The 57671-nt window shown below is 64.0% G+C and carries 47 protein-coding genes and 2 tRNA genes (2 of these 49 cut by a window edge); 28 read left to right on the plus strand and 21 right to left on the minus strand.

Translation table 11 applies throughout. The features are described from left to right. Positions 1 to 1022 carry the 3' portion of a phospholipase D-like domain-containing protein gene (locus ACUN9Y_RS16485; protein WP_445461816.1) on the plus strand. 511 nt of this gene lie to the left of the window's left edge, so the window shows 1022 of its 1533 coding nt (coding positions 512–1533); its start codon lies beyond the left edge, outside the window; its stop codon occupies positions 1020 to 1022. A 301-nt stretch (positions 1023 to 1323) separates the two neighbouring features. Beyond that, entirely contained in the window at positions 1324 to 1545 is a 222-nt protein-coding gene (locus tag ACUN9Y_RS16490) for a lipopolysaccharide assembly protein LapA domain-containing protein (protein ID WP_445461817.1), read from the plus strand. Here ACUN9Y_RS16490 and ACUN9Y_RS16495 read toward each other — a convergent pair. Continuing rightward, entirely contained in the window at positions 1481 to 2458 is a 978-nt protein-coding gene (locus tag ACUN9Y_RS16495) for a YihY/virulence factor BrkB family protein (RefSeq protein WP_445461818.1), read from the minus strand. The two genes, ACUN9Y_RS16490 and ACUN9Y_RS16495, sit on opposite strands and share 65 nt — an antisense overlap. Before the next feature lie 261 nt (positions 2459 to 2719). On the opposite strand from ACUN9Y_RS16495, the gene ACUN9Y_RS16500 reads away from it, so the two are divergent. The 5 genes from ACUN9Y_RS16500 to dcd all read left to right on the plus strand — a co-directional run bounded on the left by ACUN9Y_RS16500 (position 2720) and on the right by dcd (position 7185). Beyond that, the gene (locus ACUN9Y_RS16500) at positions 2720 to 3121 is read left to right on the plus strand and encodes a DCC1-like thiol-disulfide oxidoreductase family protein (RefSeq protein ID WP_445461819.1); all 402 of its coding nucleotides are present in this window, start codon (positions 2720 to 2722) and stop codon (positions 3119 to 3121) included. 55 nt (positions 3122 to 3176) lie between these two features. Continuing rightward, positions 3177 to 3587 carry an alternative ribosome rescue aminoacyl-tRNA hydrolase ArfB gene (gene arfB, locus ACUN9Y_RS16505; RefSeq protein ID WP_445461820.1) on the plus strand — a complete coding sequence of 137 codons (411 nt, stop codon included), beginning with the start codon at positions 3177 to 3179 and terminating at the stop codon, positions 3585 to 3587. Between the two features lie 144 nt (positions 3588 to 3731). Beyond that, the gene (locus ACUN9Y_RS16510) at positions 3732 to 5459 is read left to right on the plus strand and encodes a hypothetical protein (protein WP_445461821.1); all 1728 of its coding nucleotides are present in this window, start codon (positions 3732 to 3734) and stop codon (positions 5457 to 5459) included. 249 nt (positions 5460 to 5708) lie between these two features. Next, positions 5709 to 6512, plus strand: coding sequence for an iron-sulfur cluster carrier protein ApbC (gene apbC / locus ACUN9Y_RS16515; protein WP_445461898.1), 804 nt, complete (start codon positions 5709 to 5711; stop codon positions 6510 to 6512). Positions 6513 to 6618: 106 nt separating this feature from the next. Continuing rightward, positions 6619 to 7185, plus strand: coding sequence for a dCTP deaminase (gene dcd / locus ACUN9Y_RS16520; RefSeq protein WP_445461822.1), 567 nt, complete (start codon positions 6619 to 6621; stop codon positions 7183 to 7185). A gap of 165 nt (positions 7186 to 7350) precedes the next feature. Here dcd and ACUN9Y_RS16525 read toward each other — a convergent pair whose 3' ends face one another. The 8 genes from ACUN9Y_RS16525 to purM all read right to left on the minus strand — a co-directional run bounded on the left by ACUN9Y_RS16525 (position 7351) and on the right by purM (position 25220). Next, positions 7351 to 9693, minus strand: coding sequence for a lanthionine synthetase LanC family protein (locus ACUN9Y_RS16525; RefSeq protein ID WP_445461823.1), 2343 nt, complete (start codon positions 9691 to 9693; stop codon positions 7351 to 7353). Beyond that, entirely contained in the window at positions 9693 to 10769 is a 1077-nt protein-coding gene (locus tag ACUN9Y_RS16530; protein ID WP_445461824.1) for a phosphotransferase family protein, read from the minus strand. The genes ACUN9Y_RS16525 and ACUN9Y_RS16530 overlap by 1 nt, the downstream gene beginning before the upstream one ends. Before the next feature lie 101 nt (positions 10770 to 10870). Continuing rightward, a complete protein-coding gene (locus tag ACUN9Y_RS16535) occupies positions 10871 to 11488 on the minus strand; it encodes a hypothetical protein (protein WP_445461825.1) in 618 nt (205 codons plus the stop codon). Position 11489: 1 nt separating this feature from the next. Further along, positions 11490 to 12110, minus strand: coding sequence for a hypothetical protein (locus ACUN9Y_RS16540; protein ID WP_445461826.1), 621 nt, complete (start codon positions 12108 to 12110; stop codon positions 11490 to 11492). A gap of 24 nt (positions 12111 to 12134) precedes the next feature. Continuing rightward, positions 12135 to 13976, minus strand: a complete 1842-nt coding sequence (locus ACUN9Y_RS16545; RefSeq protein WP_445461827.1) for a hypothetical protein — start codon at positions 13974 to 13976, stop codon at positions 12135 to 12137. Between the two features lie 36 nt (positions 13977 to 14012). Continuing rightward, positions 14013 to 22763: a Tc toxin subunit A-related protein gene (locus ACUN9Y_RS16550; protein WP_445461828.1), complete on the minus strand. Its 8751-nt coding sequence runs from the start codon at positions 22761 to 22763 to the stop codon at positions 14013 to 14015. 655 nt (positions 22764 to 23418) lie between these two features. After that, positions 23419 to 24150 carry a phosphoribosylglycinamide formyltransferase gene (purN, locus tag ACUN9Y_RS16555; RefSeq protein ID WP_445461829.1) on the minus strand — a complete coding sequence of 244 codons (732 nt, stop codon included), beginning with the start codon at positions 24148 to 24150 and terminating at the stop codon, positions 23419 to 23421. Beyond that, entirely contained in the window at positions 24147 to 25220 is a 1074-nt protein-coding gene (gene purM / locus ACUN9Y_RS16560) for a phosphoribosylformylglycinamidine cyclo-ligase (protein ID WP_445461830.1), read from the minus strand. The genes purN and purM overlap by 4 nt, the downstream gene beginning before the upstream one ends. Positions 25221 to 25392: 172 nt before the next feature. Between purM and ACUN9Y_RS16565 the strand changes: the two genes are divergently transcribed. Then, positions 25393 to 26511 carry an AI-2E family transporter gene (locus ACUN9Y_RS16565; protein ID WP_445461831.1) on the plus strand — a complete coding sequence of 373 codons (1119 nt, stop codon included), beginning with the start codon at positions 25393 to 25395 and terminating at the stop codon, positions 26509 to 26511. Further along, on the plus strand, positions 26508 to 27209 hold the full coding sequence (gene hda, locus ACUN9Y_RS16570) for a DnaA regulatory inactivator Hda (RefSeq protein WP_445461832.1): 702 nt from the start codon (positions 26508 to 26510) through the stop codon (positions 27207 to 27209). The genes ACUN9Y_RS16565 and hda overlap by 4 nt, the downstream gene beginning before the upstream one ends. A gap of 250 nt (positions 27210 to 27459) precedes the next feature. Here the strand turns inward: hda and ACUN9Y_RS16575 are convergent, their stop codons facing one another. Both ACUN9Y_RS16575 and ACUN9Y_RS16580 read right to left on the minus strand, forming a co-directional pair. Continuing rightward, positions 27460 to 28041: a hypothetical protein gene (locus ACUN9Y_RS16575; RefSeq protein WP_445461833.1), complete on the minus strand. Its 582-nt coding sequence runs from the start codon at positions 28039 to 28041 to the stop codon at positions 27460 to 27462. 284 nt (positions 28042 to 28325) lie between these two features. Further along, the gene (locus ACUN9Y_RS16580; RefSeq protein WP_445461834.1) at positions 28326 to 28721 is read right to left on the minus strand and encodes a phasin family protein; all 396 of its coding nucleotides are present in this window, start codon (positions 28719 to 28721) and stop codon (positions 28326 to 28328) included. 383 nt (positions 28722 to 29104) lie between these two features. Here ACUN9Y_RS16580 and ACUN9Y_RS16585 point away from each other — a divergent pair, with 383 nt between their 5' ends. Next, complete coding sequence (locus tag ACUN9Y_RS16585; RefSeq protein WP_445461835.1) at positions 29105 to 30484, plus strand: class II fumarate hydratase; 1380 nt, start codon at positions 29105 to 29107, stop codon at positions 30482 to 30484. 202 nt (positions 30485 to 30686) lie between these two features. On the opposite strand, the gene ACUN9Y_RS16590 is transcribed toward ACUN9Y_RS16585, so the two are convergent. From ACUN9Y_RS16590 to ACUN9Y_RS16610, 5 genes are all read right to left on the minus strand, one after another. Continuing rightward, positions 30687 to 31778: an endonuclease/exonuclease/phosphatase family protein gene (locus tag ACUN9Y_RS16590; protein WP_445461836.1), complete on the minus strand. Its 1092-nt coding sequence runs from the start codon at positions 31776 to 31778 to the stop codon at positions 30687 to 30689. A gap of 134 nt (positions 31779 to 31912) precedes the next feature. Further along, positions 31913 to 33565 (minus strand): glycerol-3-phosphate dehydrogenase/oxidase, encoded by a 1653-nt coding sequence (locus tag ACUN9Y_RS16595; RefSeq protein WP_445461837.1) that lies wholly within the window; start codon positions 33563 to 33565, stop codon positions 31913 to 31915. Between the two features lie 144 nt (positions 33566 to 33709). Then, the gene (gene glpK, locus ACUN9Y_RS16600) at positions 33710 to 35215 is read right to left on the minus strand and encodes a glycerol kinase GlpK (RefSeq protein WP_445461838.1); all 1506 of its coding nucleotides are present in this window, start codon (positions 35213 to 35215) and stop codon (positions 33710 to 33712) included. Between the two features lie 74 nt (positions 35216 to 35289). After that, positions 35290 to 36108: an MIP/aquaporin family protein gene (locus ACUN9Y_RS16605; RefSeq protein ID WP_445461839.1), complete on the minus strand. Its 819-nt coding sequence runs from the start codon at positions 36106 to 36108 to the stop codon at positions 35290 to 35292. 597 nt (positions 36109 to 36705) lie between these two features. Further along, positions 36706 to 37464: a DeoR/GlpR family transcriptional regulator gene (locus ACUN9Y_RS16610; RefSeq protein ID WP_445461840.1), complete on the minus strand. Its 759-nt coding sequence runs from the start codon at positions 37462 to 37464 to the stop codon at positions 36706 to 36708. Between the two features lie 388 nt (positions 37465 to 37852). On the opposite strand from ACUN9Y_RS16610, the gene ACUN9Y_RS16615 reads away from it, so the two are divergent. Next, positions 37853 to 37929, plus strand: a tRNA-Val gene (locus tag ACUN9Y_RS16615). 78 nt (positions 37930 to 38007) lie between these two features. Then, positions 38008 to 38084 (plus strand) — tRNA-Val (locus ACUN9Y_RS16620). A 270-nt stretch (positions 38085 to 38354) separates the two neighbouring features. Here ACUN9Y_RS16620 and ACUN9Y_RS16625 read toward each other — a convergent pair. The 4 genes from ACUN9Y_RS16625 to ACUN9Y_RS16640 form a co-directional block, all read right to left on the minus strand. Next, positions 38355 to 38819, minus strand: a complete 465-nt coding sequence (locus ACUN9Y_RS16625) for a GAF domain-containing protein (protein ID WP_445461841.1) — start codon at positions 38817 to 38819, stop codon at positions 38355 to 38357. Positions 38820 to 39098: 279 nt separating this feature from the next. Beyond that, a complete protein-coding gene (locus ACUN9Y_RS16630; RefSeq protein WP_445461842.1) occupies positions 39099 to 39893 on the minus strand; it encodes a MetQ/NlpA family ABC transporter substrate-binding protein in 795 nt (264 codons plus the stop codon). 112 nt (positions 39894 to 40005) lie between these two features. After that, positions 40006 to 40659 carry a methionine ABC transporter permease gene (locus ACUN9Y_RS16635; RefSeq protein WP_445461843.1) on the minus strand — a complete coding sequence of 218 codons (654 nt, stop codon included), beginning with the start codon at positions 40657 to 40659 and terminating at the stop codon, positions 40006 to 40008. Then, complete coding sequence (locus ACUN9Y_RS16640) at positions 40640 to 41683, minus strand: methionine ABC transporter ATP-binding protein (RefSeq protein ID WP_445461844.1); 1044 nt, start codon at positions 41681 to 41683, stop codon at positions 40640 to 40642. Before ACUN9Y_RS16640 ends, ACUN9Y_RS16635 begins: the two co-directional genes overlap by 20 nt. A gap of 479 nt (positions 41684 to 42162) precedes the next feature. Between ACUN9Y_RS16640 and ACUN9Y_RS16645 the strand changes: the two genes are divergently transcribed. From ACUN9Y_RS16645 to ACUN9Y_RS16710, 14 genes are all read left to right on the plus strand, one after another. Next, a complete protein-coding gene (locus tag ACUN9Y_RS16645) occupies positions 42163 to 42777 on the plus strand; it encodes a riboflavin synthase subunit alpha (protein WP_445461845.1) in 615 nt (204 codons plus the stop codon). 196 nt (positions 42778 to 42973) lie between these two features. Beyond that, a complete protein-coding gene (locus ACUN9Y_RS16650; RefSeq protein WP_445461846.1) occupies positions 42974 to 43558 on the plus strand; it encodes a cytochrome P460 family protein in 585 nt (194 codons plus the stop codon). Between the two features lie 248 nt (positions 43559 to 43806). Beyond that, positions 43807 to 45135, plus strand: coding sequence for an NCS2 family permease (locus tag ACUN9Y_RS16655; RefSeq protein ID WP_445461847.1), 1329 nt, complete (start codon positions 43807 to 43809; stop codon positions 45133 to 45135). An 85-nt stretch (positions 45136 to 45220) separates the two neighbouring features. Beyond that, the gene (locus ACUN9Y_RS16660) at positions 45221 to 45766 is read left to right on the plus strand and encodes an adenine phosphoribosyltransferase (RefSeq protein WP_445461848.1); all 546 of its coding nucleotides are present in this window, start codon (positions 45221 to 45223) and stop codon (positions 45764 to 45766) included. Positions 45767 to 45769: 3 nt separating this feature from the next. Beyond that, complete coding sequence (gene gpt / locus ACUN9Y_RS16665) at positions 45770 to 46267, plus strand: xanthine phosphoribosyltransferase (RefSeq protein ID WP_445461849.1); 498 nt, start codon at positions 45770 to 45772, stop codon at positions 46265 to 46267. Between the two features lie 65 nt (positions 46268 to 46332). After that, the gene (gene ung, locus ACUN9Y_RS16670) at positions 46333 to 47019 is read left to right on the plus strand and encodes a uracil-DNA glycosylase (RefSeq protein ID WP_445461850.1); all 687 of its coding nucleotides are present in this window, start codon (positions 46333 to 46335) and stop codon (positions 47017 to 47019) included. 207 nt (positions 47020 to 47226) lie between these two features. Beyond that, entirely contained in the window at positions 47227 to 47856 is a 630-nt protein-coding gene (gene upp, locus ACUN9Y_RS16675; protein ID WP_445461851.1) for a uracil phosphoribosyltransferase, read from the plus strand. Between the two features lie 329 nt (positions 47857 to 48185). Continuing rightward, a complete protein-coding gene (locus ACUN9Y_RS16680) occupies positions 48186 to 49274 on the plus strand; it encodes an ABC transporter ATP-binding protein (RefSeq protein WP_445461852.1) in 1089 nt (362 codons plus the stop codon). Continuing rightward, positions 49275 to 50378 (plus strand): ABC transporter ATP-binding protein, encoded by a 1104-nt coding sequence (locus ACUN9Y_RS16685; protein WP_445461853.1) that lies wholly within the window; start codon positions 49275 to 49277, stop codon positions 50376 to 50378. Continuing rightward, on the plus strand, positions 50375 to 51262 hold the full coding sequence (locus ACUN9Y_RS16690; RefSeq protein WP_445461854.1) for a carbohydrate ABC transporter permease: 888 nt from the start codon (positions 50375 to 50377) through the stop codon (positions 51260 to 51262). Before ACUN9Y_RS16685 ends, ACUN9Y_RS16690 begins: the two co-directional genes overlap by 4 nt. Positions 51263 to 51323: 61 nt before the next feature. After that, on the plus strand, positions 51324 to 52199 hold the full coding sequence (locus ACUN9Y_RS16695) for a carbohydrate ABC transporter permease (protein WP_445461899.1): 876 nt from the start codon (positions 51324 to 51326) through the stop codon (positions 52197 to 52199). Positions 52200 to 52210: 11 nt separating this feature from the next. Next, positions 52211 to 52483, plus strand: coding sequence for a DUF2160 domain-containing protein (locus tag ACUN9Y_RS16700; RefSeq protein ID WP_445461855.1), 273 nt, complete (start codon positions 52211 to 52213; stop codon positions 52481 to 52483). A gap of 69 nt (positions 52484 to 52552) precedes the next feature. Further along, positions 52553 to 54292: an ABC transporter substrate-binding protein gene (locus ACUN9Y_RS16705; RefSeq protein WP_445461856.1), complete on the plus strand. Its 1740-nt coding sequence runs from the start codon at positions 52553 to 52555 to the stop codon at positions 54290 to 54292. 161 nt (positions 54293 to 54453) lie between these two features. Beyond that, complete coding sequence (locus ACUN9Y_RS16710) at positions 54454 to 55719, plus strand: uracil-xanthine permease family protein (protein WP_445461857.1); 1266 nt, start codon at positions 54454 to 54456, stop codon at positions 55717 to 55719. Positions 55720 to 55827: 108 nt separating this feature from the next. Here ACUN9Y_RS16710 and ACUN9Y_RS16715 read toward each other — a convergent pair whose 3' ends face one another. Further along, positions 55828 to 56412 (minus strand): cupin domain-containing protein, encoded by a 585-nt coding sequence (locus tag ACUN9Y_RS16715; protein WP_445461858.1) that lies wholly within the window; start codon positions 56410 to 56412, stop codon positions 55828 to 55830. A gap of 223 nt (positions 56413 to 56635) precedes the next feature. Here ACUN9Y_RS16715 and mobA point away from each other — a divergent pair, with 223 nt between their 5' ends. Then, a complete protein-coding gene (mobA, locus tag ACUN9Y_RS16720; RefSeq protein ID WP_445461859.1) occupies positions 56636 to 57253 on the plus strand; it encodes a molybdenum cofactor guanylyltransferase MobA in 618 nt (205 codons plus the stop codon). Beyond that, positions 57250 to 57671 carry the 5' portion of a molybdopterin-guanine dinucleotide biosynthesis protein B gene (mobB, locus tag ACUN9Y_RS16725; RefSeq protein ID WP_445461860.1) on the plus strand. It continues 172 nt past the right edge of the window, so 422 of the gene's 594 nt are visible here — the first part of the coding sequence; the start codon lies at positions 57250 to 57252; the stop codon falls past the right edge of the window. Before mobA ends, mobB begins: the two co-directional genes overlap by 4 nt.

Here is a 57671-nt window from a genome sequence, read left to right on the forward strand (position 1 = left end):
AGGTGGTCACGACCGATCTGTCTCGGCTCAGGGCCTCCAACCCGCTGTGGTCGGGGCTGTGGCACCTCGGGATAGATCGACTCGGCAACGATGCCGACGACGGCTGGCTGCCCAATGCCTTCGGTGGCGACTCGGTGACGCTGCGCAGCTACCTTTCTCTGCTCAACTTCCGTGCCAATCATCGCAAGACGCTGGTGGTGGATCATGGCGACGCCTGGGCGGGGCTGGTCACCTCGGCCAACCCTCACGATGGCAGTAGCCGCCACGGCAATGTGGCGCTGGCGTTCGAGGGCCCGGTGGCGGTGGACCTTCTCGCATCCGAGGCGGCGGTGGCACGCTGGAGCGGCGTCGAGGTGGCGCTCCCGGGGAGTGGCGCAGAGGACGGTGTCGGGGCGAACGAGGACGCCGACAGCGCCCCGGCCAACGCGGCGACGGCGCGCCTGCAACTGGTGACCGAAGGGGCGATTCGCGACGCGATCCTCGAGACGTTGGGCGCGGCGGAAGCGGGCGATACGATCGACATCGCGGCCTTCTATGTTGTCCACCGTGGCATCATCGAGGCGCTCAAGGCCGCGGCGGCGCGGGGCGCCGAGGTGCGCGCCTTGCTCGATCCCAACCGCGAGGCCTTCGGCTTCGCCAAGAGCGGATTGCCCAATCAGCCGGTGGCCGAAGAGTTGGTGCGCGCCGGTGTCTCGGTGCGCTGGTGTGTGGTCGATGGCGAGCAGTGTCACAGCAAGGTCGTGCTCCATCGCCCAGCGTCCGGCGCCGAGGCGACGCTGGTGCTCGGCTCGGCCAACCTGACCCGGCGCAATCTCGACGACTTGAACCTCGAGACGAGCCTGCGCCTTGTGGCGCCACAGGCGAGTGCGGTGGTGGGCCAGGTCAGCCACTGGTTCAATGCGCGCTGGGCGTCGCCGCCAGACCGGCAGACCAGCCGCGCCTGGGCCCAGGATGACGCCTCTGGCGTGCTGGCACGTTGGCGCTATCGCCTGATGGAAGCCACAGGACTGTCGACGTTCTAGCTAGCGGGCTCCGCGGTCTTCGTGCCCCGGGGGGGCGACTCTGGAACCCACGACTGTCGCGTTCGGCGCCCGCGACCGTTGGCGGATGCGACACTGGGAGAATGGCCGTGGCGTGCCCCGCATGATTCAGGTCGCGCCGCGGCGCTCGTCTGGCCTGCCTCGACAAGCCGACTTGACAGCTTCGGGAACGCCGACCATCGTCATAGCGCGGTTCGCAATGCTTGATTCAACACATTTTTTAGCGGCGTATCACGCCACCGATGCCCGCGGCAGAGCCGGCGGGCGAGAAGGAGACTGAGCGATGGAAAAGGTGTGGTTGGCGGTAAAGGTGGTGATCCTGGCGCTGGTGGTCATCCTGGTGGTGCAGAATATCGAGATGGTGCAGGTGCAACTGCTCGGTTGGACCATTGCCATGCCCATGGCGCTGTTGGTGGTCGTGATCTACCTGCTGGGCATGATCAGCGGTCGCGGGCTGATGGGGCTGATTCGTCGCGTGAAGGGAGAGGAATCGCATCGTCGCTAGTGAGGGTGTCGTGGCGCCGGGGGTCCTGGTGCCACGGTAGGCCCAGGCGGCAGTTGTGCTCGAGCTCGGCGATCACCTGGGCGCCGAGCAGCAGGATGACGGCGCCGACCTCAAGACTCAGCAGGATCACGATCAGCGTCGCCAGGGGGCCGTAGACGGCACTGACCAGCGACAGGTTGGCGAAATAGTAGACCAGGGCCAACCGCGCTCCCTCCCATAGCAGAGCCGCGACGAAGCCGCCGGCCAGGGCCCGTCGCAACGAGATGCTTACCACCGGCAGGATCTTGTAGATGGCGCTGAACAGCAAAAAGACGCCGAGGAAGCTCGCCAGGTTGAGCACCGGTTCCGAGAGGACCGCTAGCGGCAGTGGGCGGGCATAGATCGCCATCCACAGTCCATTCAGCGTGTTCGCCAGGCTGACCAGCATGGCCAGGGCAAACAACGCGATGCTAAGCACCAGCATGAAGGCGTAGGGCAACAGGAACGACACCCAGAGGCTACGGTGGCCTGCAACATCGGGCTTGTGGAAGATCAGCGCCAGGGCATCTTCGAGCATGCGGAAGGCGAACGAGCTGAATATCAGCAGCACGGGAATGCCGTAGAGCCCGATGGCGTCGCGGGAGTTGAGCAAGGCCTGGATCGCCTCGACCATGACGTCGGCATGGGCGGGCGCCAGGTGGCGCGCCTGCATGCCGATGACCGAGATCAACTGCTGTTCGTCCACCACCTGGGCCATGGCGACGACCATCATGGCGAACAACGGAATGGTCGACAGCAGGATATTGAAGCCGACGCCCCCCGCGAGCAGCATGCCTCGATTGTGCAGGAAGTTGACCACGACACGGCGCATGAACAGCGCCAGACGCGGCAGCAGGGTGAAGAGAGTGCGGTGGTACCAGCGAGTCGCCGTCATGTGCCGATTCATCCGTGAAGGTTACCGCATGATACGCTGGGTTGACTCACTGGCGTCAAACCCGGCAACCCAGGCGGGCTTGACGCTGCGGTGGCGATGGCGCCTCCGTCGCTCGCGCATTGCGCGAGGCGGGCTCGTTCCCGCCAGCGTCGGCGCCTTGCCGCCTGATAGCCTGGACAGATGTCGGGTGGCAGGCGCGCACGATAACGACGTCAGCCACGGCATCAACCATTCTCTGCCGCCAGATGTGGGAGGACCGTGGTGAACCCCGCTATTGTTGTCTTCGATGGTGAATGTCCGCTGTGTCGAGGCTTCGTGGAGCGCCTCGAGCCCGCGGCGGGGCAATCGTTTGAGTATGTCGATGCCCGTAGCGACGCTCCGATCGTGGACGAGTTGAAGGCTCGTGGTGTCGATCTCGATGGAGGCATGGTGCTTCGCCTCGACGGCAACGACTATCAGGGCGACCGTGCCGTTCAGATGCTGGCGGTGCTGGCCAAGGCCCGTGGCCCGCTTCAGCGCTGGATGCGCTGGTGGTTTCGCTCGCCGCGTCGCGCCGGTGCATCCTATCCACTGCTCAAGGCGGTACGCCGCGCCTTGCTGAGCGCGCGGGGGATCGCGCCTATCGGGTCGCACCGCCCACCCTCCGGGGGCGATCGGGACTGATCCTCGGCACTCCGTGAGAACGTGATTTCCGCCTAACTTTTTTCAGGACAGCGCCATGCAGTTGAGTCGAAACATCAGTGTGCCGAAGGAGGAAATAGCGCTCCACGCTATTCGTGCCCAAGGGGCCGGGGGCCAGAACGTCAACAAGGTCGCGTCCGCCGTCCATCTGCGCTTCGATATTCCGTCGTCGAGCCTTCCCCAGGAGGTCAAGGATCGTTTGTTGGCGTTGAACGATCAGCGCATCACCCAGGATGGGGTGGTGGTCATCAAGGCGCAGGCGGAGCGCACCCAGGAGCGCAACCGGCTCGATGCCCTGGCTCGCCTCAAGGCTCTCTTGAAGCGAGGCCTCGAGGTGCCCAAGAGTCGACGTGCCACCCGGCCGAGCCGAGCGGCCAAGCGTCGGCGGCTTGAGGGCAAGAAGAAGCGGGGGCAGGCCAAGGCGCTGCGCGGCAAGGTCGACGCCTGAGCCTGACGCATCGATGCGCGCCTGAGACTATTTTCTCGACCTGGCACCCACTGACCCGGGCCCTTCCAGCGGGTATGCTGGAGCCACCATGACGGCGGACCCGGCTCGGGCTCCGACCAGTGGACCAAAATGGAGACTGCCCTGATGTCCGAGAACAACACGAAGGAATTCTTCAAGGATAACCGCGCGAAGGGACTGGCCGGCGTGGCCTTGGTGTGTCTGGTGTGGGCGCTGATCGCCCAGTCAGGCGCGAGCTCCAGCGAGGAGGCGCGTGAGGCACTGGCTCAACAGTTGGACAGCAGCCAGTCGCGGGCCGAGAATCTCGATGGCACCGTGGCTAGCCTGCAGGACAATGTCGCCTCCCTCGAGGAGCGCCTCGCCAAGTGGCAAGAGGCCGACACCAGCATCGAGGACATGCAGGCGCAGTTGGCCTCGCTGAAGGAGCAGCGCGAGCAGTCGCAAGCCGCTCAGGCCAGTGCCGAGGAAGAGGCCGCCAAGGCGGAGGCTCACCTGCAGGAAATGCAGGCCGTTCAGGCCGGCCTCGACGCCGAGCTGATCGCTTCTCGCAATCGGCTGGAGGAAGTCGAGAGCCGCCAGCAGGGGCTGGTCGAGCGCCGCGATAACCTGACCGCCGAAGTGGAGGCTCTGCAGGGCAAGATCGATGAGGCGGGTGGACGCGTCGAGGAACTGGCAGCGAGCATCGAGGAAAAGCGGGCTAACCTCGACGGCCTCGAGCAGGACGTGGCGGAGCTGACCAGCCAGCGTGATGAGGCCGAGCAGAAGATGGCCGACGCCCAGGCGGCTCTTGACGAGGCGCTGGCGAACGCCGAAGAACAACGCAGCGAAGCGCAGTCCCGAGCCGAAGAGGCGACGGCGGTGGCCGACCAGGCCGCTAGCCGCCGCGATGAACTTGAGCAGGCCGTGACCGCGCTGGAAGAGGCGGTGACCCAACGCAGCGACCGCCTCACCACGCTGAACTCGGAAGTCGACACCTGGCGCAGCGAGCTCGAAAAGCTCGACCGCGCGACCCTGCCGGCCGCAGCGTTGAGCGCCATGCAGGGCTCGGGGAACCGGGCCGAGCAGCAAAGCGGGGGCGATGCCCAGAGCGAAGGCAATGCCGAGAGCGAGAATGGCGGCGATGCCGGGGCGAGTCAGGCAAGCGTCGAAGTGGTGTCCGACAGTGGCGAGACGACGGTCCTGAAGGGGGCCAGCTCCCAGAGCGAAGCGAACACCGCGAGCGAGTCCGATGGCCAGAGCGCGTCTGATAGCCAGAGCGCGTCCGATAGCCAGGTCTCGGCGGCCGCTGAGGGCTGGGCCAAGAACCACGGCGCTTCCGGGGCAGACGAATCCGCGACCTCCAGTGCATCCGGTACCGACACCAAGGGCAGCACCGACGAAGCCACCTCTGACGAAGCCACCTCTGACGAAGCCACCTCTGACGAAGCCACCTCTGACGAAGCCACCTCTGACGAAGGCACTTCTGACGAAGGCACTTCTGACGAAGGCAGCACCGACGAAGGAGCGGCGTCGGCCGCACAGGGGCAGACAACCAAGGCGGCTCAGGCGGAGGACGAGTCCAGCTCTGGCGGCGCCGGCGGTGATAGCGGTGCGAAGAGCGAGGCCGACAGCGAAGCAGCCCAGTCGCCCGGCGAGGCTTCTGACGAGGCTTCTGACGAGGCATCCGGTGATGCCGGCGAGTGGAGTCAGGAAGTGGCGACCGACACCGCCGAGGCCGCTCGCTCCGCCGCCGACCGGGTGAAGGCCGCTACCGCGAGTGCCGTGGAGAGCCTCAAGGAGACGGCCGCGTCGGTGATGGGCGATGGCGATGACGTCGAGCAGGGCAGCAGTGCTGGCAACACGACTCAGGAGTAGTCCCGCTCATTGAGCCCGGATCGCCGGTGGGGGCTTAGCAAGACGGCCGCGTCGATCCCACGCAGATGAGCCGGGCAGCGCCACCAGGAACCCCGTCGAGCCCCAGGCTCGGCGGGGTTTTTTTCGGGGCAGGGCCGGCGCAGGGTGATCACTGCCTTAACGGCCAGGGGGTGGTCCGCGTATACTCGGCGTCATACAAGGGCGCAGGCCAGGTGTCGCGCCCATCCGCGCTAACAGGAGCGAGTCGTGATCGAAGGGGTGAAGCATATCGTCGCCGTGGCGTCCGGCAAGGGCGGCGTCGGCAAGTCCACCGTGACCGTCAATCTGGCGCTGGCCATGGCGGCGCAAGGGTTTCGTGTCGGGGTGCTGGATGCCGACATTTATGGGCCCAGCCAGGCGCAGATGCTCGGAGTCGGCGAGGGCGTTCGGCCCCAGGCCGCCGGTGAGAACCGTTTCCTTCCCTTGCAGGCCCATGGGCTGCAGGCGATGTCGATGGCGTTCATGGTCGATATCCGCGAGCCCATGGTGTGGCGTGGCCCGATGGTGGCCGGTGCCTTCCAGCAGATGCTCAACCAGACGCAGTGGGACGACCTGGACTATCTGTTCATCGACATGCCCCCGGGTACCGGGGATATTCAGCTGACCCTGGCGCAAAAGGTGCCGGTGGATGGCGCGGTGATCGTCACCACGCCCCAGGATATCGCCTTGCTGGATGCCCGCAAGGGCATCGAAATGTTCCGCAAGGTCAAGGTGCCTGTGCTCGGCGTGGTCGAGAACATGAGCCTGCATACCTGTTCACAGTGTGGCCATAGCGAGCCGGTGTTTGGCGAGGGTGGCGGTGAACGCATCGCGGCGGAGTACGACACTCGCGTGATGGGGCGTCTGCCGCTGTCCATGGGTATTCGCGAGCAGGTCGATGGCGGTAAGCCGAGTGTCGTCGCAGAGCCCGAGGGCGAGGTCGCCGCAATATTTGCCGAGATGGCGCGCCAGGTCGCCGAGCAGATCGAAGGACAGGACCAGGGCGATGGCCCGACGATCAGCTTCAGCGACTAGCCGCGGGCAGTGCCCAGGCACGCGATGCGCCAAGCGCATCGTGACGTGATCCCAAGGGGCCGCTATCATGTGGCCCCGTTTTCGATTCGACCCATGAGGAAGTCCCATGAGCATCAAGTCCGACAAGTGGATTCGCCGCATGGCCAAGAGCGACGGCATGATCGAGCCCTTCGAGCCCGATCAGGTCCGCTACGTCAACGATCGTCGCGTCATCAGCTATGGGACCTCCAGCTACGGCTACGACGTGCGCTGCGCCGACGAGTTCAAGGTCTTCACCAATATTCATTCGGCGGTGGTCGATCCCAAGGCTTTCGACGAGAAGAGCTTCGTCGATATCAAGGGGGATGTCTGTGTCATTCCGCCGAACTCCTTCGCCCTGGCTCGCACCGTGGAGTATTTTCGTATTCCGCGCAGCGTACTGACGATTTGTCTTGGCAAGTCCACCTACGCCCGCTGCGGCATCATCGTCAATGTGACGCCGCTCGAGCCGGAGTGGGAAGGACACGTGACCCTCGAGTTCTCGAACACGACGAACCTGCCCGCCCGCATCTACGCCAATGAAGGCGTGGCCCAGATGCTGTTTCTGGAGTCCGACGAGGTCTGCGATATCTCCTACAAGGACCGCGGTGGCAAGTACATGGGTCAGCGCGGCGTGACCCTGCCGCGGACCTGACCGCCAGAGCTTGAGTGCCGGGCGTCAACGCTTGGCGTCGAAGCAACAAAACACTCTCGCCGGGCCGCCCGTCGAGGGTGTCATGGTGTAGCTTGCCCATGGGGCAAGCCGCGAGAACGTCGCCCCATGTGCCCTCCGGGGCGGGCTCGCGTGTAACGCCTAGCGTTAGCGTCTATGTCCAGATTCCATCCTTTCTTCCAGTAGTCCAAACGGCAGCATCAGGCTCGGTAGCGGTCGGCGCACGGCGCAGCGCAGCACGAAGTATCCGCTGCCGGCGAGCCCTAGCATCAAGCCCAGCGCGTGCCCGTCGCTGACGCCCAGGCCACTGCGCCACTGCCCCGCTTGCCGTTCCACGGCTTGTCTTGCGATGCGCCTTGCAAGCCGTTCCCAGCGTGGCTGCGTTAGCCGGCGTGCGGCGTCGAGCAGCATATCGGCATTGCCGGCCGGTCCGTGGCACAGGGTATAGCTCACGCCCGCTTGGCTGCGCGGACTCCCGAGGTCTCGGGCGACCGTCGAGAAGGCGCTGAGCGCTTGATGTCGATAGTCGCGGTTACCGCTAAGGTGCCACAGGGTTAGGCGCGACAGCGCAATGCCGGGCGCGCCGTGGCACCACGCCATGCCGCAGGCGGTCGGCCGATCATCGAAGCCGGCGGTGTCTTCGGGGAACAGATACGGCCAGTTACCCTGGTCGGGAAGGTACCAAAGGGCCTCGTAGGCCAAGGCGGCTTCGATCGCCTGGCGCCAGACGGGTGACGGGGCTTGACGTTGAAGGGCGGCGAAGGCCAGCGCGATTCCGGCATTGCCGTGTGACAGGCCACACAAGCCAAGTGGCTGTTCGTCGGTGGGCCAGTGCCACCCCTGGCGTGCCGGTTGGGCCAGGGCGATCAGCTCCTCACCGTAGTGCTTGGCCCTGGCAAGGCAGCGGCGAGAAAGCGCTGGCAGCGACCTCGCCATCGCCAGCAGGCCCAGTATCGCACCGCCAAGGCCATGCATCAGGTCGGCATTGGCGGCGCGGTCCGGCAGATTGTCCAATAGGCGATCGGCGGCGTCATGGTAGCCACCGATCAAGGGGATGTCGCCTAGCCATTGGGCCAGGTGTGCGCCCTGGGTCACGACGCCAAGGCGTCCTTCATAGAGGCTGATCGACGCCGAGGGGGACTGGCCAAGAGCATGCCAGAGCGCGCCGGTGGCGGTATCGCGATGTGCGCTATCGCCACTCTGGGACGCCAACTGGGTGAGGTAGGCGGCGACCCCCAGGCTGCCGTCGTACAGGTTGCCGTTCATGCTGCGCGTGTAGGCGGCCAGCTGGCCGTCGTGGTCGTCGGCGTCGTCACTGATCCAGGTGCACGCCGAGCCGTACCAGAGGGCGTCGGCGCACAGCTGATTGCCGATGGCGATGGTTTCCCGCCATAGCCGCTCATCGGCAAGGTCGGGGGCGGTGACGAGGCGGCGTCGGTCGTCGGGCGTAAACGTCAGTCGTCTCAAGCCGAAACGGTCGTCTGCGTCGCGATCCAGATACGGCGCCTCCCAGTCGATACCCGCCGCGGCGAAGCTTGCCTCAACCGCTTCCAGCGCATCGTCCTGGCCGGCCAGGGCGGCATTGAGCATGCCTCGGGCCAGGGCCAGGCAGCGGCTTTCTCCAAAGCTCAGCCCGGTGTCGGGGTCCTGGGCGAAACCGAGCCCCGGTAGCAGAGGCTGAACCCAAAGCCCGTGCACCGCTCGCAGCAGGGGGCGAAGCTCAGGGGCAAGCCTTGACAGCCGGGCGTGCATCTGGGGCGCGTGACGCGCTGCGGCGTAGAGCACGACCGCATCGCGACGCCACAGGGCCTGAGGCATGCGTGGATACTTGAGGCTAAACGGCAGGCCCGCTTGGTCGAGGGTACGCTGAAGGATTGTGATCAGGCCCTCTAGCCGGGCCGGCCGTGGCGCAAAGTAATAGCGCACCATGGCATCATCGCTGCAGGCGTCCGACTCGGCCTCGCCGAACAGGTAGAGGAAAGCGGGATCCAGCTGCTGGCTGGTGCGGGGGCGATGGCGCTGGACGAGGTCGCGCCGGGCGGCACGGGCGGGGGTGCCGTCGAACACATACTCCCCCGCTTCGAGCCATCGCACCAGGATCCCTCGACGGGCCACCACGGCGCCGCGGGAAAGCTGTTCCAATACGCGCCAGGGGCCGGAGACCAGCGCGGGGCTCGCCGGTGGCAGCCACACGCTGCGAGCGCTGGATGCCGAGCGGCGAGCGGTGTCCGGGGGCTCGCTATCATCATCGTCGGTGTCGCCGAGCTCGGCGTCACCGATGCCGGCGTAGTAGTGTCGGTAGAGGTGGTGGTGCAAGGCCTCCACCCGGGGGTCGTCGTCCGGCGATGCGGAGTCGAGCGCCTGGGCTTGCGCATGGGGCGTGAAGCGATGCCCGTCGGCATGCAGGGTGTTCTGCTCGTCGCAGCGCAGGCCACGCAGCAAGGCACGGTGGTGGACCCACCACGGACAAGGGACGTCGCTGCCGGACATCATCTGGCTCCTAGGAGTAGGGCGCCGCCCTGGTCGGGGTGGTGCAGGAGATTTTGGGCTAGCTGCAACAGTACCAACTGCGACGGTGGGGGATCGGCGTCGTCGGCGCTTTCCTCGTAGAGGGTCTGGATCAGGCGAGCTCCGCACAGCGCGATAAAGCGTGTTCGGTCGATCCTGGGGTGGGCGGCGGTGTAGGCCTGCCACAGCGAGCGAAGCGCCGCCTGGGCCGGCGCCAATCTTGCCGCGGCGCTCCTGGATAGCGCCTCGGCCCCAGCGCCGGGGGCCTGCGGCAGCGCATCGGACCAGGCCTTCAGCCAAGACTGAGCGAGCCCTGCAAGATCCCACAGCGGGTCGCCGAGGCCCGCCATCTCCCAGTCGATAAAGACGCAGTCGGCGTCTGCGAGACGCACGCGACGGATCAGGCAGTTCTGCCATTTCATGTCGCCGTGAATCAACTGCTGGTGCGGCCAATCGCGCGCCAGCGCGGCCAGGGCGTCGAGGATGTCGCGGTGTTGGCCGATCATGGCAACAAGCTTCGCCTGGGCCCAACTCTGGTCGTCACCGGCGAGCGGATGAAGTCGGTCGAAGCGCAGCACCCAGGGCGGCTGCCGGGAAAACCGCTGCCCTGAACCGTCGGCATCGTCGAGGGGGGCGAGGTCGCGATGCAGCGCGGCTAGCTCCCGTCCGAGCAGGGCCGCCGCCGCTGGCTCGTCAGGATCATCGAGCGCAACGACGCTGGCGCAAGCCTCGGTGGCATCTTGCCAGTCGATCACCAACGCCTGTCGATGGCGGTCGAACAGGCGCAGCGCCGGCACGCGGCGACGGCAGGAGGCGTCTTGGCTAAGGCGCGTGAGCACGTCTGCCTCGTTGACCACGCTGGAGCGTGGCTCCCAAGGTCCCGCATCGGGCCGGTGTTGTTTGATGAAGTAGCCCTGACCGTTGGGCCAGGTCACGCTGAAGCCCCGGTTGCGCTGGCTGTGTTGACGCACCGCCAGCGGGTGGCGAACCAGGTCCTCCAACGAGAGCAGTCCCTGGCTGACGAGAAACATCAGGGCGTTGTGGCGGGTGAGTATCACGTCATGGCTCACCGGCTAGGACAAGGGAGGTGGCGGTGCAGGTCGAGCGCATTACGTTGTCTGCCGTCACCGGTGCCGACGCCCTGGCGAGATCCACCGTTCTAGTTGTCATCGTCATCGACCTCCGACTCGATGGAGCAGCGGGGTTTTTTGGTCGGCTTGCAGCACGGATTACTAGTGGGCCTGCAGGTCTTTTTTTGGGTCGGCGTGCAGCACGGATTACGAGTGGGCTTGCAGGTCTTGGTTTGGGTGCCCTGGGCGCCGTCGTTGCCGCTGGCACCATCATCGCCGCTGCCGTCGTTGTCGCCCCGGCAGCACGGATTACGAGTGGGTTTGCAGGTCTTGGCCTTGGTGCCGATGACGGCCTCGGTGTCGGAGACGAGCTCATCGCTGGCGCGACAGCACGGATTGCGGGTGGGTTTGCAGGTCTTGGCCATGGTGCCCTGGGCGCCGTCGTTGCCACTGGCACCATCATCGCCGCTGCCGTCGCCCCGGCAGCACGGATTGCGGGTGGGTTTGCAGGTCTTGGCCTTGGTGCCTGCCGGACTACCGGCGTTGCCGCCCGCGCCGTTCGCGCCGTCACCACCGCTGGCCATGACGGGGGGGCGGGTACCGGCGTTAGCAGGGTCAAGATGCTGGTCGAGGATCTGGCCAGACAGCAGCGCCGAGGTGCCAAGTGCTGCACGAGCGCCGAGCGTTGGGGGGGTGAGGGGATTCATGCTAGTTTCCTCCGGCGTTACCAAGGGGGGGATCTCGCGGTGGGACTGGTCCAGTGACGACCTGGCCCCAGCGATTGTGGCCCGCATCCCCGGTTAAGGGGCTCGGGCAGGATTCGGATTGCATGACGATCTTGCGCGCCAAGGGGCAGCCGCATAGGCCGCACACGCCAAGCTCGCCGCGGCTGGACGCTGCCGAGGCTCCCCGAGGCGCCTGTCGATGAGGACAGGCGAGGCAGGCCTCGGTGCGGTCCTGGCGCTCGGCAGGGGCGGTGGTGGCAAACCCGGTCCTTGACCAGGCCAGCAACGCCTGTCCCCCGCGCTGGAGCAACTCCAATGGGCCAAAGGTCGCGCGGCGAATAGCCTGCTGCGGGGGGGAGGCGAGCAGCGTATCGAGCATCTGGGGAGTACGGCGGCTTGCCAGCAGGCTACGGGCATAGCTGTCGCTGGCGAGCGCCGCCCTGAGCACGTCGGCCGCGACGGGGCCCTCAAGGCCGAGTAGTTCGCCGAACTCGCGGCGCAGTTCGTGCTCGCGACTCTGGTTGTTACTCGAGGCGTCGTCCCGGCCTTCGCAAAGAAATGCCTGCTGCGTCGGCAGGCCATTCACATACGGCGATGTCGTCACGGTCTGTTCTCCCAAGAAATTCGCTTACACCACCGTGGTGCTGGTTGCGGCAGGGTCCAGGGTGGAGCCGTTGTCGGCGATGATGCCTCTTACCCGCAGCGTCAGCGCGTCCTTCGGCTTGTCGCCATCGATGACCAGCCAGGTCGTCGTGGGGTCGGTCGTTTCCATCTGCACCACGAACAGCACAGGCGCAGGTTGATGGCTGGCGCTGTCGGTCAGTTGGTAGTGCATGGGGTTAATCGCGCTGTCGCGATCCAGGCGTAGATTGAATGTCACCCGGATGGCGAGTGCTTCTTCAAAAGTCGTCCAGACCGCGTCCTCGAGCTTGAGCGCGGCGGTCACCGGTCCGCCGGCGCAGACCGGCAGGGCGAACCCGGAAATCGCCGCATCGATGGCCTCCAGGCGGCACGGAATGGACGGCGTTGAGCACACTTCGTGACCCGTGCGGTTGGCGGGGTCGATATGGCTGAAAAGCAATGCGATCTGTTGATAACCAGGGACGGCCCAGGCCATGTAGTCGCCGTAGAACAGCGTCTGCAGGACCTGATTGGCGCCACTGTAGTCCGCGGGACCGGTGCACAGCAGCCCCGAGTCTGTGGTGATATCACTTTGCTGAAAACGTGCCGAACCCTGGGCCATCAGCATGGCCAGCCCCTGCTTGAACAGGCCTTCGAGCCGCAGTAGCTGCCCAGACAGGTAGACGGTTTGTTGCCCATACTCGATGAAGGCATACATGTTGGGGTTGAGATCTTCCCAGTTGACGTAGAAGTTCACCTGGGGATAGAAGGACTTGAATAATGATGCAAAGTAGTTGAATTCGTTGACCAGGAAGGTCTCGCTCAGGCCACGGAAGGTGGCGTTGTGGGCGATGTCCTGGGCTTGTTTCTGGGTGACGTAGGGGGTTGCACCGTAGGGGATGGGTGACTGCATCTGTAGCAGTTCATCGAAGGGAGTGAAGTGACGTGAGCTGATTTCAATGGCGTCGGCACTGAGTGCGGCGGAGGCGGAAATCGCGCCTCTGGTGGTGATGGCGTAGTCGTTGGTGCCGAGCTTTGGCAGGTCGTCGTGGCCTTGGGAAAACATGCGGGAAAGGCTGTCGCTATCCTGCATGGCCAGCACCATATGGTCGCCCGCGACGACACCATTGGTCTGCAGGAACCAGCCCGGATCCTCCTGGGTGTCGAAGCGCTGCGCCGACAGCGAGTGGAATCCGACTCGAGCCTTGCCAAGCAGGCTGGCTGTGACCTTGACGGGCTGACCCTGTGGATCCACCAGATGGTCATCGGGGGTGATACGGTCGGCCGTCTTTAGCGTTCCGTCGGCCATCAGCATCGGTTGATCCGGCGTCACGACAAGCTCGCCCTGCTTGCCAAACTGCAACAGCACGGCGGTCTGATTCTCGGTCGGCTCCATGCCGTCGGAGAAGGTAACTGGGCGAGACTTCCAGTCGAGCATAGGCTTGCCGTCGACGACCTTCACTCGGGTGGTGAGCACAGGATCGTCCACGACGATGGACTCGACGACCCGGTAACGATCCGGTGCCACCGTGATGCGTGTGCCCCAGGCAAAGCACGAACAACAGCAGTAGCAAATTTGCCACTCCCAGTCGTGGTCCTGATCGCGTTTTTCCCCACAGGCTTCCAGGGTGATGGTGAGCAGTTCCTTGGTCTGCGTGTTGTAGCATTCCCCGGTCTCCACCGGGAAGGAGCCGCCCTGTGGCGTGCAGTCGGGAATCGGCTTGCCATCCCAGCCCAGGCACTTGCAGTACTTGGCCATCATGGAAGTCTGGCGATAGTCATTGCAGTGGACCTCCTTGCACAGACGAGTGTCGGGTGGAATATTCTTCTTACAGGCATCATAAGCCATGGGGTTCTCCTTCCAAGCTAGTGGCGTGCAACGTTCCTAGGTGAAGGTCGACGCGGTGAATTGCACGGAAAAGAAGACGTTCAACAGGGCGTCTTCGTTGATCCGACCGGTGGGGGTCAGCAGCAGGCTCAGCGCCGGGTCGGCCTGCATCGTCGTGAGATCGAAGGTCAGGCGCCAGCTGCCGGTGATGTTCGCCTGGGCAACCTGGCCATAGTCGAGCGCGCCGGCATTACCCACCGACGTTATCGGTTTCGCTGCCTGGGAGCCGGCGGTGAGGGTCATGAACTGGGCGCTGGCCGGTAACTGGATGGCGTCGTCAACGGCCAGCGCGACGATCACGTCGTTCACGACCAGGTCGCTGGTATGGGGAGGAAACAGGTCACTGGAAAGCGAAAAGGCCAGAGTCTGTTGGTTCTTCGATGGTGTGTCATCGATAAATGTCCGCCAGTCGGCGTCGTATGCCGCCACCATATTGAGCAATAGCGCGGCGACATAGGTCGGGCCAGTCAATGCCTTTTCCACACGAGCCCGATAGGTGGCGCCGCCGTTGAGAGCGGTGTAGCGCAGGGTCAGCTTGAGATCGTCGATCGCCGAGAAATCGAACTGATTGGTGGCCTTGGGCAACTCGTAGCGCCAGCGTGAAACGGCGCCGGTGCCTTCGAAGCGCTGCAGCTTCTCGCCGTCGCCCACGTACTCGATAAAGGCCCCGTCGGCCAGTGCGCGGCGGCTGAGTGAGACGGTTTGGTTGGCCCGCCAATCTTGCCACACCGCATCGCCCGGATCGCCCGATCCGTCGAGCATGTAGGCGAGGCCTTCCTCGGTCGGCAGACGCAGGATCTTGTTGTTGGTCTGGGTGATGAGGGCATGGACTTCTTCGAAGATGCCGTACTCGTCTACCGGCAGCAGGCTCACCTCCAGCGTTTTGATTCGCCGGCAGTACTGGCTCGGAAAATCGAAGTCGAACAGGGCCTCGGAGAGCTGGATATCGGCCACCCCCTCGGCGCGTAGGCGTACCAGTTGGGCCGGGTCGATGTGGGACAGGAAGATCTCCTTGGTGATCTCCTGGCGTAAGGTGTCTTTCTGGGAATAGGCGAATTCCATGCGGTCGAGGACAAGGTTCAGGCTGTTGGCCGCCATCAGGCCACGATGCGCCGAGTCCCAGGGATCGGCGCTGAGGAAGTTCTCGCTGCTGGCCAGGTTCCACTGCAGGCTGCTTTGGGTCGCCTCCACCGAGGCGAGTGCCAGTTGGTAGGCCTGGTAGTAGAGCGCCGACACGCGGCTGACGCGCCAGGCGTAATAGTCCGGGTTGTCAAACTTGCTCTCGAGGAAGGCTAACTGGGCCGAGGCATTGGACAAGGAGACCTGGTGCGCGGTGGCGTCAGCCTTGGCCGATGCAAGCTCTGCTTCTGCCGCGGCGATCTGCTCATCGATCTGAATGAGCTCGTTGGCGGCCTCGGTCTGTTGCTGTTTCCAGTCGCCAGTGACGCGCTGAAACTGTCCGGCGGTGTCGCTGAGCTCCTTGGCCGCGTCCATCACGTCGGCTACCTGGCGCAGGGATCCGGCGGTGCGGTGCGAGGCAAGCTCAAGCTGCTTGCCGCCGTAGGTCATGGCGAAAGGGGAGCCTGCCTGGGGAACTAGGGAGGCGATGGCGGCGCCGGTTTCAAAGCCTATCGCGGCAAAGTTCGAGCCACGTGATGCCAGGCCGAAGGTGATGGACAGCATCTCCGCCGCGTTCATGCCATTGGCGATAAGGTCGGCATAGTGTTGGCGGCGCTGTTCGGTCGCTGCTCGACCGGCCCGTAGTGCCTCGAGCGTGGCCTGTGCACTTTCGCTGCGCAGGGTGAACGATGTCAACTGGGCCTGGTCCAGGCGCTGCTCGTGGGTGGATTGCAGAATCTGCAGCGTCTCGCTGTTGTGCATGGTCAGCGCCTGCTCCAGGTCGCCGCCGAGGATCTGCAGGTCACCGACGGCGGCGCGGGCGTTGCCGACGAGGGTCGTGAACCGAAATGTCTGGCTGCTCGGAGGCTTGGCGGCCAGCGGTGCAAAGCCGCCGTTGGAGCCTGATGCCGCCGCGGCGCGCACCAATGCCATGGGGTCGATCGGGGCGGCAAACAGCGGCAACAGCAGGGGGTTGCCGTCCAGATCGAGGCTGTTGCGGATCTTGAAGAGTCGATCGTCGACCCTGTCCCAGCGTGCCAGCAGCATATCGTTGTGGGGCACACAGAACAGCGCATCCACCTCGTTGACGGCCCCTCCTGTCATCAGAGGAGCCGCGATGGAGCCACCACGGGTGGCCAGCAGGTTCTCCATGTCGATCAGAAACTGCGGAATATCGTCGGGATCGTCGCCGTAGCGTTCGAGAATTTGCTCGAAAGTGACCGGTAACTCGGTGGAGCATGGACCGACGGGCTCGGGGCGCTCGCCCAAGAGGTCCTTGGCCATGGCGTAAAGCAGGTAGGCGGCATTGAGCGATTCGCGGGTCTTGCGCTGAAAATAGCGGTCGCCCCAGCCAATCAACACGTCGATGTAGGTACAGAACGTGGCCTTCTCGAAGGCACCGATGCGCAACTGGGCAATGGCATAGGGGTCGTAGGGATCGCGGTTATAGGTGGCGATCTGGACCGGGTTGGTCAGGGTCTCGAGAAGAGACTGCTGGGTATGGTTGCGAAATGGCTGGAAGCGCCAGAATTGCCCGGTCAGCCCCGCCGTCTGGTGGTTGAACAGCACGTTGCGCACCTCCGTGATCATGCGCAGGCGCAGCAGCGACTCGGTCACCTCGGGGAACAGGTAGTCCAGGGGAGTGTCGCTTGAGTAGTGCCGAGCGACCTGGTCACTGGCGTTGATCACGTCATGATGGCGAAGGGCGTCGAAGGTCGCCTCGGCCTGCTGGTCGTCGATATCGGGGGTGATGAAGTCGTTTGCCGAGAGTCGGGTCAGCGGCTGTGTCGGATTGAAAATGTACTGCAGCCACAGCAGGGCCGAGGCGTAGTCGCCCGCCTGGAGCAGGGCGTCGGCAATCAGTCGCGGGGTGAAGAAGAACAGCTCCCAGAAGTAGATACCGTAGACGCCGTGGAAATCGACCTGGGTGGCATCGCTATGGGGCGGTGGCATGACGCGCTGGCCTGGGTCGTAGCTTGCAAAGGGAGTGAGCGGAACGACAGGGGCCTGCTGGAGCGTCAGGTTGAGCAGGGCGTCGACGCCGCCGATCTCCAGGGCGGCGGTCAGGCGTGGCACGGCGCCCGTGGTCAGCCGGGCAAAGCGGTAATAGAGATCGTGTAGCGTCCGCCGCCAGGTGTTGTCGAAGTAGCCTTGCAGTATCAGCGCGACGTCGGCGGTCATCAGTGCCGCCCGTTGCGCAGGTTCCTCTGGAAACAGGCCGTTAAGGTCGGTATCTGGGTCGTAGGTCGGCGAAATCATGCCCTGGGGGCCGATGACATGACGCTGGGTCAGGGTATCGAACACCTGCTTCGATTGGGCATTGGATATCCCCAGTCGCGCAAAGCTCGTGGCGCTGATGATGACGTCGTTGTTTTCCGCGTAGTAGGACACCGCGGTCATGGACGGCAGATCGATCAGCACCACACGGACTTGGGCGGTCTTGATCTGGCGGCTCTGGGCAGGGTCATTCGGGAACAGAAAGGAAAGGTCTTCATCGCCGTGGAACGGCTGAATCAGGCGCCCCTTAGCGTCGATGATGCTATGGCTTACCAGCGAATCGAAGGCCTGCTCGGATGCTTGAAGGGAGATATCGCGGGTGATGAAGGATTCCTTGATCACCGATTGCAGGGTCGGCAAGGTGAACACCCGCGCCTGATCGTTGAGATCGGGTCCCCGTTTGGCGTTAGGCGTGATGAGGTAGCTCTCGGCACCGACATTGGCAACGAACATAGACGGCTGGTTCTTGACCACGTAGGTGCTGCACGGGCGATTGGCAAGCTCACCAATCAGCGTCGGATCGCCCATGGCGATGAACAGGATCTGGCGTAGGGCAAATTCGATCGATGGGTGATCCGGCAGGTCGACGAGAATCTGGGTAAGATTCGAGGTCGAGTCGAAAGTGGGAGCCACAAAGCCCTTCTCGGTCACCAGGGAGGCGGTTTGGAGGCTGGCCAGCGCCTGGCCGGCGGCGGTGGCATCGATGGCAGTCATTCGAAAGGATGCCTGGGTGACCGGGCTGGCGTCGATGCTGGCCACCAGCAGGCGGTGTTTGGTCCACTGGCGGATGATGGTGTCATCTCGGCCGTCCGACCCGCCAAGCAGGAAGCGAAAGTCGGCGTTGTCGCTGTATCCCGGTGCGACGACGTAGTCGGTATTGTTGCGGGTCGTCAAGTAACCGGTGCCGATCAGGTCGATGACGATCTGTTTGGCGCCGGTCTCGTTCACGCCTGAGAACTGCAGCTTTTCGGCCGTCACTGGGTGGCGCAATGCGGTCGTTTCGGCACTGTTGTTCCAGTCGCCGTAGTAGTTGTTGCGAAAGACGTTCAACGTCGGCCGGGCGTATAGCCGATTCATCGTGTAGTCATAGAGCGGCCGGATCGTCGGTGGAACCCCGAGGGAGTAGTTGTCGAGGAAGTTCAGGAACTCGGTGCGGGTGTAGAGATAGTCACGCTGCAGTTCTCGGTTGAGCACCATCGGTGCACGCAGGTTGATCACGCCTCGGAAGTTGGAGGCGATGGCTTGATTGACAATGCGGCTGCGGCGGAACACCTCGATGTCGAACTGGACCACCGCAGGGTCTCGTTGAGGATCGACGCTTGGAACGGTACCGGTATCGATCTCGGTGCCGTTTGAGCTGTTCTCCAGAAAGGGGCCATACAGCACCACGATCTTCTCATCCAGGCGCACGTCGCTGTTTGGCCCGATGGGCGCCTGCCGGGAAAACACCTGCACGTTGCATTTCTGCCAGAACAGGCTTTGCATGTTGAAGATGTCATAACCGGACTGCGTCGATAGCGTGGTCTGGTTCGGCGTCGCGTAGATGACCTGTTCCGGGCTCAGGGTCTGGTCGGTGACCCAGTTGCCGCTGCTGTCCATGTAGCTGAAGCGGATGGCGGCCTTGAACACCACGCTGTTCTTCGAGCGTGTATCGCCACTCTGGGTCTCGATGGCCGTGCTCGAGACCGCGCTGGTTTCTACCCAGAAGACGAACAGCCGACCGAAGGCGTAGACCGGTGTGACATACGGAGACTTGATGGTGACGTCGATGTGCGACCATTGGCTCCAGCTCGCCCCGAGCTCCTGCTTGGTCCAGTGGTATTCGTACGGCTCGGTGCTGGTGCGGGCGAACTGAAAGTGGGTGTCGATATTGCCGCGTTGACGGTCGACCACCGTGCAGTGGAAGGCATCGATAAACTGCAGTGAGGCGAGTCGATCGAGTTCCTTGATATAGCCACGGTAGGCCGTCGTGACGCGCTCTGGGGTAATGTTGACCTGAGTGAGATCGGATTCGAGCGTTCGGAACAAGGAACTCGCCGACGAGCGTAGCGTCGGTACCAGGTAGTTTTCCGGGTACAGAAACACCTTGCGGTTGGCTTCCCACATGCGATAGGTCGTGAGCCATTCCCACCACACCTCCGGGATCGCGATGTGCTCGATGCCGGGTTCAAGATTCGCTCGCGCGCGGTTGAGATACATCTGTACTGCGCCGGTGGCTTCTACCACCAGCGATGTCTGGTGGCTGCCGCCCATCTGAACATCCAATAGCAGATAGCCCGACAGCCGATCGGCGTTGGTGATCTCTGGGTGAGTGGTCTGGAACAGCCACAGCAGGGTCGCCATCCGTGTGTTGCGCTCTGCGTCAAGCAGTTGCGGCTGCAGGGCGTCTCGGGCAGCGGACCAGGCCTTGCCAAGGTGCGCCGCCGCCGCGCCTTCGCAGGTATCGGCCAGGTGCTGCCAATCCTGCCAGTGAGGGGAATTCCGACCCGCACTCAGCGGCCATTGTCGGCTGGCAAGGAAGGCCTGGTAGGCGCTGGCATCGAAGCCGGCCTTGGCCAAGGCGGCGAAGATGCCGGCCAGGCGTGACAGACCCTGGGTGCTCGAGTAGAGCGCCGGGGTCGCAGCGAGGGCGATGATCACACCGCACAGATCATCCTGCGGCCAGCCGGTGAGCCGACAAAGCGCCTCGGCTTTGGCACCGCCCTGGCAGGTGTCGTCCGCCGGAATGGCCAGGTACGCCAGGTAGCTTGCATCGGTCAGCCCGAGGCGCTGCCGGGTATCGCGATAGCGCTGCAGCCCGCGCAGCGTTGCAAGGCCAAATAGCTCGCTCAAGTCGATGCCGAAGACGCTTGGTTGGGTGGTGATCCCGGCGATGACCTCATGGCCGATCGCAAGCGTCGTGCAGGCCATGTTCAGGCGCACCAAGGCGCCCAAGGTGGCGGTGGCCTGCTGCCACTGGGCGCCTCTGGCTGCACTTGGCGTGAGCAGGCTGGTGATCCAGGGGGCGGCGCCGGGCTGGGCCGCGATCAGTTGGCCCAGCGCCGCGATGCCGGCAGCGCTGGCGTCGAGCGGGCCCGCTAGGCCGCTGTTCAACACCTCGGTCTGGGCCTGGCTCGCGCCATTCAGGGCGCTGACGAGGCCGTCGATTTCTGCGTCTGTCAGTGCCAGGGGGGCGTCGTGAAGCGCCCTTAGCATCTGCGCGACGACGAGCGCCGGAACCAGCGCCGCGGGCCCCGGTGGCGAATTGGGTACTTGGCTCCGATAGGCGTCGCCCACCTCGACCATGGGAGACGGCGTTAGCGCTAGCAGAGCGGCGTAGATCGCCAAGGCGCGCTCAGCGTCGATGCTATCGCCTTGCAGTGCGGCGGGTGTCAGCAGGGTACCGGCCGCTTGACTCCAGAGCACTTGCATATCGCCGTAGGTCACTGTGGCGATATCGTCGACGCGAACGTCGGCGTCGCGGCTGAGAAACCAGGCGATTCGCTGCGTCGTCAGCCCGGTTTGGCGCTGCCAAGTCGAGAACAGCACGACTAGGGCGACGGTGTCTGCCGGCAGCGGCGCGCCAAGATCCAGCGCTAGCCACCCGGCCAGGTGACCCAGCTCGGCGATGCTGAGCCGGCAGGCCGCGGCCAGGGATGCGTCGCGATACAGGGTCGACAGATTGGCAACGCTTAGCGGCAGCGTTTTCTGGTTGGGGAAGGCGAGTCCGGCGAGGGTAACCAGGTCGGCGCCATCAAGCCCTAGCCCCGCACGCAGGCGGGAGACGTTGAAGGCGCTGTCATTGGTCACCGAATCATCGATTCGCCACTCGATCACCTCGTCGTCGTACAAGGGGTTGGCGGGGTTTCTGGGGTGGTAGGTGCGCCCGTCTCCGCGTATCTCCGGGCTGTTCCAGACCGTATCGAAGACGGATAGCGAAGCGCGCTCGTCGTAGCGACCCGTCGTGGGCATGGTCGACCACAGGCTGGAGGCGCGAGCCCAACTCCAGTCGAGAGACTGGACCACGCCTCGAGCGGCCGCCAGCTGGCCTAGCGCCGCGGTGTTTAGCTCGGTAATGGCAAGGCTGTGCAAGGCGTGGCCAAGACTCTCGACGTCGATGCCACTCCACTGGCTCAGGCGGATGTAGCGGTTGATGGCATCCAGGGTGGTGGGGTCGAGGTTGTCGAGGGTGTCGGGCGCCTCGGTACCCAGCGCGATCTGCACCGACGTACCGCTTGGCAGGCTCAGGTTGAACCAGAACTGGTGGGCGAGTCCGGCATCGAGCTCGGCCGCGCTCAGTCCTTGCACGGTCAGCTCGGTGATTTGCTGGCGCGATAGCCCCGATTGGCGTGAAAAGGTGGCGAGCTCATCGAGGGTGTCCAAGGGCGCATCGCGTAGGCCCCATGCCGTCTGTAGCGCCGCCGTGTCGCTCAGCACCGTGGTGGTAAATGCCGCCTGTTCATTGGATAACCCCAGGCTCTCGCGCGAGACCGCGTCGGGGTTCGCCGCGGGGGAGTCGCGGGTGCTGGCATAGAACGTGGCCAGGGTCAGGTCGAGCGCGCCAAGCGTCAGCCGGACTCGCCTGAGCGGCGCACTGTCGGGTGTCGCGAAGGGGTAGGTCGTGGTCGCGAGGTAGTTGGCCACATCCGTGACGGCGGCGCCTTGGGCGATGTGTTCCGACAGGTTGGCGTTGACGATCGACAGGTAGGGCAGCAAATCGTTGGTGCTGGCACAGCTTAACGGCAGCGTAAACAGTGTCGGTCGGCGCTGGCGAAGGCGATAGCCCGAGGGGATGGTCGAGGCGTTGACGGTGCTGACGTAGCGGTCGGTAATCCGCATGATATCGACGTAGTAGGCGGCGGGGCCGAAGATCGACGCGCAGGCCTCGCATTGGCAAAAGTTCTGGTTGCCGAACATATCCTGGTAGCTCGGCAGTGCCCGAATCTCGTCGAGGGTCTCGCCATCCACCGAGCACGCTCGGGACTCGTTAAACCCGTTCCCCGGGCGCGCGACCACCAGGTTGGCCCACAGGTGGGTGATCTTTGCCTTGATATCGCAGGCTCGGGCATGGACCTGCCGGGCGTGATGTGCCTCGACCGATGGCCCTAGGCGGGCGACGAAGGCTGCCGACGGTAGCTTGGCAATTTGCTGCGCGCTGTGAAAGCCACACTGTCGCAGCCGATAGGCCAGATGCTGGCTATCGGTCAGTTTCAGCAGACGCTGATAGCTACGCAGATGAGGCGTGGCCGATGACGTTGAGCCCAAGGTGGTGCCCCCAGGGCCGGCCTGGTCGGCGATGAAGTCGAACGTCGTCAGGTCGAAGTCGGGATGGGACTGATAGAAATCGGCTAGTAGAGGGTCAGCAACTTTCATGGCTCACGACTCCAGATGGGTCGTCGTCGCTCAGGCGAAACGGTTACTCCACTGTAGTCCTGATTTGGGTTAGTAAATTTAGAGGCTAAATTTAATGTGCTGAAAAAGACCGATCCATCGGCGTCTTTTGGCGATGTCAAAGCGTTGCGTCAATGCCGGTCGGCGCCGCCTTGTTCGCATGGTGACGCCCCCCCAGGGTATTTCATCCATGCCGGTAGGATCACTTGCGCGTCTGCTGGCCTACGTCTGGCCACCCGACGCCGTGGTTAGAAGCGGGTCATCGTCGGCAGGAAGGGCGATCATGGCCATGAAGAAATCGACTATATGATTGAAAAAAAGATTTTTTTTGAGCGGGCCATGAAAAAAATGCCGTCATGCTATTGTGTCTTTATCGGCGATCGTTTCGACGAGGTTACGGGAATGTTTCGCCGTGATGGTAGGGCGGAGGCGACGCTTTTCCGATGATAAAGGTGGTAGGAAGATGATGCGGCGATAACGAAATATCCCGTGAGCGGATGGCTCACGGGGTTGCCTGGGGAAAAATGGTATTATTTTTTTTCTTATAATAGTAATGGCAAATAGCTTACGAATGTTTGAGGAAATCGGCGGCTAGAATGGCGCGCTTATCCTACGTAATGGCATTGTCAGATATCGCTTATTCTTCATCAAGCTCGGCGGCGGCGTCTTCATGGGATAGACGCATGCCGCCGGGGGGCAGTGGCTGGCCGTCGATGGTGGCGACGTCACCGGAGAGGCGCAGTCGGCCTTCGAGGAACCAGCGTACCGCGATCGGGAAGATCAGGTGCTCTCGGGTCAGCACCCGGGCCTTGAGGGTGTCCGCATCGTCGCCGGGCTCGACGTGCACCACCGCCTGAATGGCGACCGGGCCGCCATCGAGCTCTTCGGTCACAAAGTGCACGCTGCAGCCGTGGTCGACGATGCCGTCGTCGAGGGCTCGTGCATGGGTGTTGAGCCCCTGATAGGCAGGCAGCAGCGACGGGTGGATGTTGATCATTCGACCCAGGAAGCGCTGTACGAAGCGCGGCGTCAAGATGCGCATGAAGCCGGCCAGCACCACGAGATCCGGCTCGTGGCGTTCAATGACCTTGATCAAGGCACCGTCGAAGGCGTCGCGGCTATCGTACTCGCGATGGGGCAGGGCGACCGCGTCGATCCCGGCATCCTTGGCACGCTTCAGGCCGTAGGCATCGGCGACATTGGAGACGACCGCGACGATCTCGCCGCCCAGTTCATCGTGGGTCTGGGCGTCGATCAGCGTCTGCAGGTTCGTGCCTCCCCCCGAAATCAACACCACGACCCTGGGCACGCGGCTATCTTCGGGGGTGAAGCCGTTGACGGTATCGGTGATGGTATCGACGTCGCTCATGGGGCCGACGGCTCCATCTGTACCTGCTCCTCGTCACCCTGGCGGGCGGCGATCTGGCCGATGCGGTAGACGGTTTCGCCCTGGGCCTGGAGGTGGGCGCGGGTCTTGTCGGCGAACTCTTCGGGGACCACGAGGACCATGCCGATGCCGCAGTTGAGCACGCGGTACATTTCCTGTTCGGCGACGTTGCCCTGCTGCTGGAGCCAGTCGAAGACCGCCGGGCGTGTCCAGCTGGCGGTGTCGATATGGGCGGTCAAGGTCTCGGGCAGCACCCTGGGCAGGTTCTCGAGCAGGCCGCCGCCGGTGATGTGCGACAAGGCATGGACCGGCAGGTCGGTGGCACGCAGCAGATCGAGCAGCGGCTTGACGTAGATTCGAGTCGGCGCCATCAGCGCATCGGCCAGAGGCTGACCATCGATGTCGGTGGCAAGGTCGGCGCCGGAGACCTCAAGAATCTTGCGGATCAGGGAATAGCCGTTGGAGTGAGGGCCGGAGGAGGCGAGTCCCAGTAGCACGTCGCCTGCGCCCACCTTGCTGCCGTCGAGAATCGCGTCTTTCTCAACCACGCCGACGCAAAAGCCTGCCAGGTCGTAGTCGCTGCCCTCGTACATGCCGGGCATCTCGGCGGTCTCTCCACCGACCAGGGCGCAGCCGGCGCGTTCGCAGCCTTCGCCGATGCCGGTGACGACGTCCGCGGCGATGTCGACGTCGAGCTTGCCGGTGGCGTAGTAATCGAGGAACTGCAGCGGCTCGGCACCGGCGACGATCAGGTCGTTGACGCACATGGCGACCAGGTCGATGCCGATGGTGTCATGGCGGTTCAAGTCCATGGCCAGGCGCAGCTTGGTACCGACCCCATCGGTGCCGGACACCAGCACCGGCTCGCGGTAGCCGCTCGGCAGCTGGCACAGGGCGCCGAAGCCGCCCAGACCGCCCATGACCTCGGGGCGGGTGGTGCGCTTGGCGACGCCTTTGATGCGATCGACCAGGGCGTTGCCCGCATCGATATCGACACCGGCGTCTTTGTAGCTGAGCGAGGCCCGTTCGGGGCGAGAGGAAGAGTCGGTCATGACGGATCCTGTGGAATCTGTCGTCCTGCGGCGTGTAAGGTGCGCGGCACCTTGTGGCCGTGAGACAATGGGCACGTTGGGGGCGCGATTGTAGCATCACGGCGCCCGTCTCGCATCGCCGTCGGGCCATCCGGCCACGTCACGGGCCGGGGCCTCTATTAGGGAGAGATCGATGGGTAGGCAGGGATGGATTGCGGCGCTGGTGGTGGCCGTGACGTTATGGTTCTTTGTCAGCATCGAGCCGGTGCTTGCTCCGTTCTTTATCAGCATGGTGCTGGCGTACCTCGGGGACCCCCTGGCCGATCGGCTGGAGGCGCGCGGCCTGTCGCGTCGCCTCGCCGTGACGGTGGTGTTTCTGTTGTTGACCCTGGTGCTGTCGCTGACGCTCTTGCTGGTCCTGCCGGTGGCGGGGCGTCAGATCGGTCAGCTGATCGAGTCGTTGCCGGCCATCTTCAACTGGGTCCAGATGACCGTGTTACCGAAGGTGCAGGAGTTTACCGGCCTCGACCTGTCGACCGACTTCGACCAGTTGCGCCAGGCCGTGGTGGCGAACTGGAAGGAGACCAGTACCTTCGCCGCGTCGCTGCTGGCCCAGGTATCGCGCTCCGGACTCGCGCTGGTGGCCTGGCTTGGCAACCTGGCGCTGATTCCCGTGGTGACGTTTTATCTGCTGCTGGACTGGGACGTGATGGTGGCGAAGCTGCGCGGGTCCTTGCCGCGTCAGTGGGAGCCTTCCGTCTCGCGCCTGGCCGCGGAGTGCGATGAGGTTCTGGCGGCCTTCCTGCGGGGTCAGCTGATGGTGATGCTGTGCCTTGGCGTGATCTACGCGGTTGGCCTCACGCTGCTCGGGGTGCGCTTTGGGCTGTTGATTGGGCTGCTCTCAGGCTTGGCCAGTATCGTGCCCTATCTTGGCGTGATCGTGGGTATCTCGGTGGCTGGGCTGGTGGCATTCTTCCAGTTCGATGATTGGTTGATGTTGCTGGCGGTCTTGAGCGTCTTCGGTTTCGGCCAGTTGGTGGAGAGCACCGTCCTGCAGCCGAAGCTGCTCGGCGACAAGATCGGCCTGCATCCGGTGGCGGTCATCTTCGCGGTGCTCGCAGGCGGCCAGCTGTTTGGTTTTACCGGCGTGCTCTTGGCGTTGCCGGTGGCGTCCATGGTCATGGTAGTGTTGCGTTATCTCCACGAAAAATATAAAGATTCAACTCTCTATGATGCCAAGCGCGGGGGTGGGTCGGGCCACGAGCCTGCCGATCAACGCCCCCGGGAGACACCCGACGAGGAGTCACCATGAGTCGAGCACCCGCGCAGCTGCCGCTGGGCCTGGGGCTGCGCGATGATGCCACCTTCGATAATTTTCATCCCGGCCCCAATGCGGCGCTGGTCGATCGCCTGGTGCATCAGTTCGATGCACAAGGGGAGCCCTTTCTCTATCTGTGGGGGCCGCCGGGGGCGGGGCGCAGTCACCTGTTGCAGGCGGCGTGTCATCGGGCCTCGGCGGAGGATCGCAGGGCGCTCTACTTGCCCCTGGAGGAACTCGGTCACTTTCCGCCGCTAATGCTGGAGGACGTCGAGCGTCTGGATCTGCTGGCGATCGATGATCTCGACAAGGTGGTGGGGCGCAAGCGCTGGGAGGAGGGGCTGTTTCATGCCTTCAACCGGCTGCGTGACAGCGGTCGACGGCTGATCATCGCCGCGTCGATGCCCCCGCGGCAACTCGGTGTGACGCTGCCCGACCTGGCGTCACGCCTGACCTGGGGGGTGACCTTTCATCTCGATGGCCTCGACGATGATCATCGCCTGGCGGCGCTGCAGCTACGGGCCCGGATCCGCGGCATGCAACTGCCGGATGAAGTCGCCCGCTACATTCTGCACCGGGGGCCCCGGGCGCTCGGTGATCTGTTTCGGGCGCTCGAAGTGCTGGACCTGGCTTCGCTTTCTGCCCAGCGCAAGCTGACCATCCCTTTCGTCAAGAAGGCGCTCGACTGGTAGCGGCACGCTCGACGGCGGTGGCGCGCACGCTATCTGCCGTTTATCTGCCTCACGACGCTCGCCCCGGGCCGCCTGTCCTGCGCTCCTGGCCCTTCTTGGTCGAGTCGCTCCTTCTTGGTCGAGTCGCTTCTTCTTCGGTCTCGTCGCCCCTTCGGCGGCATACCGGCCGCGGGCAGCGCAACGAACGTCGGCGGCCTCGCCCGGTGACGAATCGCCCGGTGACGAATCGCCCGGCGACTCGTCCCGCGGGCTAGCGTTCGAGCTGGATCTCACCGCGCTGGCCGCTTGCCAGCGAGGTTTCCTTGATGATGATCTGGCGTTTCCCGGTGCTGGGGTCGACCACGGTGCCGGAGACGTAGAAGTCGCCGCTGGGCAGGCCGGTGAACTGGAAGTAGCCTTGGCTATCGGTCTTGGTGGTATGGGTGTAGCGCCGCGCCCTGGGGTCGGCGCGCTCCACCGCCCGGCCCGCCAGCGCTTGGGCGGCGGCCTCGGCGGAATAGCGTGTGATAGGGGCCACTGAGACGGTCTCGCCGGCGCCGATGACGGTGCCGCTGGCGGTGTCGATGGTCAGGCGCCCGCTGAGGGCGGCACTGCCCGAGGTCGCGAGTCTGGCGTACTCTTCCTCGGGGAAGGCGATTTCCCGCGGCACCCGGGCCTGGTCGGCGGTGGGGGCGTCGTCGCGCGGCCCCGGACGTTCGATGTCGGGGCTCGGCTCGCCGATATCGATGACGTCCGGAGCCCGCGTGGTGGTGCCGGTGCCGATGCTCTGGCAGCCGGCAAGCACCGCCGCCGCCGCGAAAACGGCGAGTCGCCATCCTCCTGATCGAATCATGTCATGCTCTCCCTGTCTCGAGAAAATGCTGGAGGGACGAGGTCGCCCGGTCCGGTGGCCTGGTGTTCTGGCACGGGGGCTGAGACACCGTGATCAGGCGTGCGCCGAGCGTCGACGAGAACTCGTCCCATTGGGCACGTCCCTGGCTGGCTATAGCCTAACGCAAAAAAGGCCCCCGATCGCATCGATCGAGGGCCTTCGGCGTCGTCCTGCCCCCTCGTCAAGGGGGAAGAGAGGAGGCAGGCGAGCGGGTCAGCCGCTGTGGCGGCTGCCCTGGCACCGCATCACTTGGCGTTGGCAGCCTTGGTGGCGGTGTCGGTCGCCTGCTTGACGTTCTCTTCGGTCAGCTTCTGGCTCTTGGACACGAAGTCCTGCTGCAGGGCCACGACTTTCTCGGCGTCGCCCTTCAGGCGCTCGGTCAGGTCCTTGGCGACTTTCTGCTGGCCTTCCATGTAGCTGCGCAGGCCTTCCGCGTCCTTGACGGTAGCGAAGGCGCGAGCCTGGGCCAGGCCAGTGTCGGTGTAGGCCTTGGCGGCGTCGAGCTGGGCATTGGCCAGCTTCTCGGCGAAGTCCATGGACAGGTTGGCGTAGGCGCGAGCCGGGCCGAAGAAGGTGTTTTCGAACTGCTCGGTGTTGAACATGTTGGCGTTGAACATTTGCTTGGCGTCGAAGGTGCGCATCGGTGAATCTCCTAGGGTAGTCATAGTAATGAAGGCCTTGACCCCATGGGTCGATGCCTTCTCCGTCTCTGTTGCATTGCACAATAGCAGAGCAGTTTGTGCAGTGCAACAAGGTGTCGGAGTGCCGGCGTGAATCGGGGGGCGCTTTGCGCGACACGGATAAGAATGAAGGACAAGTGTGACGGTTTCGCGGCAGGCCTGAGCCGCACGATGCCGAGGGGAGCGCCATTGCGCGCGGAGGCTTGCAAGCTGGCGGAGCCGTCGCCATCTTGTGTAGGAGAAGAGCGGTGGCAGCTAACGTGGACACAAGGAGGCGCCGTCTCGTCGGGCGCCTCGTCGCCGTTGTCACGCCAACCCTTCGTGACTACCCCAAGGAGCCGAGCATGAGCGAGTACCGTACCGAACGTGACAGCATGGGCGAACTGAAGGTCCCCCGGGATGCGCTCTATGGCGCGCAGACTCAGCGTGCCGTGGACAACTTTCCGGTCTCCGGTCAGCAGATGCCGCCGGCTTTCATTCATGCCATCGCCCGCATCAAGCGTGCGGCCGCTCAGGTCAACGGTGACCTGGGGCTGCTCGACACGGCCCGCGTCGATGCCATCGTGGCGGCGGCCGATGCGATCGTCGAAGGGCGCCATCCGGACCAGTTTCCGATCGATGTGTTCCAGACGGGCTCTGGTACCTCGAGCAACATGAACGTCAATGAAGTGATCGCCCATCTGGCCAGTCGCGACGATCTCGAGGTGGGGCCGAATGATCACGTCAACATGGGGCAGTCGAGTAACGACGTCATTCCGACGGCGCTTCACCTGTCGGCGGCACTCGAGGTAACACGCTCGCTGAGGCCAGCCCTGGTCGACCTGCGCGAGACGATCGACGCCCGCGCCGCGGAACTCGACGGGGTCATCAAGACGGGACGCACCCACCTGATGGACGCCATGCCGCTGCGCATGAGCCAGGAACTCGGTGCCTGGTCGAGCCAGATTGGCCAGGCCATCGAGCGTTTCGACAGTGCACTGCTGCGGGTCTGCCGACTGGCCCAGGGCGGCACGGCGGTGGGCACCGGCATCAATGCCCACCCTGAGTTCGCCGAGCGTATGGCGGCGAAGCTCTCCGAGCAGACCGGACTGAGCTTGAGCCCCAACGACTCCTTCTTCGCCAGTCTCGGTTCTCAGGACGCGGCGGTAGAGTTATCGGGTCAGCTGCGCGGGCTGGCGGTGGTGGTGATGAAGGTCGCCAACGACCTGCGCTGGATGAACTCGGGGCCGCTGGCCGGGCTCGGCGAGATCGAGCTGGAGGCGCTGCAGCCTGGCAGCTCGATCATGCCGGGCAAGGTCAACCCGGTGATCCCGGAGTCCGCCGCCCAGGCGGCCGCTCAGGTCATCGGTCTGGACGCCGCCGTCACCGTGGCGGGCCAGAGCGGCAACTTCCAGCTCAACGTGATGCTGCCGCTGGTGGCCAGCAACCTGTTGACCTCGATCACCTTGATGACCAATACGTCGCGCCTTCTGGGCGACAAGGCCATCGCGACCTTCACGGTGCGCGAGGATCATCTGCAAGAGCCGCTGGCCCGCAACCCCATTCTGGTCACGGCGTTGAACTCGGTCATCGGCTATAACGCCGCGGCGGCAATCGCCAAGAAGGCCTATCAGGCCGGTCGGCCGATCATCGACGTGGCAGAAGAAGAGACCACGCTTTCGCGCTCGGAGCTCGAAGGCCTGCTGGATCCCGCGGCGCTGACTCGCGGCGGTATACCCGGATAAGTCGCCGCGCCTGCGCTAGGGGCGGGTGGCGCGCCACCGGGTCCTGCGGTGCCGACTGTGCGGGCAAGACTGTGCGGGTAAGGCTGTATGCATAAATAGCGCAAAGGCGGGACAGGCGCCTTGGCGTATCGTCAACGGCGGGCCCCGGGTCCGTCGTTGACGTTCTTGCCCGCCCAAGCAACGGCGGCTTCCTGGGCCAGGTTTAGTCGCCTTGTTCGCGTTGCCGGGCTTCCGCGACGGTTTCCTGTGCGTCGCTACGTTCTTCGGCGTTGGCCTCAGGGGCGTCGTGTTCGTCCCTGCGCGACGGGCGAAAGCACAAGGAGGCCAGGATCGGAAAGTGATCGGAACCGAACGCCGGCAGGCGAGCCATGCCGGCGAGGGTGAAGTGCTCGCTGGAGAAGACGTGGTCCAGGGGCCAGCGCAGCAGCGGGTAGCCGGCATGGAAACTTGAGAACATGCCGCGCCCCCGGCGCGGGTCGAGCATGCCGCTGACGCGGCAAAACAGGCGCGTGCTGCGTGACCAGGCGACGTCATTGAGATCGCCTGCCACCAGCGTCGGGATCTGAGTCCGATGAATCTCTTCGGCCACGAGCGAGAGTTCGGCATCTCGCCACAGCGACTCCGTGCTCTCGCCCGGTGCCGGCGGGCGCGGATGCAGGGCGTGGAGTCGCGCGCGGTCACCGCAGCGCAACTCGACATCGCAATGGATCGAGGGGATGTCATCCTGGATCAGCCATTTGACCTCGGGCTCGATCAGCGGCAGGCGCGAATAGAGGTGCATGCCATAGAGGTTGTCGAGGGGCACGCGCACGGCGTTGGGCCAATCCGCGTTCAGCGCCGCGTCGAGCCGCTGCCCCCACCAGTCGTCGGACTCCAGCGTCAGCACGATGTCGGGGTCATGCTCGCGGATCATCTCGATGAGCGCATCGCTGCGCCGGTTGGGGGTCAGGACATTGGCGATCAACAGGGTGATGCAGCGATCCTTCTGGTCAGACTCGAGCTGGCCTGGTTCGGCGGCCTGAACCTCGATCGGCCACAGCGGCGTCCAGGGGAGTACATAGGCAAGCTGGATGATGAAGACCAGGGTGCCTGCCGTCGCGATCCACGGGGTCAGGCCAGCCTCGGCCAATGGCGATAGCAACGCCACGATGGCGCCAAGGATGCCGATCTGCAGGCGCGGAAATTCGCAGGCTCGCAGCCACCACCAGTGGGTCGGAATGCGGGCGAGCAGAGTGGCGGCCACCAGGATGGCGACCACGACGACGAGGACAACGTCGAGGGCAGTGGCGAGCATGGTGCAGGGTTCCGGGCAGGGGGAGGAAGCGTTCGCTGAGCACGCCTACAAGGGTACCGCTGTCGCGCGTTGAGTGACACCATGCACCCGCCTTGACGATCCGGCACCACGCCGTCGTCCGCGCGACCCGGTGGTCAACCGGAGGCGTTGGACGGCGTGGTGGTGTGTGGCGTGGCGGTCTCGGGTGTGGCGTCGAAGTACTCATCGAGGCGTGCCTTGGCCTGGTCACCGAACAGGATGTCACAGGCCTCTCGCAGGCCTGGGGACTGGCGAATCTCGTCGCGCCCGACCACCAGGGCGATCTTCGAGCGTCGCCGCAGGAAGTCCTCGAGGCGAGTGATCATCTCGCGCTTGCGGGCCTGGCGCAGTTCGCAGCGCAGGTACTCGGTGCCCTCGATCAGCAGCTCTCCCTGGCGAGGGTCTTCCTGGATCTCGCGAAGCATGTCCAGGGCCTGAACACCGTAGCGCCGCCACAGCCTGACCGTCAGCGGCTCCGTGGAGGAGGCCGGCGTCAGGTCGTCGAGGCCCATCAGGCTGGCCTGATGCAGGAATTCCCGCTTTACCGAGTCGTCGGGTTCGCCGTACCAGCGTTCGGCCGGGTGGGGGACCTGGATGCCCAGGCGCTGAACCTCGGCAACGATTTCTTCCCCGACATTCAGGCAATCGGTGAGCTTGCCGCCGAAGACACTGATATGGCCGCTGGCCGCATCGGTATCGATGGCGTGCTTGCGCGAGAGCTGCAGGAAGTCTCTGCCGTTGTTGGCGTTGGCCTTGACGGCCAGCGGCCGCACGCCACAGCGGGTCGCGATGATGTCCTCGGCCGCCAGTGGTCTGGCCAGCGACAGGCGCTTGTTGATGTTGTCCAGCACGAAGCGGATGTCCTCGTCGGTGACCTCGACCTGTGCGCTGTCGACCCGGGTGTCGGTGGTGCCAATGCAGGTGCGCGGCCCCATGGGAATGACGAAGAACAATCGCCCATCGTCGGCGAAGAAGGCCAGCACACGCTGGCTGTCCGTGAGCCTGGGCACGATCAGATGAATGCCCTTGGACAAGGCGTGGTGGTGTTCGGTGGCCTGGCCCGAGGCCGCATTGTGGGCGTCGACCCAGGGGCCCGCGGCATTGATCAGTACTCGTGCACGAATCTCGAACTCGCGATCGCGGGTGACGTCTCTCGCCTCACAGACCCAGAGGTTGTCGACGCGCCTGGCGCCCTGGGACTCGACGTAGTTGGCCGTGCAGGCGCCGTAGTCGAGGGCGCCGCGGACGAAGTTGAAGACGAAGCGCGCGTCGTTATCGTGCAGGTAGGCGTCGGAGTACTCGAAGCCGCCCAGGACGCCGTCGGTGTCGATGATGGTTTCCTCCTGACGAATGGCGCTGGGAGTAAGGAATCGGGGGCGGCGGGTGAAGCCGTTGCCCATCAGCCAGTAGAGCCAGGAGCCGGCCCACAGGGTGCGGGGGCGGTAGCGAAAGCCCTTGGTGATGGTGGTCAGGAAGCGAATCTCCTGCACCGTCGAGGGGAAGCTCTCGATCAGGTGGTTGCGGCTCCGGCATAGCTTGCGTACCAGAGAAAAGTCATAGCTCTCCATGTACTTGATGCCACCCCAGACCAGGTTCGACGACTGCTGGCTGGTGCTGCCAGCGAAGTCGCCGCGGTCGATCAATGCCACCTTGACGCCCTTGCCGGCAAGGGCCGCCGCTGCCGAGGCACCATTGATACCACCGCCCACGATCAGTACATCGAAGGTCTCCTGGGCGAGCCGCTGGAGATTGCTGTCGCGAAGCTGCATGAAAAGGCTCCTTGTGGCCGGCGTCGTATGAGGGACGCTAATGCAAATAACACTAATGCAAAGGCCGTCGTGGTCGGGATGCTCGGGCCAAGGCCGTCATGGGCGCCCTGGCGTCTGGGCTTGGTGGTGCTTTCGCATCAAGTGTTACTCGGCGTCTTCGCGTTCCCAGTTCATGGTCCGGCGCACGGCCTTCTTCCAGCCCTTGTAGCGCCGCTCGCGTTCCTCGGGCGTCATGGCGGGCTCGAAATGACGTTCAATGCGTCCCTTGTTGGCCAGCTCGTCCTGGGTCCACAGGCCGACTGCGATGCCGGCCAGATACGCCGCACCGAGGGCCGTGGTTTCGGTCACTTCGGGTCGGTCCACGCTGACGCCGAGCATGTCGGACTGGAACTGCATCATGACGTTGTTGGCCACCGCGCCGCCGTCTACCCGCAGTGATTTCAGGGTGATGCCGGAGTCCGCGGCCATGGCATCGATGATGTCGCGGGTCTGGTAGGCCAGCGCATCCAGGGTGGCGCGGGTGATGTGTTCCTTGCTCGAGCCGCGAGTCAGGCCGAAGATCGCGCCGCGGGCGTACATGTCCCAATAGGGCGCGCCGAGACCGGCGAAGGCGGGGACCACGTAAACACCACCGGCGTCGTCGACCTTGCCGGCGTAGTACTCGGAATCCTCGGCGGAGTCGAGCATCTTGAGCTCGTCTCGCAGCCATTGAATGGCGGCGCCGGCGATGAAGATCGAGCCCTCCAGCGCGTAGGTGACCTTGCCGTCGAGTCCCCAGGCGATAGTGGTCAGGAGCCCGGATGTCGACGGCACCGGCGTGTCGCCGGTATTCATCAACAGAAAGCAGCCGGTGCCGTAGGTGTTCTTGACCATGCCCTTGTCGAAACAGGCCTGTCCGAACAGTGCCGCCTGTTGATCGCCGGCGATGCCGGCGATGGGGATCTCGGCGCCGCCGAACATTTCGCTGCCGGTGGTGCCGTAGACCTCGCTGGAGGGACGCACCTCGGGCAGCAGGGCCGGCGGAATATTCAGCGCTTCAAGCATGCGCTGGTCCCATGTTAAGCGGTGGATGTCGAACAGCATGGTGCGCGAGGCATTGCTGACGTCGGTGACGTGGCGCTGTCCCCGGGTCAGGTTCCACACCAGCCAGCTGTCCATGGTGCCAAACAGCAGGTCGCCATCCTCGGCACGCTGCTGTGCGCCTTCTACCTGATCGAGGATCCAGCGGATCTTGGTGCCTGAGAAGTAGGCATCGACCACCAGACCCGTGGTGTCCCGAATGTGCTGTTCTAGCCCCTGGGCCTTGAGCTCGTCACACAGCGGTGCGGTGCGACGGTCTTGCCAGACGATGGCGTGGTGGATGGGCTTGCCGGTATGGCGATCCCATATCACCGTCGTCTCGCGCTGGTTGGTGATGCCGATGGCAGCGACCTCGGACGGCTTGATGCCGTTGGTCTCCAGGACCTCCCGTGCGACGCCCATCTGGCTGCCCCAGATTTCCATGGCGTCATGTTCGACCAGGCCGGGGCTGGGGTAGTGCTGGGTAAATTCCTTCTGGGCGATGCCGACGATACGGGCCTCGGCGTCGAACAGGATCGCGCGTGAACTCGTGGTGCCCTGGTCGAAGGACATGATGTAGCGCTGGGTCATGGTGGCGGCTCCGCAGGAGGTTGTGGTTGTCTGATGCAATGAGCGTAGCAAGCAAGCGCTGGCGATGGGCGTGGTCAGCTGCGTTGACTGGCGTCACTGCGGCAGCCCCGGCGCTCGACCACGATATCCAGCACCAGGCAGGCGATCACCACGGCGAGCCCAAGACTCAGGGCCCTGGCGCTGCCCTCGATGAACACGTAGCGGTAGAAAAGGCCGCCAGCGACGCCGCCCACCAGCGGCCCGACGACGGGGATCCAGGCATAGCGCCAGTGGGAGGGCCCCTTGCCGGCGATGGGAAGCAGCGCATGGGCCAGTCGCGGCGCGAGGTCTCGCGCCGGGTTGATCGCGTAGCCGGTGGTACCGCCCAGCGACAGGCCGATGGCCAGTACCAGCAGGCCGACAATCAGCGGGTTGAGGCCTTCGGTAAAGTCGTTGGCGCCGATCGCCAGCACGCCGAGCACGAGCACGAAGGTGCCGATGATCTCGCTCATCAGGTTGGAAGGCGTGTGTTCGATGGCGGGATCGGTGCAGAAGACGGCGCGCTTGGCATCCTGGTCGGTGGTGGCTCGCCAGTGGGGATAGTAGTGCAGCCACACCACCATGGCGCCGATGAAGGCTCCGATCATCTGGCCGAGAAGATACAGCGGGACCTGGGACCAGGGAAACTCGCCGATGGTGGCCAGCGCTACCGTGATGGCAGGGTTCAGGTGTGCGCCGCTGAACTGACCCACAGCGTAGATCGCCATGGCGACGCCGAGCCCCCAGCCGAAGGTGATGACGATCCAGCCACCGTCCTTGGCTTTGGACCCCTTGAGGACGACGCCGGCAACCACTCCGCCTCCGAAGATGATCAGGATCATGGTGCCAAGCAGCTCACCGAGAAATGGGGTCATGACGACTAGCCTCCGGAGGGTGGGATGATCGTTGTGGTGAGAGAAGTGGCGCTCGATGTTCGAGCGTGTTCGAAATATTATTGAAAATGTTCGTTAACGAAAATAATACTAGTGTCGCCCGTCGAGCGGTTCAATAGAGGCTCTCGGCTTTTTCTGTTGTTCTTTGGTCGAAGATGCGACCTCGATGGCCGTGGTTGTCGCCGCGTCGATGGACACTGGAATGGCAAGGGAAGAGCCAAGGGAGGGGCGAAGAGGAAGAGAGAGGGCAAGTAGAGAGGGCAAGTAGAGAGGGTGGGGAAAGGGAACAGCGAAAAGCGACGGGCGCAGAAATGGTGAGGACAGGCCATTCGTGGCCTCAGGCCTGGGGGGCGACGCGAGTAGGGCAGGGCCGGGCAGCGTCAGGGAATAGCCGGGTGTGGCGCTGGCCCGACAAATGTTCGTTTGTTTTCGTTATATGATGAAATCGGAACTTTAAAGGGGTGGTTGGCGCCCGGCTAGCGTGAGATAGACTTCGATGGACGCCACCGGCCACTGGCGCCAGACGACGCGCTTCGGGGCAGGAGGGTGGAAAATCAGCCGCGTGGCTCTGGGGGTGGGCTAGGCGATATGCAGTTGAACACCGTGCTCTTGCAATAGCCCCAGAATGGGGTCCGGGGGCGCGCGGTCGGTGAACAGCGCGTCCAGCTGGCCGATGTTGCCCTGGCGGACGACGGGATTGCGATGGAACTTCGAATAGTCGGCGGCCAGAAAAACCTGGCGCGAATTCTGGATGATGGCCTGGGCCACGCGCACTTCCTGATAGTCGAACTCCAGCAGCGAGCCGTCGTCGTCGATGCCGCTGATACCGATCAGGCCGATGTCGACCTTGAACTGGTGAATAAAGTCGATGGTGGCCTCGCCGATGATGCCGCCATCCCGTGGCCGCACCTGGCCGCCGGCGACGATGACGTTGAAGTCTTCCTTGTGGTGCAGGATTGCTGCCACGTTCAGGTTGTTGGTAATCACCTCCAGCCCCTGGTGATCGAGCAACGCCTCGGCAATCAGCTCGTTGCTGGTGCCGATATTGATGAACAGCGACGCGTGGTCAGGCACCTGGCCGGCCACCGCTTCGGCGATGCGCCGTTTGGCGTCCAGGTTGAGGGTCTTGCGGGTGGCGTAGGCCGTGTTGACGGTGCTCGATTCGAGTCCCGCCCCGCCGTGGACACGGCGCAGGCGGCCTTCGCTTGCCAGGGCATTGAGGTCGCGGCGGATTGTCTGTGGCGTTACCGCAAAGTGGTCGGTGAGCTGCTCGATGCTGGCGTATCCCTGGCGCCCCACCAGTTCGATGATGGCGTCCTGACGCTGTTGCTGGTTCATGCCGGTGTCCCGATGCTGGCCGTTGAGATGATCGTAAACGAACACCCGGGCCCTTGGCGATGGTAAATACCGACCGGCGCGGTGTGACGGCGTGCTGGGTATCTTGTTGGGTGGTTGACCGGGGGGCGCTTGATGCACTCGATGCGCTCGAGGCGCGAAGGCGATGACCGCCCAGACCCTGGAGCAGTCCTTGGAGCAGTCCTTGGAGCAGCCATTGGAGCAGCCCGGGGACGGATGAAGAAAGGGCTCGGCGTCATGCCCTGTGAGGTGTGGCGAAAGAGAAAATCATTCGGTGAACTCAAGGGGTTGCATTTGTCCGGCGATTGCGTAGAATGCGTCTCCGTTGCCAGGGCAAGACGAAGCCTAGAAGGTGCCTGGTGGCAGTCGTAGGACCATAGCTCAGTTGGTTAGAGCGCCACGTTGACATCGTGGAGGTCGGCGGTTCAAATCCGCCTGGTCCTACCAGCTTCGCACACCGAGTGCCCGAAGAGGGCGCGGCTGGCAACGCCTGCTGGTGAGTGGTGCAAAGCAACCCCGATTTCTAGGACCATAGCTCAGTTGGTTAGAGCGCCACGTTGACATCGTGGAGGTCGGCGGTTCAAATCCGCCTGGTCCTACCAAGACATCGCCCCGCAGCCCTGCTGCGGGGCGTTTTCCGTATGCGCGAGAAGCCGGTGGTTGCTCGCGGTCGTCGGCGCTGTTGGCTCGCATCCTTGGTTCACCCTCTGTTCGGCCTCTGTTCGGCCTCTGTTCGCCTCGGGGGGGCGGGCGGGGAGGGTCGCCATCGGTGGCCTTCGAGGTATCGCATCGTCTGCGACCCGACCCGACCCTCGCTGCTGGCGGCCGGGTTCCGGGCCGGGTTGTCGCGCTCAGATTCCCGTCCTTTCGCGTTAGACCCCGTTGAGATCGCTGTTGGCACGGAAGGTCGCGACGAGCGACTCGATGCCGGCCTGGTCGGCTTCGCTGAAGCGCCCTGGCCGGGGGCTGTCAAGATCGAGCACGCCCCACAGGCTGCCGTCCGGGGCATGAATCGGCACCACCAGCTCCGAGCGCGACTCGCTGTCGCAGGCGATGTGATCGGCCACGGCGTGGACATCGTCGACCCGCTGGGTCTCGCCATCTCGCGCCGCCGCACCGCACACGCCCTTGTCGAAGGGGATGGGGTGGCAGGCAGGCTTGCCCTGGAAGGGGCCGAGGGAGAGCACCCGAGGCGTACGCTGGAGGTAGAACCCGGCCCAGTTGAGGTCGGGGATCTGCTGCATGAGAAAGGCGCTGGTCTGGGCCGTGTTGGTCAGCCAGTCCCGGGTGTCGAGCAGGGCATCGAGTTGGCGGTTGAGCAGGGGGTAGTCGCTCATGGGGGATCCTTGGGGCTGCCTGGGGGTGTGCTGTGATCGATACGGGGGGCGGGGCGATCGGGCGTAGGCCCGGGTGGACGGCGCCCTTGCCGTCGAGGCCGCGCCTTGCGAGGCCTGAACGCGGCGAGGCCTGAACATGGCGAGGACTGAACGTGGCGAGGCCGGCAAGCTGCCGGCCTCGCTCGGGTGCTGCGCGTGAGGTGGTGTCGGTGCCCGGGGGCTAGACCCGCTGCGCGATAGCGTGGGGTCCGGCGCTTGAGACAGGCCTCGACACGAGCCTCACTCCCAGCCGGGAACGGCAGCGCCCTTGAACAGCTCCTCGGCCTTGGCGGCGACTTCGTCGCTCTGGTAGGCGTCGACTAGCTGCTTGATGGCCTCGCGCTCTTCGTCGCCGCCGCGCACGGCGATGATGTTGACGTAGGGCGACTCGGGGCCTTCCTTGACCAGGGCGTCGGCCAGTGTCAGGCCGGCGGGCTGGGCGAAGGTGTTGTTGATGAAGGCCATGTCGACGTCCGGCAGCACGCGGGGCAACTGGGCGGCCTCGATCTCGCGGAAGTCGAAGTCCTTGGGGTTTTCGACGATGTCGAGCGGCGTCGCCTCGAGGTTGGTCGGGTCGTCCAGGGTGATCAGGCCCTCATTGTGCAGCAGGATCAGCGAGCGGCCTTCGTTGGACGGGTCGTTGGGCAGCGCAATGGTGGCACCCTCGGGCAGGTCCTCGATGGCGTCGTACTTCTCCGAGTAGGCGCCGATCGGGTAGACGAAGGTGCGGCCGGCGATGGCGAAATCGTAGCCACGATCGTTGACCATGGCCTTCATGTACGGCTCGTGCTGGTAGGCATTGGCGTCGAGGCTGCCGTCGGCGAGCGCGGCGTTGGGCGTCACGTAGTCGGTGAACTCGATGATCTCGACGTCCAGGCCGTAGCGCTCTTCGGCGAGGTCGACGGCGACCTGCATGACGTCTGTCTCGGGGCCTGCCACTGTGCCGACCTTGATGCTGTGCTCGTCGGCGTTGGCCTGGCTGATGGCCAGAGACAGGGTGGAGAGCGCCAGGGCGCCAATCAGGGTCTTGCGCATGTCGAAGTCTCCCGTTGCGTTGTGTTGTGCGCGATGTTCGCGACGTCGCTGCCAATCATAATGGAATAAATAATCTTTGTGTAATACTTTTAGGTTATTAGAGTGATCGCCATCACTTGTGATTGCTTCTGCGTACCAGGGTGTCACCGAGGCTCTGAAAGGCCTGCACCATGACCACCAGAATGGCTACCGTGATCAACATGATCGTCGGGTTGAAGCGGTTGTAGCCGTAACGGATGCCGAGGTCACCGAGTCCGCCACCGCCGACGGCGCCGGCCATGGCCGAGTAGCTGACCAGGGTGACGGCGGTGACGGTCAAGGCGGTGAAGATGCCGCCGCGGGCCTCCGGCAACAGGACCTTGGTAATGATCTGCCAGGGCGTGGCACCCATGGACTGCGCGGCCTCTACCAGGCCTGGGGACAGCTCGTTGAGCGCGCCTTCGACCAGGCGGGCGATAAAGGGGATGGCGGCGATGGTCAGGGGGACGGCGGCGGCATTGGTGCCGATGGACGAGCCAACGAGCATCCGCGTGAACGGGATGATCGCGACCATCAGGATGATGAAGGGGATCGACCGGCCGACGTTGGTGATCAGGCTCAAGGCGCCATTGAGGACTGGCTGGGCCAGAATCTGGCGCGGCCGAGTGACGTAGAGCAGCACGCCGAGGGGAATGCCGAGGGCTGCCGAGATGACCCCGGAGAGGGCGACCATATAAAGGGTATCGAGGGTAGCCTCGAGGATCAGGTTAAGCATCGCGCTGGACATGGCCAAGCACCTCCACGTTCAGGTCATGGGATTCGAGATAGTCGATGGCGCGACGCGTGTCGTCGGCGTCCCCCATCAGTTCGGCGATCATAAGGCCCAGGGTGCGCTCCTGAATCGACTCGACCTTGGCCTGCAGGATGCTGACGTCGACGCCGCATTCTCGGGCCAGTCGCGAAATCAGCGGTGTCGATACGGCGTCACCGGAGAAGGCCAGGCGTACCACCGGATGGGTCTGCTCACCGGCGGCGGTCTCGAGACGTTCGACCAGGGCGCGAGGAGGATCCAACTCCAGAAAGTCGTTGAGGAAGTGGCGGCCAAGGCGGGTCCTCGGGGCGGTGAAGAAATCGCCGACATCGGCCTGTTCGACCAGCTCACCGTCGGAAATCAGGCTGACTCGGTGGCAGATGGTCTTGACCACTTCCATCTCGTGGGTGATCAGCAGGATGGTCAGGCCGAGCTTGTGGTTGATGTCCTGCAAGAGTTCCAGGATCGAGCCGGTGGTCTGGGGATCGAGGGCCGAGGTGGCTTCATCGCAGAGCAGGACCCGAGGGCGGCTGGCGAGCGCCCGGGCAATGGCAACGCGCTGTTTCTGACCGCCCGATAGCTGGGCCGGGTGCTGATGCGCCTTGTCGGAAAGGCCGACCAGGTCGAGCAGTGGCGTCACGCGTTCGGTGATGGCATCGCGCTTCATGCCCATGAGCTCGAGAGGCAGGGCGACGTTATTGAAGACCGTGCGCGAGGTCAGCAGGTTGAAGTGCTGGAAGATCATGCCGATGCGATGGCGGGCCTGATTCAGCTCGGCGCCGGAGAGGCCGGTCAGCTCACGATCATCGACGAACACGCTGCCGGTGGAGGGGCGTTCGAGGAGATTGACGCAGCGGATCAGGGTCGATTTGCCGGCGCCGGAGAGGCCGATCACGCCGTGGATCTGGCCCTTGGGAACATGCAGGTCGATGTTCTTCAGCGCCGTGACGGCCCTTGGGCCCGTGCCGAAGGTCTTGGAAACGTTATGCAGTCGTATCATCTCAGCCACCGAGTGGCGCCGATGGGACGGGAGAGGCGGGCAATGGCAGTGGAGTGGCAAAAAAAAGGCCACCCTGACGGGTGGCCATCAACGCTGGACACACCCTTTTAGCTGCACTTCACCCGACAACGCCTTGTGAGCGTCATCGTGCGGGCGCCCGCAATCCGGGTACAAATCGGCGCCTTCAAAATGTAGCGGGCAAGAATAGGGATCACGGGCAGGGGTGTCAAACGTTTTGGCATACCCCTTGAGAAGTACCACCGCTTGCGTCCGGCATGCGCAACGTAAATGACTATAAAATGACAGTACGGCGGTGATCTGGCCTGCAAGTGGCCCGACAGCCGAGGGCGCCTGGCGGGCCAGGATGGCGAGCGCATGGACGCGTTCCATCGACGTGCTTAGACTGGCCGACCGGCATCCGGTCGACGCCGGGTCGCGGTGCGGCATGAGGCCGTGCAGCAGATTGTTCAGGAGACGTCATGTTTACGGGTATCGTTCAGGGCACCGCGGAAGTGGTTGCCATTGAAGAGGCACAAGCCTTCCGCACGCATACCATCGAGTTGCCCGATGCGTTGCTCACCGGGCTGGAACTGGGGGCCTCCGTGGCGCATAACGGCGTTTGCCTCACCGTCACCGCCGTGACGGGGCGGCGTGTCAGCTTCGATCTGATGCGCGAGACACTGAGGGTCACCAACCTGGGGCAACTCGCGGTGGGCAGTCGTCTGAATGTCGAGCGGGCCGCGCGGTTTGGCGACGAGATCGGGGGGCACGCCATGTCGGGCCATGTCATGGGCATGGCCGAGTTGATCGAGGTGGACGAGGCGCCCAATAATCGTCGGTTGTGGTTTCGGCTGCCGGCTGGGCTTGAGCGCTTCGTCTTCGCCAAGGGCTACATCGGCGTCGACGGGATCAGCCTGACCATCGGCGCCGTCCGCGACGAGGGCCGGGCCTTTTGCGTCGATCTGATTCCGGAAACCCTGCAGCGAACCGTCCTCGCTGAGCGCCAGCCTGGCGACAACGTGAATATCGAGGTGGATCCTCAGACCCAGGCCATCGTTGAAACGGTGGAGCGGGTGATGGCTGCCCGAGGGTAAGGGCGCGCCCGGGAGGCACCGTCGTGGTCGGGCGGCGTGGTCCCCGGTGACGTCTTGGTATGGCGTGGCGCCGTTGAGAGTGTGCAGTAGCGGTCGGCTTGCTCCGTGTCTCCTTCGGTGGGTGCTAACGTAACAGGAAGTCAGATACCGGTTACTTGAACGCACCGTGAAGCACGAGGATGGCACAATGAGAAACATGGCTAGATGGGGCTTGCCGACAGGGCTGGTCGGGATGCTGCTGGTGAGTGGCGCGTTGGCACAGGAATCGCCATCCGGGGCGGCATCCGAAAGCGGGGCCCCGGCACCGCTGTCGCCATGGGTCGACGATGCCGGCGCGATTTCGTTTCCCGAGAACTTTCGCACCAACATGATCCACTTGGGGTCGTGGTTTGTGCCGGAGGGTGATGCCAGTGGGTTTCACGGCGTCTACACGCAGCCAGGCACCATCGAGGCGTTTCGTGAGAGCGGCGCCTTCCCCGATGGGGCGGTGCTGGTCAAGGAGTTGAGGGCTCATGCCTCCGGCAATTACACCACCGGGGCAGGGGTCAGCTATGAAACGCCGCAGCTCAAGCAGTGGTTCGTGATGATCAAGGATTCCACCGATCGGTTCGCCGACAGCAACCCGGTCTGGGGCGATGGCTGGGGCTGGGCGCTGTTCACCACCGACGATACGTCGACCAACGCGGCGACCGACTATGAAGCGGACTGCTTGGGTTGCCACATTCCGGCCAAGGACAACGACTGGATCTATACCGAAGGGTACCCGATTCTGGTAGAGTGACGCGCTTTCGAGAGAAGCCGATTCGGGCGCTGGTCACCACCGCGCCCGTTGTCGTTTTGGCGGCTTCCGAGGCGCTACACCACGCCGGCCGACGGCTGTAGGAAGGGTTTAGCGTTAGCGGACGTGTGCCATACCGCGGTGATTCCTGAAGTGACCTGCTATATGGTGACAGTAGCCGGTGTCAGGAGTCCCACGGTGCCTTCCTCGTCCTGGACACCACCCCCGACCTCCAGTGCAGGACCAAGCGCATGCCCATGCAAGACAAGAGCACACAGCCCAAGAGCTGGCTCGATCGCTATTTCAAGCTCAGCGACCATCAGACCAATATCAAGACGGAGGTCATTGCCGGGGTCACGACCTTCCTGACCATGGCCTACATCATCTTCGTCAATCCGAGCATCCTCTCGGAAGCGGGGATGGACTATGGCGCGGTGTTTGTCGCGACCTGCCTGGCCGCGGCGGTGGGCTGCCTGATCATGGGGTTGTGGGCCAATTATCCCATCGCGCTGGCGCCAGGCATGGGGCTGAATGCCTTCTTTACCTATGGCGTCGTGCTCGGCATGGGCTACACCTGGGAGGCCGCGCTGGGCGCCGTGTTTCTCTCCGGTGTGACCTTTTTCCTGTTGAGCATCTTCCGCATCCGTGAGTGGATCATCAATTCGATTCCGATGACGTTGCGGTTAGGTATCGCGGCGGGCATCGGTTTATTTCTGGCGATGGTGGCGCTGAAGAATGCCGGCATCATCGTCGATAATCCCGCCACCCTGGTGGGCGTAGGGGATCTTTCGCAGCCCTCTGCCCTTTATGCGCTGGGCGGGTTCTTCGTGATCACGGCGCTGTCCCATCTGCGCGTTACCGGGGCGGTCATGATCGGCATTCTCGGGGTGACCGTGTTGGCCATGATTCTCGGCCACAATGAGTTCGGTGGCGTCGTCTCGATGCCGCCCTCGATTGCCCCCACGCTGATGCAGATGGATGTGGCCGGGGCCTTCGACCTCGCCATGGTCAGCGTCATCTTTGCCTTCCTGTTCGTGGATCTGTTCGATACTTCCGGCACCCTGGTCGGTGTCGCCCACCGCGGCAAGCTGCTCGACGAAGATGGCAAGCTGCCGCGCCTGGGGCGGGCGTTGATGGCCGATTCCAGTGCCTCGATGGCCGGTGCGGCGCTGGGGACCTCGACGACTACCAGCTATGTCGAGAGCACCGCCGGCATCGCCGCTGGCGGCCGTACCGGTCTCACCGCGGTGGTGGTCGCACTGCTGTTCCTGGCCAGCCTGTTCTTCGCACCACTGGCAGGCTCGATTCCGGCCTATGCCACCGCGGGTGCCTTGCTGTACGTCGCCTCGCTGATGGCGGGGAGCCTGTCCCACGCCGACTGGGATGACGCTACCGAGGCTGCCCCGGTGCTGATCGCCGCGTTGGCGATGCCGCTGACGTTCTCGATTGCCGAAGGCATCGCGCTTGGCTTCGTCAGCTATGTCGCCATCAAGGCGCTATCCGGCCGCTTCAAGGACCTGAACGCCGCCGTGGTCATTCTCGGCGTACTGTTCGCCGTCAAACTCGTGTTTATCGACTGATCCCGGGACACAGGCGCGGCCAGGGCCGCGCCTGTGTCCCCGGCCAACCATCCTCGCTTCATTCCTTCTTCGATCGAGAACCGCCATGAGCATCTACGGCGACTACATCAAGTCCGTCATTCGTACCGTTCCCGACTGGCCGCAGTCGGGTGTCAATTTTCGCGACATCACGCCGCTTCTGCAAAACAGCGCGGCCTTTCGCAAGCTGATCGACAGCTTCGTGCACCGCTATCAGGAGATGGAACTCGACGCCATCGCCGCCATCGATGCCCGGGGCTTCATCATCGGTGCGCCGCTGGCCTACGAGCTGGGCTGCAGCTTCGTGCCGGTGCGCAAGAAGGGGAAATTGCCGTTCAAGACCATCAGCCAGACCTATACCCTCGAGTACGGCACGGCCGAGGTCGAGCTGCACGCCGATGCCTTCCGCGAGGGCGATCGCATCCTGATCATGGATGACCTGATCGCCACCGGCGGCACCATGCTGGCGGCGGCCGAACTGATCTCGCGCAGCGGCGGCCAGGTCGTCGAGACCGCGGCGATCATCGATCTCCCGGACCTTGGTGGTTCCCAGAAAGTGCGTGACGCCGGCCATAGCGTCTTCGCCGTATGCTCCTTTACCGAGGACGAATGACCCATGAGCACCCATCGTTATCACCAGCATTTCACCGTGTCCTGGGATCAGTTGCAGCGTGACGTGCGCGAGCTCTGCCACCGCCTGATGGAGCGAGACCTGAAGGGCATCATCGCGGTCACTCGGGGTGGCCTGATCCCGGCGGCGCTGATCGCCCGCGAGCTCAATGTCAGGGTGATCGATACCGTCTGCGTCAAGAGCTATGACCACATGGACCAGGACCGCCTGGAGGTACTCAAGGGCGTCGATCACGACGGTGACGGTTGGTTGCTGGTAGACGACCTGGTCGACACCGGCAAGACCGCGCGGGCCGTGCGCGAGATGCTGCCCAAGGCGCACTTCGTGACTATCTATGCCAAGCCCGAGGGACGCCCGCTGGTCGATCAGTACCTCACCGAGGTGGCTCAGGACTGCTGGATCCAGTTCCCCTGGGACATGGGCGTGGCGTACGTGGAACCGCTGATCGATCAGAATCGCCTCGACGGGTCCGCAAGCGGTTAGGCGGTGGGGCGCACGCGGAGCCGGGTGCCCCGGATCGCGAACGAGAGTCGAACAAGGAGAGTCCAATGACGGACCCGGTTCTTCCCGAGGGCTGGCATCGCTTCCTCGGTCAGGAATTCGGCGCGGCGTACATGAACGCGCTGCGCGACTTCCTGGCCACCGAGAAAGCCGCACACAAGGTGATCTATCCGCCTTCGGCCGACTGGTTTCGGGCTTTTGAGCTGGCGCCACTTGCGCAGGTGAGGGTCGTCATCCTGGGGCAGGACCCTTACCACGGGCCGGGGCAAGCCCATGGGTTGTGCTTCTCGGTGCGCCCCGGCGTCAAGACACCGCCATCATTGGTCAATATCTACAAGGAGCTGGCCGATGACGTGGGCTTTCGGCACGTGGAGCATGGCCACCTGGAGGCCTGGGCGCGTCAGGGGGTGCTGCTGCTGAACACCTGCCTGACCGTGGAACAGGGCAACGCCGGCTCCCACCGCGGCCAGGGCTGGGAGGTCTTCACCGACAAGGCCATCGCCACCGTCAGCGCCGAGGCGCCGCCGTCGGTCTTTCTGCTGTGGGGCAGCCATGCCCGGCACAAGAAATCGCTGGTGGATGGCCGGCGCCATCTGGTGCTCGAGTCGCCCCATCCATCACCGTTGTCGGCCTATCGAGGCTTCTTCGGCAATCACCACTTCTCCCGGGCCAATGCCTTCCTCGAACAGCAAGGACGCCAGGCGGTTGACTGGCAGTTGCCGGCGACGCCATAGGCGGAGCCGCGGCGGGCGCGGCCCATAGGGCGGCGTGCCGCGGCGAAGCGGCGCTCCCGCCGGGTGCCCCGGTCGGCCCAGGCCAACACGTCGTCCCCTGGGTGCTTAACGTTGGCGTTGGTTGCGCGTAGAATGGCGCGCAATTTGTCGTCGTCGTCCATGCGGCGAACGTCTTTCATGCCCCCAATGCCTGCCAAGAGGTTCCCCATGAGCGTCCATGCCATCGATCATCCGCTGGTCCAACACAAGATTGGACTGATGCGCGAGGCCGGTATCAGCACCAAGAGTTTTCGTGAGTTGGCGGGGGAGGTGGCCAAGCTGCTCACCTACGAAGCCACCCAGGATCTGGAGCTGATCGACTATGACCTGGACGGCTGGAGCGGCGAGACCATCAAGGTCAAGCAGCTCAAGGGCAAGAAGGTCACGATTGTGCCAATCCTGCGCGCGGGACTCGGGATGCTCGATGGCGTGACGGATCTGATCCCCAGTGCACGGATCAGTGTCGTGGGGCTGTATCGCGACGAAGAGACCCTGGAGCCGGTACCGTACTTTTCCAAGTTCGCCGGCGATCTCGATGAGCGCATGGCGATCGTGATCGATCCTATGCTGGCCACCGGTGGTTCGATGGTCGCGACCCTGGACATGCTGCGCGATCGTGGCTGCACGCTGATGAAGGTCATCGTGCTGGTAGCGGCCCCCGAGGGCATCAAGCGGGTGCAGGACGCCTACCCCGACATCGAGATCTATACCGCCTCGGTCGACGAACGCCTGGACGAGAACGGCTACATCGTGCCGGGCCTTGGTGATGCCGGCGACAAGATTTTCGGTACCCGTTAAGGGCCGGCCAGCGCCGATAGGCTCGACTCACGACGCCCAATGTTCGACTTCGAACATTGGGCGTTTTTTTTGTCGGGCCCTTGCCGTTTCGCTGGAATTTAACCTCCCACCGGTCGGCCTTAGACAAAAGTTTATTTAACGAAACAAATATATTTAAAACAATAATTTAATTGATATGGCATGCAGTGCGACAGGCGTTTCCGCGAGTTTCGTTTGCCCACATTCGTGGGAGCAAAGCGAATCTCTACTACCGTTCATGACATAGCCCCGTGCCGCGTCGAAATGGCGCTACCGGGAGTATTTCGTGTTCGGTCGTCGCGAGAGCCTGAATGTCCCTGACCCTTGAAGACATCTCCCGCCGGGTGGCTGGAGAGACCCATGTCGATCGCGTTTCGCTGACCCTGGAGCCGGGCTCGTTCAACGTCCTGCTGGGCCGGACCCTGGCCGGCAAGACGTCGTTGATGCGACTCATGGCTGGGCTCGATCAGCCGAGCGCCGGGCGGATCCTGATGCACGGTGAGGATGTCACCGGTCGCCAGGTGCGCCAGCGCAACGTGTCCATGGTCTATCAGCAGTTCATCAACTATCCGAGCCACAGCGTCTACGCCAACATCGCCTCGCCGTTGAAGATCGCCGGGGTGGGGCGCCAGGACGTCGATCGGCGGGTGCGCGAGGTCGCCGAGATGCTGCATATCGAGCACTTGCTGGAGCGCACGCCGCTGGAGCTTTCCGGGGGGCAGCAGCAGCGCACGGCGATGGCGCGAGCGCTGGTCAAGGATGCCGACCTGATTCTGTTCGACGAGCCGCTGGTCAACCTCGACTACAAGCTACGCGAGGAGTTTCGCGAGGAGCTTCGTACCCTGTTCGAAAGGCGTGACTGCATCGCCGTCTACGCCACGACGGAGCCCTCCGAGGCCTTGGCCCTTGGTGGCTATACCGCGGTTCTCCATCAAGGGCGCCTGCTGCAGTACGGTCCTACCGCCGAGGTCTATCACCGGCCGGCGACGCTCACCGCCGCAGAGATGTTTTCCGAGCCGCCGATCAATGTCCTCGAAGGGCGGGTCAGAGAGGGTGAGGTGAGCTTCGACAGCGAAGTCCATTTCGCCCTCGACGACGACCTGGCGGGCCTCGCCGACGGCAACTATCGCTTCGGGGTACGCCCCTCGCACCTCACCATGACGCCGCGCGCCGACGACGACTTGGCGCTGGATGTCGCGGTGGAACTCGCCGAGATCAGCGGGTCGGAGACCTTCCTTCACGTGCGTAATGAACATGTTGCGTTGGTTGCCCACCTGCCAGGGGTGCATGCCTTCGGCGTCGATGAGGCCATTCGCCTCTACTTTCCGGTGCACCGGTTGTACGTCTTCGATGGCGAAGGCGCGACCGTTCACGTACCGCGATCTGCAGGAGCGTGCTGAATGGCCGAAATCACCCTGTCGGGGCTCGCCCACAGCTACCAGGCTAGCCCTGCCGGCGCCGCCGATTACGCGATCCGGCACCTCGATCATGTGTGGGAGCAGGGCGGCGCCTACGCCTTGCTTGGGCCGTCGGGCTGCGGCAAGTCGACGCTGCTCAACATCATCTCGGGCCTCTTGGCGCCCTCCGAGGGGGAGGTCCGCTTCGACGGGGTGGCGGTCAATGACCTTCCCCCCGAGGCACGCAACATCGCTCAGGTGTTCCAGTTCCCGGTGGTCTACGACACCATGACGGTGTTCGACAATCTGGCGTTTCCGTTGCGCAACGTGAAGACCCCGGAGGCCAAGGTGCGCGAGCGTGTCGCCGAAGTCGCCGAGATCCTCGAATTGACCGACCGCCTGGAACGCAAGGCCCGCAATCTGTCTGCCGACGATAAACAGAAGGTGTCGATGGGCCGAGGCCTGGTGCGTGACAACGTCTCGGCGATCCTGTTCGACGAGCCGCTGACCGTGATCGACCCGCAGCTGAAATGGAAACTGCGGCGCAAGCTCAAGGAGATCCACCGACGCTTCGCGGTCACCATGATCTACGTGACCCATGATCAGCTCGAGGCGTCGACGTTTGCCGACAAGATCGCGGTGATGTACGACGGTCAGATCGTGCAGTTCGGCACGCCGCGAGAGCTGTTCGAACGGCCCAATCACACCTTCGTCGGCTATTTCATCGGTAGCCCGGGGATGAATTTTATCGAGGTGCACGCGCGGGACGGCGAGGTGGTCAGTGGCGCGTTTCCGCTGGTGCTGGACGCCGCAACGGCTCGTCGGGTGGCGCAGGTGTGCCGGGACTCCAGCAACGTCAAGTTGGGGATTCGCCCGGAGTTCGTCGAGGTCTGCACCGAGGCCGGCGCTGACACCATGACGGCGCGGGTGCTCCAGGTTCAGGACCTGGGCACCTATGCGATTGTCCATCTCGGCCTCGGCGAGATCTCGCTCAAGGCGCGGATCGACGAAGGCCAGCCGATGCCCGGCCACGAAGCCCATGTGCACTTCCCGGCCCAGCACCTGGGTCTTTACGTCGATGAATTTCGGCGGGAGGATCGGCGATGAACAAGGTACGTAACAACCGGGCCTGGTGGCTGGTGCTGCCGATGCTGGCGCTGGTGGCGTTTTCGGCCATCGTGCCGCTGATGACGGTGGTGAACTACTCCGTGCAGGACGTCTTCGACGCCAATACGCGCTTCTTCACCGGCACCGAATGGTTCGTCAAGATGCTCAATGATCCGGCGTTGCAAGCGGCGTTGGCGCGCCAGTTCGCCTTCTCGATGACGATCCTGGCCATCGAGGTGCCGCTGGGCGTCGGCATCGCGCTGTTGATGCCCAAACGCGGGATTCGTGCCTCCCTGGTGTTGATACTGGTGACCCTGCCACTGCTGATTCCGTGGAATGTGGTCGGCAGCATCTGGCAGATATTTACCCGGGGCGACATCGGCCTGATGGGCTGGAGCCTGCGTGAGCTCGGGTATCCGTACAACCTCACCTCGAGTCCCGTCGATGCCTGGGTGACCATCGTGATCATGGACGTCTGGCACTGGACGCCACTGGTGGCGCTGTTGTGCTATAGCGGCCTGCAGGCCATTCCCGAGGCCTATTACCAGGCGGCGCGGATCGACCGGGCGTCGCGCTGGGCGGTGTTTCGCTACATTCAGCTGCCCAAGTTGACCAACGTGCTGGTGATCGGAGTGCTGCTGCGCTTCATGCACTCCTTCATGATCTACGCCGAACCGTTCGTGCTGACGGGGGGCGGTCCGGGGAGCTCGACCACCTTCCTCAGTCAGTCGCTGGCGATCATGGCGACGGCGCAGTTCGATGTCGGCCCGTCGGCGGCCTTCTCACTGATCTATTTCCTGATCATCCTGCTGGTGTGCTGGGTGTTCTATACCGCGATCATGCAGATGCAGAAGGATCGCCAGGCGGGAGGCCCGCATGAGTGAGTCACGCCACCAGCAGGCCGCCGCGACCGAGGCGGATCATGCCCAGGCCGAGGGGCCAACGATGACACCACAGCAGGCGCATGCGCTGGCCGCACGGGAGGCGGCGCACCGGCGTCGGCGAGCACGACCGAAGGGGCGCCGGCTCCGTTCCGGGCTGCTCCTCGGAGCCTACCTGGTGTTCGTCTTGTTGCCGATCTACTGGCTGGTCAACATGTCGCTGCAGACCAATGCCGAGATTCTCGGCGAGCTAACGCTCTGGCCCCAGGCGCTGACGCTGGACAATTACACCAAGATCTTCACCGACGCCAACTGGTACATGGGCTACGTGAACTCGATGACCTACGTGCTGATGAACATGGCGATCAGCATGGCAGTGGCGTTGCCCGCCGCCTATGCCTTCAGTCGATACTCCTTCATCGGCGACAAGCACCTGTTCTTCTGGCTGCTGACCAACATGATGGCGCCCCCGGCGGTGTTTCTGCTGCCGTATTTTCAGCTCTATTACACCGTCGGGCTTTTCGATACGCATATCGCCGTGGCGCTGGCGCACTGTTTGTTCAACATCCCTCTGGCGGTGTGGATTCTCGAGGGCTTCATGAGCAGCGTGCCCAAGGAGATCGATGAAACCGCCTTCATCGATGGCTATCGGTTCCCGCGCTTTTTCCTGACCATCTTCCTGCCACTGATTCGCTCAGGCATCGGCGTGACGCTGTTCTTCCTGTTCATGTTTTCCTGGGTCGAACTGCTGCTGGCTCGCACCCTGACCTCCACCGCGGCCCAGCCCATCGCATCGGTCATGACCAGAACCTCGACCGCTTCCGGCATCGACTGGGGCACCCTCGCCGCCGCCGGTGTATTGACCATCGTCCCCGGGGTGGTGGTGGTGTTCTTCGTGCGTCATCACATCGCCAAGGGCTTCGCCCTGGGCCGTACCTGAGGAGCTTGGCCATGTCCTGGATGGTGTGGACGCTGCCCACGGCAATCTTCTTCGCCGCCATCGCGGTGCTGCTGGTCGCCATGACGACGTGGGAGCTGGTGTCGCCCACGGTTGAGCGGCGAGGCTTTCTGCCCATGACCACGACCCGTGGTGATCGGTTTTTCATTGGCATGCTGTCGGCGGGTTATATCCACCTGGCAGTAGTCGGTTTCACATCGCTGAGCCTGTGGATGGCGCTTGGCGTGTCAGTGATCTGGATGCTGGTGCTATTGCGCTGGGGGTAACCGGCATCGCACAAGGCAGTCCTTCCCCCACACTCCCTCACCACAACAACGACGACCAATGAGGTGATCATGAAAGCGAAACCCATGAGTCGAGCAACGCTGGCCACCGCCATCATGCTCGCCGCGTTTGGAGCCCACGCCCAGGATGATGTCGATGCCACCATCGAGCGACTGGTCGATGAGGTGTTCCCGGATTCGACCCTGTCTCGTGAGGAGAAGATTGCCGAGCTGCAATGGTTCGCCAAGGCCGCCGAGCCCTTCCGTGGCATGCAGATCAATACGGTGGCCGAGGGGTTGACCACCCACACCTGGGAGCGAGATGTCCTGGTGCCCGCCTTCAACGAGTTGACCGGCATCGAACTGACCCACAACATCATCGGCGAAGGGGATGTGGTGCAGAACATGCAGACCCAGATGCAGTCGGGGCGCAACATCTACGATGCCTACGTCAACGATTCTGATGCCATCGGTACCCACATTCGCTACGGCTCGACGATCAACCTCACCGAGGCCATGGCCAATGAGTGGCAGGATCTGACGCTGCCAACCCTGGATCTGGATGACTTCATCGGCCTCCAGTACACCACCGGCCCCGACGGCAACCTTTACCAGTTGCCCGATCAGCAGTTCGCCAACCTTTACTGGTTCCGCTACGACTGGTTCAACCGCGACGACTTCAAGAGCCAGTTTCGTGACATCTATGGCTACGATCTTGGTGTGCCGACCAACTGGACGGCCTATCAGGACATCGCCGAATTTTTCAGTGAGCACGTCGGCGAGATCGATGGTGAAACGGTCTATGGGCACATGGATTACGGGCGGCGCGACCCGTCGCTGGGCTGGCGCTTCCATGACTCCTGGCTGTCCATGGCAGGGATGGGCAGCCCCGGGGTGCCATTCGGCAATCCTGTCGATGACTGGGGCATTCGTGTCGATGACCAGAGTCGGCCCGTGGGCGCGAGCGTGAGCCGCGGTGGTGCCACCAACTCGCCGGCCTCGGTGTTTGCCGTGACCAAGATGGTCGATTGGCTGCGGGATTATGCCCCGCCCGAGGCTCAAGGGATGACCTTCGGAGAGGCGGGGCCGGTCCCCGCGCAGGGCAACGTGGCCCAGCAGATCTTCTGGTACACCGCCTTCACCGCGGACATGGTCAGCCCTGAGGTGGCGGTGACCGACGACGAGGGCAATCCGAAGTGGCGAATGGCGCCGTCGCCGGTGGGCCCGTACTGGGAGGAGGGCATGAAGGTCGGCTATCAGGACGTGGGAGCCTGGACCTTCTTCGACTCGACCCCGCAGGATCGGCGCAGTGCCGCCTGGCTGTTCGCCCAGTTCAGCGTGTCCAAGACGGTATCCTTGGAGAAGCTGATGGCGGGCCTGACGCCGATACGTCGTTCCGATGTGTTCTCCGACCAGATGACCGACATGGCGCCGAAGCTCGGTGGTCTGGTGGAGTTCTATCGTAGCCCCAATGAATCCCAGTGGACGCCGACCGGGACCAACGTGCCGGATTATCCGCGCATGGCGCCGCTGTGGTGGCAGAACCTGGCGCCGGCAGTTAACGGCGATATCTCCGCGCAGGAAGCGCTGGACAACCTCGCCAACGATCTCGACAACATCATGGCGCGTCTGGCCAGGGCGAAGGTGTTCGCGACCTACGAGCCGGTGCTCAACGAACCCAAGGACCCCGAGGAGTGGCTGTCGCAGCCGGGCTCGCCGAAGGCCAAGCTCGACGATGAGATGCCCCAGGGAACCACGGTCCCTTACGAAGAGATGATGGCGGACTGGATGGCCGCCGGCACCAAGGAGTAAGGCGGTAGGCGGTGACATGGATCCCCCGCTCGAGGTGCCGTCGGCACCTCGAGCGGGGGTTCCGGGTGTTCGGAGAAGGCAAATCGGCAAAAAAGACGAGAGCCAACGCTGGGTCTTGATACCATGGCGGCCGATTTTCCCGCTCGACACCGGAGTCTTCCATGACCGATTCTTCGTCCAGCCAGGCGCCTTCCTCCCGGGCACCAACGGCTGCCCCTACCGATTCCCTGCCGCGCTTGCTGCTCACCGGCGCGCAGATGCTTTTCGTGGCCTTCGGTGCCCTGGTGCTGGTGCCATTGCTCACCGGGCTCGATCCGAACGTGGCCATGTTCACCGCCGGTATCGGGACCCTGGTCTTTCATGCCACCACGCGCATGACCGTCCCGGTGTTCCTGGCGTCGTCATTCGCCTTCATTGCGCCGATCCAGGGCTCCATCGCCAACTTTGGCGTCTCGGCCACCCTCGGCGGCCTGATGGCGGCAGGCCTCGTCTATGTCGTCATCTCCCAAGTCGTGCGCCTCAAGGGCACGGGTTGGCTGCATCGCCTGCTGCCGCCGGTGGTGGTCGGGCCGGTGATCATGGTCATCGGCCTGGCGCTGGCGCCGGTGGCGGTCAGCATGGCGACCGGGGAGACCAGCGAGACCATCGGCTATGGGCAGGCCATGGTGTTGTCCATGTCGAGCCTTCTGGTGACGCTGGTTCTGGCCGTATTCGGCCGTGGCCTGCTGCGCCTGGTGCCGATCATGGGGGGAATCGTGGCCGGCTACCTGCTGGCGTTGGTGATGGGAGTGGTCGACTTCACGCCGGTGAGCGAGGCCGCGTGGCTGGCGCTGCCGTCATTCACTGCGCCGAGTTTTCACTGGGCCGCGATCCTGTTCATGATTCCGGTGGCCATCGCGCCGGCGGTGGAGCATATCGGCGACATGGTGGCGATTGGCTCGGTCACCCGGCATAACTATCTGGAACGACCGGGTCTGCACCGTACCCTGCTCGGTGACGGCCTGGCGACCATGTCGGCCGGGGTGTTCGGCGGGCCGCCCAACACGACCTACTCGGAGGTGACCGGGGCGGTGACGCTGACCCGTGCCTTCGATCCGCGAATCATGGTGGCGGCGGCGGTGACGGCGATCCTGCTGGCGTTCTTCGCCAAGCTTGGCGCGGTGCTGCAGACCATTCCGGGGCCGGTCATGGGGGGCATCATGACGCTGCTGTTTGGCTCCATCGCGGTGGTCGGCATGAACACCCTGGTGCGTGCCGGCCAGGCGCTCACCGCGGCGCGCAACCTGGTGGTGGTATCGCTGATTCTGGTATTTGGCATAGGCGGGATGCACGTCGGCGGTGGGCAGTTCAGTCTCCAGGGCGTGAGCCTTGCGGCCCTGGTCGGCATCGCGTTGAACCTGGTGTTGCCGCGCGCCAGCGAAGACTGAGCGGTAAGCAGGGGAAGGCCGACCACGGCGCCGGCATCGCGGCTCGATGCCGGCGCCGTGACATGAAGAGGCGTCTCGTGGATGTGGGCGTGGCCGGCCGCGCCTGGTTCAGGCGTGGTGCAGTTCCTGGCCGCCATCGGAGAAGGTCGGCGGGGTGTTGGCGCTGACGATCACGCACTCGTCGTCGCCGGTATTGCGAAACCGGTGGGGCAACCGTGAGTCGAAGTAGTAGGCGTCTCCCGCGGCGAGGTGGCCGACCTCGCCATCGACGGTCAGCTCGATTTCGCCGGCGATGACCACGCCGCCTTCCTCTCCGTCGTGTTCAAGCATGTCGGCGCCGGTGTCTGCTCCGGGGGGGTAGCGTTCATGCAGTACCGACATGCGCCGGTCGGGGCGCCTTGCCGCCACCAGGCGCCAGGATAGCTGGCCATCGCCGATGTCGGTGAGTTCCGAGGCGCGGTAGAACGGGCTCGGATGGTTGGGTTCGTCGCCGGCGAAGAACGCGCTGATGGAGACGGGGAGTGCGTCAAGTATCTTCTTCAGTGAGCTGACCGACGGGCTGACGTTGTTGAGTTCGATCAGCGAGATGGTGCTGTTGGTCACGCCGGCGCGTTTGGCAAGCTCGCGTTGAGAAAGTTGCTTTTCCTGGCGTAGCTGCCGGAGGCGAGCGCCGACGTCAAAGGCGTCTTGCATGAAAATTCCCGTTTCGGTCTGGCCTTGGGTGCGACAAAGCGATCATCAAGGGCGGTGCTGAGCGGTGTGCCGACACATGTGTGAAATGATCGACAGATGATACTCGCTTGGCGCCACGAGGAACATCTTATCGGGGGCATTACCTCCTATGTTCATGGCGACTCCGCGCTCGGTAAGGCATGATGGAAGATGATGATTTTCTCACTCGGACCGGAGGGCGGACGTGTCCAGGCTAGCGGCCAGAGAAGTGACCGGAGTGGTATTGGCAGGTGGGCAGGGACGTCGCATGGGCGGTGTCGACAAGGGCTTGGTTCCCTTCGCTGGGCGGCCGCTTGTGGCGCATGCCGCAGCGTGTCTGCGCCCCCACGTTGGCGAACTGGTGATCAACGCCAACCGCCACCGCGATGCCTATGCCGAACATGCCGATCGTGTAATCACCGATGTGGAAGACGGGTTTCAGGGACCCTTGATGGGCATCTACAGCGGCCTGCGTGCCGCGCGGACGCCGTGGGTCGTATTCATCCCTTGTGATTCACCGGCCTTGCCCGGAGATCTGGTGGTGCGACTCGTGGCGGGGCTTGCCGAGCGCGGCGAGGGGACCGATATCCTGGTCGCCCACGACGGTGAGCGACTGCATCCGGTGGTCGCCTTGATGCGGCGGTCCCTGGCGGATGACCTCCACCAGGCTCTGCTGGCCGGAGAGCGCAAGATAGATCGTTGGTACGCCCGTCATGCCTGGGCCCCGCACGACCTGTCGGACTGCGCGGCGGCGTTCGCCAACCTCAACACCGAAGAGGAGCGTGTGCGGCTCGAGGCGCAGTTGTCGGAGGCGCGCCCGTGAGCGGAGACGACGTGAGCGTGCCGGATGTGTTGCGCCCTGAGCGCGCTCTGCTTGGCATCGCGGCCTGGAGTGGTACCGGCAAGACGACACTGCTGGAAGCGCTCCTGCCGAGGCTCGATGGGATGGGGCTGCGCTGCGCCGTGATCAAGCATGCCCACCATAGCTTCGAGGTCGACCAGCCGGGGAAAGATAGCCACCGGCTGCGCCAGGCGGGAGCCTCGCCGATGCTCGTCGCTTCTCGGTCCCGGGTGGCGCTGATGATGGAAACACCGGATCGCCAGGAGGCCGACCTGAGTCTGCTGTTGGCCATGGTCGAGCCGCTCTCGCCAGATCTTATCCTGGTCGAGGGATTCAAGCGCTGGCCGCTGCCGAAGCTTGAGCTGCACCGCGCGACGCTCGGCGAGCCGCTGTTGGCGAC

The organism is Halomonas sp. V046, assembly GCF_052645355.1.

Excerpts from the sequence above, each read along its gene's own strand:
- ACUN9Y_RS16625 (WP_445461841.1), bottom strand. The coding sequence starts at position 38,819 with ATGAGCGACTACCCCCTGCTCAACCGCCAACTCGATGCCCTGCTCGAC.
- hda (WP_445461832.1), top strand. The coding sequence starts at position 26,508 with ATGAGTCGAGCACCCGCGCAGCTGCCGCTGGGCCTGGGGCTGCGCGAT.
- ACUN9Y_RS16645 (WP_445461845.1), top strand. The coding sequence starts at position 42,163 with ATGTTTACGGGTATCGTTCAGGGCACCGCGGAAGTGGTTGCCATTGAA.
- ACUN9Y_RS16580 (WP_445461834.1), bottom strand. The coding sequence starts at position 28,721 with ATGCGCACCTTCGACGCCAAGCAAATGTTCAACGCCAACATGTTCAAC.
- ACUN9Y_RS16690 (WP_445461854.1), top strand. The coding sequence starts at position 50,375 with ATGAACAAGGTACGTAACAACCGGGCCTGGTGGCTGGTGCTGCCGATG.
- ACUN9Y_RS16695 (WP_445461899.1), top strand. The coding sequence starts at position 51,324 with ATGACACCACAGCAGGCGCATGCGCTGGCCGCACGGGAGGCGGCGCAC.
- ACUN9Y_RS16710 (WP_445461857.1), top strand. The coding sequence starts at position 54,454 with ATGACCGATTCTTCGTCCAGCCAGGCGCCTTCCTCCCGGGCACCAACG.
- ACUN9Y_RS16510 (WP_445461821.1), top strand. The coding sequence starts at position 3,732 with ATGTCCGAGAACAACACGAAGGAATTCTTCAAGGATAACCGCGCGAAG.
- ACUN9Y_RS16535 (WP_445461825.1), bottom strand. The coding sequence starts at position 11,488 with ATGAATCCCCTCACCCCCCCAACGCTCGGCGCTCGTGCAGCACTTGGC.
- arfB (WP_445461820.1), top strand. The coding sequence starts at position 3,177 with ATGCAGTTGAGTCGAAACATCAGTGTGCCGAAGGAGGAAATAGCGCTC.
- purM (WP_445461830.1), bottom strand. The coding sequence starts at position 25,220 with ATGACCGACTCTTCCTCTCGCCCCGAACGGGCCTCGCTCAGCTACAAA.
- glpK (WP_445461838.1), bottom strand. The coding sequence starts at position 35,215 with ATGACCCAGCGCTACATCATGTCCTTCGACCAGGGCACCACGAGTTCA.
- ung (WP_445461850.1), top strand. The coding sequence starts at position 46,333 with ATGACGGACCCGGTTCTTCCCGAGGGCTGGCATCGCTTCCTCGGTCAG.
- upp (WP_445461851.1), top strand. The coding sequence starts at position 47,227 with ATGAGCGTCCATGCCATCGATCATCCGCTGGTCCAACACAAGATTGGA.
- ACUN9Y_RS16660 (WP_445461848.1), top strand. The coding sequence starts at position 45,221 with ATGAGCATCTACGGCGACTACATCAAGTCCGTCATTCGTACCGTTCCC.
- ACUN9Y_RS16495 (WP_445461818.1), bottom strand. The coding sequence starts at position 2,458 with ATGACGGCGACTCGCTGGTACCACCGCACTCTCTTCACCCTGCTGCCG.
- ACUN9Y_RS16525 (WP_445461823.1), bottom strand. The coding sequence starts at position 9,693 with ATGTCCGGCAGCGACGTCCCTTGTCCGTGGTGGGTCCACCACCGTGCC.
- ACUN9Y_RS16700 (WP_445461855.1), top strand. The coding sequence starts at position 52,211 with ATGTCCTGGATGGTGTGGACGCTGCCCACGGCAATCTTCTTCGCCGCC.
- ACUN9Y_RS16635 (WP_445461843.1), bottom strand. The coding sequence starts at position 40,659 with ATGTCCAGCGCGATGCTTAACCTGATCCTCGAGGCTACCCTCGATACC.
- ACUN9Y_RS16595 (WP_445461837.1), bottom strand. The coding sequence starts at position 33,565 with ATGCAGCTTCGCGACAGCAATCTCCAGCGGCTCGCCCAGGAGACCTTC.
- ACUN9Y_RS16605 (WP_445461839.1), bottom strand. The coding sequence starts at position 36,108 with ATGACCCCATTTCTCGGTGAGCTGCTTGGCACCATGATCCTGATCATC.
- dcd (WP_445461822.1), top strand. The coding sequence starts at position 6,619 with ATGAGCATCAAGTCCGACAAGTGGATTCGCCGCATGGCCAAGAGCGAC.
- purN (WP_445461829.1), bottom strand. The coding sequence starts at position 24,150 with ATGAGCGACGTCGATACCATCACCGATACCGTCAACGGCTTCACCCCC.
- ACUN9Y_RS16550 (WP_445461828.1), bottom strand. The coding sequence starts at position 22,763 with ATGAAAGTTGCTGACCCTCTACTAGCCGATTTCTATCAGTCCCATCCC.
- ACUN9Y_RS16715 (WP_445461858.1), bottom strand. The coding sequence starts at position 56,412 with ATGCAAGACGCCTTTGACGTCGGCGCTCGCCTCCGGCAGCTACGCCAG.
- ACUN9Y_RS16590 (WP_445461836.1), bottom strand. The coding sequence starts at position 31,778 with ATGCTCGCCACTGCCCTCGACGTTGTCCTCGTCGTCGTGGTCGCCATC.
- ACUN9Y_RS16655 (WP_445461847.1), top strand. The coding sequence starts at position 43,807 with ATGCCCATGCAAGACAAGAGCACACAGCCCAAGAGCTGGCTCGATCGC.
- ACUN9Y_RS16640 (WP_445461844.1), bottom strand. The coding sequence starts at position 41,683 with ATGATACGACTGCATAACGTTTCCAAGACCTTCGGCACGGGCCCAAGG.
- gpt (WP_445461849.1), top strand. The coding sequence starts at position 45,770 with ATGAGCACCCATCGTTATCACCAGCATTTCACCGTGTCCTGGGATCAG.
- ACUN9Y_RS16705 (WP_445461856.1), top strand. The coding sequence starts at position 52,553 with ATGAAAGCGAAACCCATGAGTCGAGCAACGCTGGCCACCGCCATCATG.
- ACUN9Y_RS16575 (WP_445461833.1), bottom strand. The coding sequence starts at position 28,041 with ATGATTCGATCAGGAGGATGGCGACTCGCCGTTTTCGCGGCGGCGGCG.
- ACUN9Y_RS16685 (WP_445461853.1), top strand. The coding sequence starts at position 49,275 with ATGGCCGAAATCACCCTGTCGGGGCTCGCCCACAGCTACCAGGCTAGC.
- ACUN9Y_RS16650 (WP_445461846.1), top strand. The coding sequence starts at position 42,974 with ATGGCTAGATGGGGCTTGCCGACAGGGCTGGTCGGGATGCTGCTGGTG.
- ACUN9Y_RS16630 (WP_445461842.1), bottom strand. The coding sequence starts at position 39,893 with ATGCGCAAGACCCTGATTGGCGCCCTGGCGCTCTCCACCCTGTCTCTG.
- ACUN9Y_RS16545 (WP_445461827.1), bottom strand. The coding sequence starts at position 13,976 with ATGGCTTATGATGCCTGTAAGAAGAATATTCCACCCGACACTCGTCTG.
- ACUN9Y_RS16610 (WP_445461840.1), bottom strand. The coding sequence starts at position 37,464 with ATGAACCAGCAACAGCGTCAGGACGCCATCATCGAACTGGTGGGGCGC.
- ACUN9Y_RS16585 (WP_445461835.1), top strand. The coding sequence starts at position 29,105 with ATGAGCGAGTACCGTACCGAACGTGACAGCATGGGCGAACTGAAGGTC.
- ACUN9Y_RS16490 (WP_445461817.1), top strand. The coding sequence starts at position 1,324 with ATGGAAAAGGTGTGGTTGGCGGTAAAGGTGGTGATCCTGGCGCTGGTG.
- ACUN9Y_RS16680 (WP_445461852.1), top strand. The coding sequence starts at position 48,186 with ATGTCCCTGACCCTTGAAGACATCTCCCGCCGGGTGGCTGGAGAGACC.
- ACUN9Y_RS16565 (WP_445461831.1), top strand. The coding sequence starts at position 25,393 with ATGGGTAGGCAGGGATGGATTGCGGCGCTGGTGGTGGCCGTGACGTTA.